Annotated in this window: 58 protein-coding genes (2 of these 58 cut by a window edge); 22 read left to right on the top strand and 36 right to left on the bottom strand. The window is 43.6% G+C overall.

Going from position 1 to position 57,671, the window contains the following annotated elements; all coding sequences use genetic code 11:
* Positions 1–345, bottom strand: the 5' end (the start) of a protein-coding gene (locus tag J4N42_RS18225) for a phage/plasmid replication protein, II/X family (protein WP_252034067.1). The gene continues 798 nt to the left of window position 1, outside the view; the window shows 345 of its 1,143 coding nt (coding positions 1–345); its start codon is at positions 343–345; its stop codon lies beyond the left edge, outside the window.
* 125 nt (positions 346–470) lie between these two features.
* On the opposite strand from J4N42_RS18225, the gene J4N42_RS18220 reads away from it, so the two are divergent.
* Positions 471–800, top strand: a complete 330-nt coding sequence (locus tag J4N42_RS18220) for a helix-turn-helix domain-containing protein (RefSeq protein ID WP_252034066.1) — start codon at positions 471–473, stop codon at positions 798–800.
* A gap of 339 nt (positions 801–1,139) precedes the next feature.
* The gene (locus tag J4N42_RS18215; protein WP_252034075.1) at positions 1,140–1,451 is read left to right on the top strand and encodes a hypothetical protein; all 312 of its coding nucleotides are present in this window, start codon (positions 1,140–1,142) and stop codon (positions 1,449–1,451) included.
* A 143-nt stretch (positions 1,452–1,594) separates the two neighbouring features.
* Here the strand turns inward: J4N42_RS18215 and J4N42_RS18210 are convergent, their stop codons facing one another.
* The 7 genes from J4N42_RS18210 to J4N42_RS18180 form a co-directional block, all read right to left on the bottom strand.
* Entirely contained in the window at positions 1,595–2,719 is a 1,125-nt protein-coding gene (locus J4N42_RS18210) for a zonular occludens toxin domain-containing protein (protein ID WP_252034074.1), read from the bottom strand.
* Complete coding sequence (locus J4N42_RS18205) at positions 2,716–3,030, bottom strand: DUF2523 family protein (RefSeq protein WP_252034073.1); 315 nt, start codon at positions 3,028–3,030, stop codon at positions 2,716–2,718. Before J4N42_RS18205 ends, J4N42_RS18210 begins: the two co-directional genes overlap by 4 nt.
* A 3-nt stretch (positions 3,031–3,033) precedes the next feature.
* Positions 3,034–4,437 carry a hypothetical protein gene (locus J4N42_RS18200; protein WP_252034077.1) on the bottom strand — a complete coding sequence of 468 codons (1,404 nt, stop codon included), beginning with the start codon at positions 4,435–4,437 and terminating at the stop codon, positions 3,034–3,036.
* A gap of 257 nt (positions 4,438–4,694) precedes the next feature.
* Positions 4,695–4,895, bottom strand: a complete 201-nt coding sequence (locus J4N42_RS18195; protein ID WP_252034070.1) for a phage coat protein — start codon at positions 4,893–4,895, stop codon at positions 4,695–4,697.
* An 11-nt stretch (positions 4,896–4,906) separates the two neighbouring features.
* The gene (locus J4N42_RS18190) at positions 4,907–5,146 is read right to left on the bottom strand and encodes a hypothetical protein (RefSeq protein ID WP_252034069.1); all 240 of its coding nucleotides are present in this window, start codon (positions 5,144–5,146) and stop codon (positions 4,907–4,909) included.
* A gap of 87 nt (positions 5,147–5,233) precedes the next feature.
* The gene (locus J4N42_RS18185; RefSeq protein ID WP_252034076.1) at positions 5,234–5,467 is read right to left on the bottom strand and encodes a hypothetical protein; all 234 of its coding nucleotides are present in this window, start codon (positions 5,465–5,467) and stop codon (positions 5,234–5,236) included.
* 11 nt (positions 5,468–5,478) lie between these two features.
* Positions 5,479–6,621, bottom strand: a complete 1,143-nt coding sequence (locus tag J4N42_RS18180) for a phage/plasmid replication protein, II/X family (protein ID WP_252034067.1) — start codon at positions 6,619–6,621, stop codon at positions 5,479–5,481.
* A 125-nt stretch (positions 6,622–6,746) separates the two neighbouring features.
* On the opposite strand from J4N42_RS18180, the gene J4N42_RS18175 reads away from it, so the two are divergent.
* Both J4N42_RS18175 and J4N42_RS18170 read left to right on the top strand, forming a co-directional pair.
* On the top strand, positions 6,747–7,076 hold the full coding sequence (locus J4N42_RS18175) for a helix-turn-helix domain-containing protein (protein ID WP_252034066.1): 330 nt from the start codon (positions 6,747–6,749) through the stop codon (positions 7,074–7,076).
* A 339-nt stretch (positions 7,077–7,415) separates the two neighbouring features.
* The gene (locus J4N42_RS18170; protein WP_252034075.1) at positions 7,416–7,727 is read left to right on the top strand and encodes a hypothetical protein; all 312 of its coding nucleotides are present in this window, start codon (positions 7,416–7,418) and stop codon (positions 7,725–7,727) included.
* A gap of 143 nt (positions 7,728–7,870) precedes the next feature.
* On the opposite strand, the gene J4N42_RS18165 is transcribed toward J4N42_RS18170, so the two are convergent.
* The 7 genes from J4N42_RS18165 to J4N42_RS18135 all read right to left on the bottom strand — a co-directional run bounded on the left by J4N42_RS18165 (position 7,871) and on the right by J4N42_RS18135 (position 12,897).
* On the bottom strand, positions 7,871–8,995 hold the full coding sequence (locus tag J4N42_RS18165) for a zonular occludens toxin domain-containing protein (protein ID WP_252034074.1): 1,125 nt from the start codon (positions 8,993–8,995) through the stop codon (positions 7,871–7,873).
* Entirely contained in the window at positions 8,992–9,306 is a 315-nt protein-coding gene (locus J4N42_RS18160) for a DUF2523 family protein (RefSeq protein WP_252034073.1), read from the bottom strand. Before J4N42_RS18160 ends, J4N42_RS18165 begins: the two co-directional genes overlap by 4 nt.
* A gap of 3 nt (positions 9,307–9,309) precedes the next feature.
* Positions 9,310–10,827, bottom strand: coding sequence for a hypothetical protein (locus J4N42_RS18155; protein ID WP_252034071.1), 1,518 nt, complete (start codon positions 10,825–10,827; stop codon positions 9,310–9,312).
* A gap of 144 nt (positions 10,828–10,971) precedes the next feature.
* Entirely contained in the window at positions 10,972–11,172 is a 201-nt protein-coding gene (locus tag J4N42_RS18150) for a phage coat protein (RefSeq protein WP_252034070.1), read from the bottom strand.
* Between the two features lie 11 nt (positions 11,173–11,183).
* On the bottom strand, positions 11,184–11,423 hold the full coding sequence (locus tag J4N42_RS18145) for a hypothetical protein (RefSeq protein ID WP_252034069.1): 240 nt from the start codon (positions 11,421–11,423) through the stop codon (positions 11,184–11,186).
* 11 nt (positions 11,424–11,434) lie between these two features.
* Entirely contained in the window at positions 11,435–11,743 is a 309-nt protein-coding gene (locus J4N42_RS18140) for a single-stranded DNA-binding protein (RefSeq protein WP_252034068.1), read from the bottom strand.
* A gap of 11 nt (positions 11,744–11,754) precedes the next feature.
* Positions 11,755–12,897, bottom strand: coding sequence for a phage/plasmid replication protein, II/X family (locus J4N42_RS18135; RefSeq protein WP_252034067.1), 1,143 nt, complete (start codon positions 12,895–12,897; stop codon positions 11,755–11,757).
* Between the two features lie 125 nt (positions 12,898–13,022).
* On the opposite strand from J4N42_RS18135, the gene J4N42_RS18130 reads away from it, so the two are divergent.
* Both J4N42_RS18130 and J4N42_RS18125 read left to right on the top strand, forming a co-directional pair.
* On the top strand, positions 13,023–13,352 hold the full coding sequence (locus J4N42_RS18130) for a helix-turn-helix domain-containing protein (RefSeq protein WP_252034066.1): 330 nt from the start codon (positions 13,023–13,025) through the stop codon (positions 13,350–13,352).
* Between the two features lie 339 nt (positions 13,353–13,691).
* Positions 13,692–14,003 (top strand): hypothetical protein, encoded by a 312-nt coding sequence (locus J4N42_RS18125; protein ID WP_252034065.1) that lies wholly within the window; start codon positions 13,692–13,694, stop codon positions 14,001–14,003.
* A 207-nt stretch (positions 14,004–14,210) separates the two neighbouring features.
* Here J4N42_RS18125 and J4N42_RS18120 read toward each other — a convergent pair whose 3' ends face one another.
* The 11 genes from J4N42_RS18120 to J4N42_RS18070 all read right to left on the bottom strand — a co-directional run bounded on the left by J4N42_RS18120 (position 14,211) and on the right by J4N42_RS18070 (position 24,372).
* Positions 14,211–14,984 (bottom strand): rhodanese-like domain-containing protein, encoded by a 774-nt coding sequence (locus J4N42_RS18120; protein ID WP_252034064.1) that lies wholly within the window; start codon positions 14,982–14,984, stop codon positions 14,211–14,213.
* 105 nt (positions 14,985–15,089) lie between these two features.
* Positions 15,090–15,509 (bottom strand): BLUF domain-containing protein, encoded by a 420-nt coding sequence (locus J4N42_RS18115; RefSeq protein ID WP_252034063.1) that lies wholly within the window; start codon positions 15,507–15,509, stop codon positions 15,090–15,092.
* 392 nt (positions 15,510–15,901) lie between these two features.
* Entirely contained in the window at positions 15,902–16,054 is a 153-nt protein-coding gene (locus tag J4N42_RS18110; RefSeq protein ID WP_252034062.1) for a YoaH family protein, read from the bottom strand.
* 62 nt (positions 16,055–16,116) lie between these two features.
* Positions 16,117–17,280 carry a conjugal transfer protein TraF gene (locus J4N42_RS18105; protein WP_252034061.1) on the bottom strand — a complete coding sequence of 388 codons (1,164 nt, stop codon included), beginning with the start codon at positions 17,278–17,280 and terminating at the stop codon, positions 16,117–16,119.
* Between the two features lie 58 nt (positions 17,281–17,338).
* The gene (locus tag J4N42_RS18100) at positions 17,339–18,220 is read right to left on the bottom strand and encodes a DUF2861 family protein (RefSeq protein WP_252034059.1); all 882 of its coding nucleotides are present in this window, start codon (positions 18,218–18,220) and stop codon (positions 17,339–17,341) included.
* Positions 18,220–18,879 (bottom strand): response regulator transcription factor VxrB, encoded by a 660-nt coding sequence (vxrB, locus tag J4N42_RS18095; RefSeq protein WP_252034058.1) that lies wholly within the window; start codon positions 18,877–18,879, stop codon positions 18,220–18,222. Before vxrB ends, J4N42_RS18100 begins: the two co-directional genes overlap by 1 nt.
* Positions 18,854–20,281, bottom strand: coding sequence for a sensor histidine kinase VxrA (vxrA, locus tag J4N42_RS18090; protein ID WP_252034057.1), 1,428 nt, complete (start codon positions 20,279–20,281; stop codon positions 18,854–18,856). The genes vxrB and vxrA overlap by 26 nt, the downstream gene beginning before the upstream one ends.
* Positions 20,282–20,456: 175 nt before the next feature.
* Complete coding sequence (gene pntB / locus J4N42_RS18085) at positions 20,457–21,854, bottom strand: Re/Si-specific NAD(P)(+) transhydrogenase subunit beta (RefSeq protein WP_252034056.1); 1,398 nt, start codon at positions 21,852–21,854, stop codon at positions 20,457–20,459.
* Positions 21,855–21,865: 11 nt separating this feature from the next.
* A complete protein-coding gene (locus J4N42_RS18080) occupies positions 21,866–23,413 on the bottom strand; it encodes a Re/Si-specific NAD(P)(+) transhydrogenase subunit alpha (protein WP_252034055.1) in 1,548 nt (515 codons plus the stop codon).
* A gap of 296 nt (positions 23,414–23,709) precedes the next feature.
* On the bottom strand, positions 23,710–23,988 hold the full coding sequence (locus J4N42_RS18075; RefSeq protein WP_252034053.1) for an HlyU family transcriptional regulator: 279 nt from the start codon (positions 23,986–23,988) through the stop codon (positions 23,710–23,712).
* A gap of 12 nt (positions 23,989–24,000) precedes the next feature.
* Positions 24,001–24,372 (bottom strand): late competence development ComFB family protein, encoded by a 372-nt coding sequence (locus tag J4N42_RS18070; RefSeq protein ID WP_252034051.1) that lies wholly within the window; start codon positions 24,370–24,372, stop codon positions 24,001–24,003.
* A 227-nt stretch (positions 24,373–24,599) separates the two neighbouring features.
* Between J4N42_RS18070 and J4N42_RS18065 the strand changes: the two genes are divergently transcribed.
* Positions 24,600–25,832 (top strand): diguanylate cyclase, encoded by a 1,233-nt coding sequence (locus J4N42_RS18065; protein ID WP_252034049.1) that lies wholly within the window; start codon positions 24,600–24,602, stop codon positions 25,830–25,832.
* A 16-nt stretch (positions 25,833–25,848) separates the two neighbouring features.
* On the opposite strand, the gene J4N42_RS18060 is transcribed toward J4N42_RS18065, so the two are convergent.
* Positions 25,849–26,832 (bottom strand): Solitary outer membrane autotransporter beta-barrel domain, encoded by a 984-nt coding sequence (locus J4N42_RS18060; RefSeq protein ID WP_252034047.1) that lies wholly within the window; start codon positions 26,830–26,832, stop codon positions 25,849–25,851.
* A gap of 101 nt (positions 26,833–26,933) precedes the next feature.
* Positions 26,934–27,893: a GGDEF domain-containing response regulator gene (locus J4N42_RS18055; protein WP_252034045.1), complete on the bottom strand. Its 960-nt coding sequence runs from the start codon at positions 27,891–27,893 to the stop codon at positions 26,934–26,936.
* A gap of 135 nt (positions 27,894–28,028) precedes the next feature.
* Between J4N42_RS18055 and J4N42_RS18050 the strand changes: the two genes are divergently transcribed.
* The gene (locus tag J4N42_RS18050; protein WP_252034043.1) at positions 28,029–28,466 is read left to right on the top strand and encodes a DUF3069 domain-containing protein; all 438 of its coding nucleotides are present in this window, start codon (positions 28,029–28,031) and stop codon (positions 28,464–28,466) included.
* Between the two features lie 67 nt (positions 28,467–28,533).
* On the opposite strand, the gene J4N42_RS18045 is transcribed toward J4N42_RS18050, so the two are convergent.
* Positions 28,534–29,994 carry a cobyric acid synthase gene (locus J4N42_RS18045; protein WP_252034041.1) on the bottom strand — a complete coding sequence of 487 codons (1,461 nt, stop codon included), beginning with the start codon at positions 29,992–29,994 and terminating at the stop codon, positions 28,534–28,536.
* 258 nt (positions 29,995–30,252) lie between these two features.
* Between J4N42_RS18045 and J4N42_RS18040 the strand changes: the two genes are divergently transcribed.
* Both J4N42_RS18040 and J4N42_RS18035 read left to right on the top strand, forming a co-directional pair.
* Positions 30,253–30,627: a YgiW/YdeI family stress tolerance OB fold protein gene (locus J4N42_RS18040; protein ID WP_252034040.1), complete on the top strand. Its 375-nt coding sequence runs from the start codon at positions 30,253–30,255 to the stop codon at positions 30,625–30,627.
* A 116-nt stretch (positions 30,628–30,743) separates the two neighbouring features.
* Positions 30,744–31,268 (top strand): hypothetical protein, encoded by a 525-nt coding sequence (locus J4N42_RS18035; RefSeq protein WP_252034038.1) that lies wholly within the window; start codon positions 30,744–30,746, stop codon positions 31,266–31,268.
* A gap of 54 nt (positions 31,269–31,322) precedes the next feature.
* Here the strand turns inward: J4N42_RS18035 and cra are convergent, their stop codons facing one another.
* Positions 31,323–32,303 carry a catabolite repressor/activator gene (gene cra, locus J4N42_RS18030; protein ID WP_252034036.1) on the bottom strand — a complete coding sequence of 327 codons (981 nt, stop codon included), beginning with the start codon at positions 32,301–32,303 and terminating at the stop codon, positions 31,323–31,325.
* A gap of 253 nt (positions 32,304–32,556) precedes the next feature.
* Here cra and fruB point away from each other — a divergent pair, with 253 nt between their 5' ends.
* The 5 genes from fruB (at position 32,557) to glgC (ending at position 39,878) form a co-directional block, all read left to right on the top strand.
* Positions 32,557–33,708: a fused PTS fructose transporter subunit IIA/HPr protein gene (gene fruB, locus J4N42_RS18025; RefSeq protein WP_252034034.1), complete on the top strand. Its 1,152-nt coding sequence runs from the start codon at positions 32,557–32,559 to the stop codon at positions 33,706–33,708.
* A 4-nt stretch (positions 33,709–33,712) separates the two neighbouring features.
* Positions 33,713–34,672 (top strand): 1-phosphofructokinase, encoded by a 960-nt coding sequence (pfkB, locus tag J4N42_RS18020; RefSeq protein ID WP_252034033.1) that lies wholly within the window; start codon positions 33,713–33,715, stop codon positions 34,670–34,672.
* 11 nt (positions 34,673–34,683) lie between these two features.
* The gene (fruA, locus tag J4N42_RS18015) at positions 34,684–36,417 is read left to right on the top strand and encodes a PTS fructose transporter subunit IIBC (protein ID WP_252034032.1); all 1,734 of its coding nucleotides are present in this window, start codon (positions 34,684–34,686) and stop codon (positions 36,415–36,417) included.
* Between the two features lie 165 nt (positions 36,418–36,582).
* Complete coding sequence (locus tag J4N42_RS18010) at positions 36,583–38,466, top strand: diguanylate cyclase (RefSeq protein ID WP_252034031.1); 1,884 nt, start codon at positions 36,583–36,585, stop codon at positions 38,464–38,466.
* A gap of 197 nt (positions 38,467–38,663) precedes the next feature.
* On the top strand, positions 38,664–39,878 hold the full coding sequence (glgC, locus tag J4N42_RS18005) for a glucose-1-phosphate adenylyltransferase (RefSeq protein WP_252034030.1): 1,215 nt from the start codon (positions 38,664–38,666) through the stop codon (positions 39,876–39,878).
* 169 nt (positions 39,879–40,047) lie between these two features.
* Here the strand turns inward: glgC and J4N42_RS18000 are convergent, their stop codons facing one another.
* A complete protein-coding gene (locus J4N42_RS18000; protein ID WP_252034029.1) occupies positions 40,048–43,200 on the bottom strand; it encodes a chitinase C-terminal domain-containing protein in 3,153 nt (1,050 codons plus the stop codon).
* A gap of 369 nt (positions 43,201–43,569) precedes the next feature.
* Positions 43,570–44,454, bottom strand: coding sequence for an AraC family transcriptional regulator (locus J4N42_RS17995; RefSeq protein ID WP_252034028.1), 885 nt, complete (start codon positions 44,452–44,454; stop codon positions 43,570–43,572).
* Between the two features lie 207 nt (positions 44,455–44,661).
* Between J4N42_RS17995 and J4N42_RS17990 the strand changes: the two genes are divergently transcribed.
* From J4N42_RS17990 to msrB, 4 genes are all read left to right on the top strand, one after another.
* Positions 44,662–45,810 (top strand): iron-containing alcohol dehydrogenase, encoded by a 1,149-nt coding sequence (locus J4N42_RS17990; protein ID WP_252034027.1) that lies wholly within the window; start codon positions 44,662–44,664, stop codon positions 45,808–45,810.
* A 116-nt stretch (positions 45,811–45,926) separates the two neighbouring features.
* Positions 45,927–46,571: a lysoplasmalogenase gene (locus J4N42_RS17985; RefSeq protein ID WP_252034026.1), complete on the top strand. Its 645-nt coding sequence runs from the start codon at positions 45,927–45,929 to the stop codon at positions 46,569–46,571.
* 179 nt (positions 46,572–46,750) lie between these two features.
* The gene (locus tag J4N42_RS17980) at positions 46,751–48,499 is read left to right on the top strand and encodes a formate--tetrahydrofolate ligase (protein ID WP_252034025.1); all 1,749 of its coding nucleotides are present in this window, start codon (positions 46,751–46,753) and stop codon (positions 48,497–48,499) included.
* A 156-nt stretch (positions 48,500–48,655) separates the two neighbouring features.
* A complete protein-coding gene (gene msrB / locus J4N42_RS17975; protein WP_252034024.1) occupies positions 48,656–49,786 on the top strand; it encodes a peptide-methionine (R)-S-oxide reductase MsrB in 1,131 nt (376 codons plus the stop codon).
* A 74-nt stretch (positions 49,787–49,860) separates the two neighbouring features.
* Here msrB and J4N42_RS17970 read toward each other — a convergent pair whose 3' ends face one another.
* From J4N42_RS17970 to folE, 4 genes are all read right to left on the bottom strand, one after another.
* Complete coding sequence (locus J4N42_RS17970; protein ID WP_252034022.1) at positions 49,861–51,123, bottom strand: metal-dependent hydrolase family protein; 1,263 nt, start codon at positions 51,121–51,123, stop codon at positions 49,861–49,863.
* Positions 51,124–51,312: 189 nt separating this feature from the next.
* Positions 51,313–51,789, bottom strand: a complete 477-nt coding sequence (locus J4N42_RS17965) for a hypothetical protein (RefSeq protein WP_252034021.1) — start codon at positions 51,787–51,789, stop codon at positions 51,313–51,315.
* A gap of 174 nt (positions 51,790–51,963) precedes the next feature.
* Entirely contained in the window at positions 51,964–53,340 is a 1,377-nt protein-coding gene (gene dbpA, locus J4N42_RS17960; protein ID WP_503035427.1) for an ATP-dependent RNA helicase DbpA, read from the bottom strand.
* A gap of 112 nt (positions 53,341–53,452) precedes the next feature.
* Positions 53,453–54,106: a GTP cyclohydrolase I FolE gene (gene folE, locus J4N42_RS17955; protein WP_252034019.1), complete on the bottom strand. Its 654-nt coding sequence runs from the start codon at positions 54,104–54,106 to the stop codon at positions 53,453–53,455.
* Positions 54,107–54,388: 282 nt separating this feature from the next.
* Between folE and moeA the strand changes: the two genes are divergently transcribed.
* The 3 genes from moeA to J4N42_RS17940 all read left to right on the top strand — a co-directional run.
* Entirely contained in the window at positions 54,389–55,624 is a 1,236-nt protein-coding gene (moeA, locus tag J4N42_RS17950; protein WP_252034017.1) for a molybdopterin molybdotransferase MoeA, read from the top strand.
* A gap of 12 nt (positions 55,625–55,636) precedes the next feature.
* Positions 55,637–56,386, top strand: a complete 750-nt coding sequence (gene moeB / locus J4N42_RS17945) for a molybdopterin-synthase adenylyltransferase MoeB (RefSeq protein ID WP_252034202.1) — start codon at positions 55,637–55,639, stop codon at positions 56,384–56,386.
* Positions 56,387–56,554: 168 nt separating this feature from the next.
* Positions 56,555–57,671: the 5' portion of an LruC domain-containing protein gene (locus J4N42_RS17940; RefSeq protein WP_252034015.1), read on the top strand. 998 nt of this gene lie beyond the right edge of the window; the window shows 1,117 of its 2,115 coding nt (coding positions 1–1,117); the start codon lies at positions 56,555–56,557; its stop codon lies off the right edge, out of view.

The following is a 57,671-nucleotide window of genomic DNA, read 5'->3' as shown; positions in this document are numbered from 1 at the left end:
AGGTGTTTGGCGATGAAATAAGCGTGTGTTTTTAGTCAGTGGTGGTAAGTCATACTTTGCTAAAACATGGTTATAGACTTCTATGCACTCATCCAAAGTCTGTAACCCAAAAAGGTTATCCATTCTTTGCCAGCGTGAGGGATTTCCCTCAACTCGAACGCGAGTACCGTTACAACGAATGGTTAACTTTGTGCTAAATGAACCCTCTAAACGCTTTTGATTTACGCTAGGTGGTAGCTTCTCGCCTGTTTCCATGTCCAGACGCTCAATAACATGAGTACCAACCAAAGGAAGATTCCCTTCGGGGTGATCTTGTTGAACGAATAGTTGGTCAATGAAAAACATACGAAATTCTGTCAATACTAATTTTTCTTATATGGAAGCATAAGAAAAATATACTTTCAAGCTAACTGTATAAAAAAACATGAGTTACTATATAAGCAATCTTATAAAACGGCGTATGCATCACAATGTGTAACGAAATATTAAAAGAGCTAAGGCTAAAGAAAAATTTAACTCAAAAACAGGTTGCTCAGATTATGGGGGTAAGCAATATCACCTACATGAAATATGAGAACGGAGAAACTGAGCCAAAATTTAGCCAGATGATGAAAGCACTGATAGAGCTAGGCGGAGGTATAAAAGACATATTTGGTAACCTGGAAACATCACTAGACGATTCACTGGCTTACAACATGAAAAGAGTTGAAATCCTAAATGATCATGAAAAGGAATGTTTAAACCAAATAGTAGAAGCTGTGCTAATAAAGCATCAGATTGAAAGTGTACAAAGGAAGTAATTAGTGCGGAATTCCGCAGTTAGTTGGGGTGTAACAGAAACCCCAACTTTCTTTTTTAACAACCGAATAACAATTATCCTATTTTTTAAAGTGGTTCCTCCCCGACGAAACGGGGCCCCTCCACTTTAAAAACAGGCTTTATATATTGAATGGTAAAATGGGTTCCAGTAGGAAAACGCCCCTTTGATGTTGAAAGGCTCTGCGAGGGATTGTTCTGGCAAGAAGCAAGGGTGTTTTGTGGGATATTCAAAGGGAGCTGGTTTTCGGGCGTTTGGATGAGTCATACCCAAGAACGGTAACAAGCGCCCTTTTCCCTACGGGATTATAGAGAGGAGAACTATGGAAGCATACATGCTAATTCCCTTTGTTTTCATTATTGGGGTCATGCTATTAGGTTTCAGGGACTGGGCAAAAAGAAATTGGAAGATCGTTCTACTAGTTATTTCTTTGGCTTTGCTAACCCACGTAATGACAGCCCGTATAACAATAGTAATTGCTGTTGCGTTTAGCGTTGCGACAACAACAAAATACTATACAAATAAAAAATCAGGAGATAAGGAAGATATTTTTGAAGTTGTACTCTTTGGAGTGCTAGCTACGAGCGCCGCACTTATCATTGTTTTCTCAACAATTGGTATTCTTGAGACGTAACGATTGGGTAAATTATCCAAGTGGCGCATTATCCAGTTTATGTGTAAATGCGCCCTTTCAGGACGGCGGCCAGTGCTGACGCTACTGTACTGACCGCTAAACATTCAACATAAACACAACAGATAATGCGCACTATCTAGTTATCAAAGTCCAATTGGCGCGGCTGCAAACAAATCACTCTGCTTCTCTTGTTCTTCATAGTTTCCGCAAGTAATGAGTCGTGTATGACCGCCGAACGTGGCACTAAACAAACAATCACTTAACACCTCGAATTCGTAACCAATGTTTATCAAATCATGATGTGTGAACGTGAACATCTTGAAGTCTTTCTCATAGACATCAATATAATAGTTCTTAAACGTTAGCTTCCTGATTGGTTTCTTATTCTCATCAAAAGCAGCCTGCAAAGCCTCACCGGATACGTAAAGTTTAAAACCCGATAAAGGATCTTTTTTACGACTCTTTTTAGCTTCCGTTTTAGTTTCTTCTTTGGGTTCATCTTCGGTTTGAACATTGATTGGTTCCTCTAGGGACGCTTCTGGCTCAGATGCAAAAAAGCCAAATAAGCCACCATTTAAGTAAACAATTACAGCACCACCACATAGAAAAATGGCTGATAACCATACCGTCCAGTGCTTCCAAATCGGTTTGATATCTTTTGCCGCAGCTTCGACAACATCCTTTGAACTTTGGGTGTGACTCTTATAGAACGGGAATATTTCCTTACGGTATTTACGCTGTTCTTGGTTAACAGTTTCAGTGGTAGCACCTACCCTTACCTTTTTTGTGTAAGTCTTGTCAGAGCCTAGCGCGGTGTTTTTAGCGCAGTAGTAAGTCAACTCAATCATGTCCTTAATGTCACGGTGAATCTTGCGTAAGTTCTGAGTAAGCAAAATGATATCGATACCGTAATGACCATGAAGCGAATAGAACTCCAGTATTTTGGAATCTAGCTGCCTATTGGGGAGCACCATATGCGCTTCATCGACGATATACAAAGGCCCTACACCATCGTCATTTCTCCATTCATCCTGATAGTGTTCATGCTTGGAAAACGGCCTATCCAACTTGCCGTAGTGGTTAAGTTCACCATCAACCATGACGATTAGGTCACGAACGGATTCACCATAGACCTTGACGAAGAAGTCAATATTAAGAGCCAGATTAGTAATTACCTTGCGACCTTTCTTGATTGCCGGAATCACATGGTAAGCCACAGCTTCATAACTTTTGCCCGACCGAGGGCGACCGACTATTGCGTATATCATGAGCCTAACCTCGTAAACGGTACGAGTTGAAGCATGAGCCTAATACCAATTGAGGAAACAATCATACCCAAAGCTTGAGGCACTCCGACCTGACCAAGTACCCAAGCGGATTCGGGTGGGAAGCCTGTCATGTATTGACCAATATCAATGGGTTCAAACAGTTCAATAGCCGTCAATACGATAGCATCGACAACACTCATAATGAGATCAAAAAGGAAGTAAACAATGTCTTTTGCTATCTCGACCAGTGAGTGAAACAGCGTGTAAATGGTATCTATCAGGTCTTGAATTATGTCTCTTAGCCAATCCATTTCTTACCCTCCAAAGATGATTCTGCGGCAAAGCATTGCAGCAGTGAACAAGATACAAACGCGTATAAAGCTGAATATGTAATCAAGATTTACGTAGTCATCGAAGCTATATGTACCAAAGCCAAAACCCGACATATCCAAAGAAAAAGACGGGCGAGATGCGCCAGACAAATCAATGTCTACAAAAGCTGAAAGCATCCCGTTATAGATAGCGTCCTTGGTAGAGGTAAGGCGGGTCACCATCTCAGTCTTGAGCGAATTGGTTGTGTGTTCAGAGGTGTAAGGTTCGTTACATGGGTCTCCAGAACATCCGTTATACTCAACGCCTTGAATGGCATCTAATATTTGTTCACCAGAGGTATTGCCCTCACCTTCACCAGAACCTTGAAGCGCTTGAAGTGCTGCTAGTAATTCATTCTGTTTAGCCATCGCCGCGTTGTGATAAAACTCATCGTATTCGCCAAGTTCTCTAATGGCGTTAACCGTGTCTTGAGTAGCTGTTGTCTGCAAGGCTTTAAGTTCTTCCCATATCTCAAGTTGCTTATTTGTACCCGCTACGATTTGGTCAAGTTGCTTCTGGTTGAACTCGTTGGAGTTCTTGAGTTCATCGATGACTTGTTTAAAGTTCTGGTTATTGTCTTCATTAAGGCCAGCTAGAAGCGCATTGATTTGCTTGTTGAGTAGCAACACTTGTTCTTGCTGGTCGTTTTCCAATGTAGGTTCGCTCACACCCTCTACACTAATCGCTTCGGTATCACTTCCTTGAATTGGTGAAGACTCGACACCCTCTAGTGGTTTGGTCGGGTCAGTCATGGCGTATTCTTCTTCGGCATATGTACCACCGGAGCAACTGAATTTATCTGATGCGTCGTAGCCACACTTGGCCGCAGTGTCGAACGGTTGGCCATCGTCAGGAACGCCATCACCGTTAGTATCTTCTGGACACAAATATTGTCCGTTGTATTCTTCGCAACCACTAGGTACTTGGTCAGGCATGTTACCGCCTCCCGTTCCCTCGCCCGTACAAGTTGAACCCGTAATGACTACCGTTCCCCCACATCCGCCAGTTGCAAGAGAACATACAGAACCGGTTACTTTGAGTGCGCATCCACTGGAACAAAAAGTAGGACTGGAGCCAAATTTGAAGTAATCCCATGTGTGTTGATTTTCATTGCCAGCGAGTGATTCGCATTGGTTCTGACATTCATTGTCAACAAGTACTGTTCCCTCAGGACAGCTAGACCATGTGTATTTGAACAGCATTAAGCGGTTTTGAGAGGGAGTATCAACGGCTACATACCCGTTACTGGTGTAAGCTTTGGTCGCTGCACCTTTATTAGACCAAGTGCCAGAAATACTGCGTTTCTCAACCGTACAACCAACAAAGTAATTTATATGAACCACCATACCAACGGAGCCGCATGAACTTCGATAGGTTGAATTTTTTCAGTCAGTTGAACAACAGCGAAAACACTTTGTGATATGAGAGATAAAATGAGAAGAGCGAATATCCTTTTCACGTGCTTTACTCCTATAAAAAAAGGGACTCGAAAGCCCCTTGTCTGTGATTAGATTCGCATGTTAGCTGCACATATACTTGCTGAAAGACCACCTAAAACTGTGAATATGAGCAGCTGCAAATCATATAGAGCTAGAAGCAAAACTTACGCTAAACCAACAGCGCGTTTAGCAAGACGGATGGATTTAAATGCGACAGCAATACCAACAGCTGTAACACCAACACCCAACACACTTGTTGCAATGCCAGACAAATCTACTTCAGCCCATAGAGATGTCAGATCAAGTGCAGCATGAGAAGCTGAAGATGTTCCAAGAGCCACAGCGGCAACTAGATACTTTTTCATAATGAATTTCCTTATATCAATTTTACAGCTTTGAGTACGGCCTTAATCGGAAAGGAAATAATCCAACCGAAAAAGACCAATGCAAAACCGAATGAATAAAACTCGACAACCTCTGCCCCTGTTATTGATGTATGAGACGTAAGGTAGTTGTATTCATCGGCACTTAGTACGACCAATTGCGAGCACGTTTCAATCGACTCCATAGAGAGATAGAGAAAGCCGTCTTGGTCAGTAGCCACGCAACTAGTCATAATCCGTTTCCTTACTTAAGAGAGTTCATAAACGGCGCAATGGCCTGCTTAAGAGGAATGATTGTTTGCTGATAACCCTTTTTAAGCTCAGCGCCGCCAAAGTTGTTGATTTGGTATGAAGAAACCGTCGAGCGTATAAAGCCCAGCTTCCAAACGGTCATTTTCAGAATCATGGCTCAAGCGTGATTCGATGATAGAGCGGCCACCCATGCGGAAAAGTACCGTTTGGTCGTAAACGGTTCGTGCAGGGTTATCACCACGAGCGGGAATGATTCGAGTTGTTACCTTTACATCTTCTGGCGCGACTTCAATTACTAGCATTTGTTTATCTCCTAAGCGATTGCCCTGAATGGCAAAATATTTGATTGAGCTACCACTGGCAGTTGATACCAGTCAGGCACTCTTAGCGGTTTAACTTCAATTACCTCTGAACGTTTCAGAGTTGGACACATACGGCTCACATCGAACTGTTGGCCGATATCAATACCGATTTGTTTTAGGCGAGCTTTGTGCTCATAGAATTGTCTTTGACTTAGAACATCACGCAAATCTGCACCGTGTTGCCACATGGCGAAATAGCTCATGGTGGTATTAGCTTGTCGTAAAGTATTTACTGCACCTGCATTTAGTAGCTGATGCGCAATTGACTGATGTTCGTCATGGTTAACTTGTAATGTGTTCATGGCGTTCTCGATGTCGTTTAAGTGTTTGTAAAAGTCCTGTTCTGTTACCAAGCCATACAGATGCAGATTGTGACGTTTTAATAATGTTTGTCTTAAGCTGTGTTCTTCTCGAACTACGCCCTGCTTTTCGCAGTAGTCTATTAATTTTTCTATGTAATCCAGTTGCTCAGGTGAAACACCGTCTTTCTTGCGTTTGTCTTTCTTTAAGTGCTCTTTCAGCTCGAACGCTTTACAATAAAGCTTGGTCATGATCCAAGTCGATGCTTCGCCCCAGTTACATGTCATGCCATTTGGATAGAGCTTTGGCTTTCGAGCTCGACCAATTTGCATTGAAGACATTCCACGGATAAAAGAAGCCTCTTTGCCCTGCCCGATTTCATGATTTTGAGTGAAGTCTATTGATGTAATTTCTGCACCATCACCGACTAGAGAAGAACTTTTTCCATCAGGTGTTTGGCGATGAAATAAGCGTGTGTTTTTAGTCAGTGGTGGTAAGTCATACTTTGCTAAAACATGGTTATAGACTTCTATGCACTCATCCAAAGTCTGTAACCCAAAAAGGTTATCCATTCTTTGCCAGCGTGAGGGATTTCCCTCAACTCGAACGCGAGTACCGTTACAACGAATGGTTAACTTTGTGCTAAATGAACCCTCTAAACGCTTTTGATTTACGCTAGGTGGTAGCTTCTCGCCTGTTTCCATGTCCAGACGCTCAATAACATGAGTACCAACCAAAGGAAGATTCCCTTCGGGGTGATCTTGTTGAACGAATAGTTGGTCAATGAAAAACATACGAAATTCTGTCAATACTAATTTTTCTTATATGGAAGCATAAGAAAAATATACTTTCAAGCTAACTGTATAAAAAAACATGAGTTACTATATAAGCAATCTTATAAAACGGCGTATGCATCACAATGTGTAACGAAATATTAAAAGAGCTAAGGCTAAAGAAAAATTTAACTCAAAAACAGGTTGCTCAGATTATGGGGGTAAGCAATATCACCTACATGAAATATGAGAACGGAGAAACTGAGCCAAAATTTAGCCAGATGATGAAAGCACTGATAGAGCTAGGCGGAGGTATAAAAGACATATTTGGTAACCTGGAAACATCACTAGACGATTCACTGGCTTACAACATGAAAAGAGTTGAAATCCTAAATGATCATGAAAAGGAATGTTTAAACCAAATAGTAGAAGCTGTGCTAATAAAGCATCAGATTGAAAGTGTACAAAGGAAGTAATTAGTGCGGAATTCCGCAGTTAGTTGGGGTGTAACAGAAACCCCAACTTTCTTTTTTAACAACCGAATAACAATTATCCTATTTTTTAAAGTGGTTCCTCCCCGACGAAACGGGGCCCCTCCACTTTAAAAACAGGCTTTATATATTGAATGGTAAAATGGGTTCCAGTAGGAAAACGCCCCTTTGATGTTGAAAGGCTCTGCGAGGGATTGTTCTGGCAAGAAGCAAGGGTGTTTTGTGGGATATTCAAAGGGAGCTGGTTTTCGGGCGTTTGGATGAGTCATACCCAAGAACGGTAACAAGCGCCCTTTTCCCTACGGGATTATAGAGAGGAGAACTATGGAAGCATACATGCTAATTCCCTTTGTTTTCATTATTGGGGTCATGCTATTAGGTTTCAGGGACTGGGCAAAAAGAAATTGGAAGATCGTTCTACTAGTTATTTCTTTGGCTTTGCTAACCCACGTAATGACAGCCCGTATAACAATAGTAATTGCTGTTGCGTTTAGCGTTGCGACAACAACAAAATACTATACAAATAAAAAATCAGGAGATAAGGAAGATATTTTTGAAGTTGTACTCTTTGGAGTGCTAGCTACGAGCGCCGCACTTATCATTGTTTTCTCAACAATTGGTATTCTTGAGACGTAACGATTGGGTAAATTATCCAAGTGGCGCATTATCCAGTTTATGTGTAAATGCGCCCTTTCAGGACGGCGGCCAGTGCTGACGCTACTGTACTGACCGCTAAACATTCAACATAAACACAACAGATAATGCGCACTATCTAGTTATCAAAGTCCAATTGGCGCGGCTGCAAACAAATCACTCTGCTTCTCTTGTTCTTCATAGTTTCCGCAAGTAATGAGTCGTGTATGACCGCCGAACGTGGCACTAAACAAACAATCACTTAACACCTCGAATTCGTAACCAATGTTTATCAAATCATGATGTGTGAACGTGAACATCTTGAAGTCTTTCTCATAGACATCAATATAATAGTTCTTAAACGTTAGCTTCCTGATTGGTTTCTTATTCTCATCAAAAGCAGCCTGCAAAGCCTCACCGGATACGTAAAGTTTAAAACCCGATAAAGGATCTTTTTTACGACTCTTTTTAGCTTCCGTTTTAGTTTCTTCTTTGGGTTCATCTTCGGTTTGAACATTGATTGGTTCCTCTAGGGACGCTTCTGGCTCAGATGCAAAAAAGCCAAATAAGCCACCATTTAAGTAAACAATTACAGCACCACCACATAGAAAAATGGCTGATAACCATACCGTCCAGTGCTTCCAAATCGGTTTGATATCTTTTGCCGCAGCTTCGACAACATCCTTTGAACTTTGGGTGTGACTCTTATAGAACGGGAATATTTCCTTACGGTATTTACGCTGTTCTTGGTTAACAGTTTCAGTGGTAGCACCTACCCTTACCTTTTTTGTGTAAGTCTTGTCAGAGCCTAGCGCGGTGTTTTTAGCGCAGTAGTAAGTCAACTCAATCATGTCCTTAATGTCACGGTGAATCTTGCGTAAGTTCTGAGTAAGCAAAATGATATCGATACCGTAATGACCATGAAGCGAATAGAACTCCAGTATTTTGGAATCTAGCTGCCTATTGGGGAGCACCATATGCGCTTCATCGACGATATACAAAGGCCCTACACCATCGTCATTTCTCCATTCATCCTGATAGTGTTCATGCTTGGAAAACGGCCTATCCAACTTGCCGTAGTGGTTAAGTTCACCATCAACCATGACGATTAGGTCACGAACGGATTCACCATAGACCTTGACGAAGAAGTCAATATTAAGAGCCAGATTAGTAATTACCTTGCGACCTTTCTTGATTGCCGGAATCACATGGTAAGCCACAGCTTCATAACTTTTGCCCGACCGAGGGCGACCGACTATTGCGTATATCATGAGCCTAACCTCGTAAACGGTACGAGTTGAAGCATGAGCCTAATACCAATTGAGGAAACAATCATACCCAAAGCTTGAGGCACTCCGACCTGACCAAGTACCCAAGCGGATTCGGGTGGGAAGCCTGTCATGTATTGACCAATATCAATGGGTTCAAACAGTTCAATAGCCGTCAATACGATAGCATCGACAACACTCATAATGAGATCAAAAAGGAAGTAAACAATGTCTTTTGCTATCTCGACCAGTGAGTGAAACAGCGTGTAAATGGTATCTATCAGGTCTTGAATTATGTCTCTTAGCCAATCCATTTCTTACCCTCCAAAGATGATTCTGCGGCAAAGCATTGCAGCAGTGAACAAGATACAAACGCGTATAAAGCTGAATATGTAATCAAGATTTACGTAGTCATCGAAGCTATATGTACCAAAGCCAAAACCCGACATATCCAAAGAAAAAGACGGGCGAGATGCGCCAGACAAATCAATGTCTACAAAAGCTGAAAGCATCCCGTTATAGATAGCGTCCTTGGTAGAGGTAAGGCGGGTCACCATCTCAGTCTTGAGCGAATTGGTTGTGTGTTCAGAGGTGTAAGGTTCGTTACATGGGTCTCCAGAACATCCGTTATACTCAACGCCTTGAATGGCATCTAATATTTGTTCACCAGAGGTATTGCCCTCACCTTCACCAGAACCTTGAAGCGCTTGAAGTGCTGCTAGTAATTCATTCTGTTTAGCCATCGCCGCGTTGTGATAAAACTCATCGTATTCGCCAAGTTCTCTAATGGCGTTAACCGTGTCTTGAGTAGCTGTTGTCTGCAAGGCTTTAAGTTCTTCCCATATCTCAAGTTGCTTATTTGTACCCGCTACGATTTGGTCAAGTTGCTTCTGGTTGAACTCGTTGGAGTTCTTGAGTTCATCGATGACTTGTTTAAAGTTCTGGTTATTGTCTTCATTAAGGCCAGCTAGAAGCGCATTGATTTGCTTGTTGAGTAGCAACACTTGTTCTTGCTGGTCGTTTTCCAATGTAGGTTCGCTCACACCCTCTACACTAATCGCTTCGGTATCACTTCCTTGAATTGGTGAAGACTCGACACCCTCTAGTGGTTTGGTCGGGTCAGTCATGGCGTATTCTTCTTCGGCATATGTACCACCGGAGCAACTGAATTTATCTGATGCGTCGTAGCCACACTTGGCCGCAGTGTCGAACGGTTGGCCATCGTCAGGAACGCCATCACCGTTAGTATCTTCTGGACACAAATATTGTCCGTTGTATTCTTCGCAACCACTAGGTACTTGGTCAGGCATGTTACCGCCTCCCGTTCCCTCGCCCGTACAAGTTGAACCCGTAATGACTACCGTTCCCCCACATCCGCCAGTTGCAAGAGAACATACAGAACCGGTTACTTTGAGTGCGCATCCACTGGAACAAAAAGTAGGACTGGAGCCAAATTTGAAGTAATCCCATGTGTGTTGATTTTCATTGCCAGCGAGTGATTCGCATTGGTTCTGACATTCATTGTCAACAAGTACTGTTCCCTCAGGACAGCTAGACCATGTGTATTTGAACAGCATTAAGCGGTTTTGAGAGGGAGTATCAACGGCTACATACCCGTTACTGGTGTAAGCTTTGGTCGCTGCACCTTTATTAGACCAAGTGCCAGAAATACTGCGTTTCTCAACCGTACAACCAACAAAGTAATTTATATGAACCACCATACCAACGGAGCCGCATGAACTTCGATAGGTTGAATTTTTTTCAGTCAGTTGAACAACAGCGAAAACACTTTGTGATATGAGAGATAAAATGAGAAGAGCGAATATCCTTTTCACGTGCTTTACTCCTATAAAAAAAGGGACTCGAAAGCCCCTTGTCTGTGATTAGATTCGCATGTTAGCTGCACATATACTTGCTGAAAGACCACCTAAAAGTGTGAATATGAGCAGCTGCAAATCATATAGAGCTAGAAGCAAAACTTACGCTAAACCAACAGCGCGTTTAGCAAGACGGATGGATTTAAATGCGACAGCAATACCAACAGCTGTAACACCAACACCCAACACACTTGTTGCAATGCCAGACAAATCTACTTCAGCCCATAGAGATGTCAGATCAAGTGCAGCATGAGAAGCTGAAGATGTTCCAAGAGCCACAGCGGCAACTAGATACTTTTTCATAATGAATTTCCTTATATCAATTTTACAGCTTTGAGTACGGCCTTAATCGGAAAGGAAATAATCCAACCGAAAAAGACCAATGCAAAACCGAATGAATAAAACTCGACAACCTCTGCCCCTGTTATTGATGTATGAGACGTAAGGTAGTTGTATTCATCGGCACTTAGTACGACCAATTGCGAGCACGTTTCAATCGACTCCATAGAGAGATAGAGAAAGCCGTCTTGGTCAGTAGCCACGCAACTAGTCATAATCCGTTTCCTTACTTAAGAGAGTTCATAAACGGCGCAATGGCCTGCTTAAGAGGAATGATTGTTTGCTGATAACCCTTTTTAAGCTCAGCGCCGCCAAAGTTGTTGATTTGGTATGAAGAACCGTCGAGCGTATAAAGCCCAGCTTCCAAACGGTCATTTTCAGAATCATGGCTCAAGCGTGATTCGATGATAGAGCGGCCACCCATGCGGAAAAGTACCGTTTGGTCGTAAACGGTTCGTGCAGGGTTATCACCACGAGCGGGAATGATTCGAGTTGTTACCTTTACATCTTCTGGCGCGACTTCAATTACTAGCATTTGTTTATCTCCTAAGCGATTGCCCTGAATGGCAAAATATTTGATTGAGCTACCACTGGCAGTTGATACCAGTCAGGCACTCTTAGCGGTTTAACTTCAATTACCTCTGAACGTTTCAGAGTTGGACACATACGGCTCACATCGAACTGTTGGCCGATATCAATACCGATTTGTTTTAGGCGAGCTTTGTGCTCATAGAATTGTCTTTGACTTAGAACATCACGCAAATCTGCACCGTGTTGCCACATGGCGAAATAGCTCATGGTGGTATTAGCTTGTCGTAAAGTATTTACTGCACCTGCATTTAGTAGCTGATGCGCAATTGACTGATGTTCGTCATGGTTAACTTGTAATGTGTTCATGGCGTTCTCGATGTCGTTTAAGTGTTTGTAAAAGTCCTGTTCTGTTACCAAGCCATACAGATGCAGATTGTGACGTTTTAATAATGTTTGTCTTAAGCTGTGTTCTTCTCGAACTACGCCCTGCTTTTCGCAGTAGTCTATTAATTTTTCTATGTAATCCAGTTGCTCAGGTGAAACACCGTCTTTCTTGCGTTTGTCTTTCTTTAAGTGCTCTTTCAGCTCGAACGCTTTACAATAAAGCTTGGTCATGATCCAAGTCGATGCTTCGCCCCAGTTACATGTCATGCCATTTGGATAGAGCTTTGGCTTTCGAGCTCGACCAATTTGCATTGAAGACATTCCACGGATAAAAGAAGCCTCTTTGCCCTGCCCGATTTCATGATTTTGAGTGAAGTCTATTGATGTAATTTCTGCACCATCACCGACTAGAGAAGAACTTTTTCCATCAGGTGTTTGGCGATGAAATAAGCGTGTGTTTTTAGTCAGTGGTGGTAAGTCATACTTTGCTAAAACATGGTTATAGACTTCTATGCACTCATCCAAAGTCTGTAACCCAAAAAGGTTATCCATTCTTTGCCAGCGTGAGGGATTTCCCTCAACTCGAACGCGAGTACCGTTACAACGAATGGTTAACTTTGTGCTAAATGAACCCTCTAAACGCTTTTGATTTACGCTAGGTGGTAGCTTCTCGCCTGTTTCCATGTCCAGACGCTCAATAACATGAGTACCAACCAAAGGAAGATTCCCTTCGGGGTGATCTTGTTGAACGAATAGTTGGTCAATGAAAAACATACGAAATTCTGTCAATACTAATTTTTCTTATATGGAAGCATAAGAAAAATATACTTTCAAGCTAACTGTATAAAAAAACATGAGTTACTATATAAGCAATCTTATAAAACGGCGTATGCATCACAATGTGTAACGAAATATTAAAAGAGCTAAGGCTAAAGAAAAATTTAACTCAAAAACAGGTTGCTCAGATTATGGGGGTAAGCAATATCACCTACATGAAATATGAGAACGGAGAAACTGAGCCAAAATTTAGCCAGATGATGAAAGCACTGATAGAGCTAGGCGGAGGTATAAAAGACATATTTGGTAACCTGGAAACATCACTAGACGATTCACTGGCTTACAACATGAAAAGAGTTGAAATCCTAAATGATCATGAAAAGGAATGTTTAAACCAAATAGTAGAAGCTGTGCTAATAAAGCATCAGATTGAAAGTGTACAAAGGAAGTAATTAGTGCGGAATTCCGCAGTTAGTTGGGGTGTAACAGAAACCCCAACTTTCTTTTTTAACAACCGAATAACAATTATCCTATTTTTTAAAGTGGTTCCTCCCCGACGAAACGGGGCCCCTCCACTTTAAAAACAGGCTTTATATATTGAATGGTAAAATGGGTTCCAGTAGGAAAACGCCCCTTTGATGTTGAAAGGCTCTGCGAGGGATTGTTCTGGCAAGAAGCAAGGGTGTTTTGTGGGATATTCAAAGGGAGCTGGTTTTCGGGCGTTTGGATGAGTCATACCCAAGAACGGTAACAAGCGCCCTTTTCCCTACGGGATTATAGAGAGGAGAACTATGGAAGCATACATGCTAATTCCCTTTGTTTTCATTATTGGGGTCATGCTATTAGGTTTCAGGGACTGGGCAAAAAGAAATTGGAAGATCGTTCTACTAGTTATTTCTTTGGCTTTGCTAACCCACGTAATGACAGCCCGTATAACAATAGTAATTGCTGTTGCGTTTAGCGTTGCGACAACAGCAAAATACTATACAAATAAAAAATCAGGAGATAAGGAAGATATTTTTGAAGTTGTACTCTTTGGAGTGCTAGCTACGAGCGCCGCACTTATCATTGTTTTCTCAACAATTGGTATTCTTGAGACGTAACGATTGGGTAAATTATCCAAGTGGCGCATTATCCAGTTTATGTGTAAATGCGCCCTTTCAGGACGGCGGCCAGTGCTGACGCTACTGTACTGACCGCTAAACATTCAACATAAACACAACAGATAATACGTACTAATGTTAACAATAGTATGAACAAACTTTTGGTTTGTAAGGTTGTCTGTAGCGACAAACTGTTTTTATCATTCATTATTGCAACCCGGCTTCTACAAAACCTTCGACGCCATCTTTCATAAAGTAATAGTTACTGTAGCCTTGGCCTTCTAGAATATATTGAAGCCACTGTACCTGTTTACCCACAGCATCATAAATCATGATCTTCTGATCTTTGCTCTGTGTTTTAAGAAATGACTCAAAACGTTCAATTGGAATGTTTCGTGATCCAACGTTTGTGAAAATAAGGATGTCTCTCTGAATTGGATCTCTTACATCGACAACCAATGTTTCAGAATTCGAGGCTTGCTCCTTAAAATCACTCGGCTCTAATAAGTGCTCATCGAACTTATCGTTGCTAATGATCTTGTTTTTATCATCAAGAGTCGCTCCCAACAAAATACTGTCTTGAGGATACACTTCAGCCCAAGAAAACACACCACCATCAAAAGCAACGACGTTGTTAACGCCGACTGCCATAGCTCTTTGAGCGGCAACATACGACTTTCTGCAAGTAATCCCGTTACAGTAGAAAACGATGGCCTTAGAGTTCGAGATTAACTTTTTAACTTTGTTTTCAAACCCTTTATTCGACAAAGTTATGTGTTTTGCGCCTTTAACGTGCAATACGTCAAATTCAAGCTTAGAACGCACATCAACAATATCTACTTCTGTCATCATCGCACGAAGCTCGGACAGCTCTATTGTTTTTACATCAGGATATTCAGAGCGATAAGGAAATTCTGAAGCAATTACACCAAGTGGCAAAGTAACGAGTATAAACAGACAAATCGATCTGACTCTTTTCATGATAAAGGCCCCCTATTTGATACCTTTATCAGTAATTGTAGAGCATGGTCGACGATGTGTGATATTTGTCACATTGAATTCGAACGACATAGGTTACACGGTCACTTAAAACTTCAACCCTCTAAGGTTCTGGACATGCGTAGCAAAGATCTGTTTCTGAAGTGTTTTAAGTAAGTCGTTGGCTTCGGACGCTCCTAATGCATATGGATCAAAGCGCTCGTATCCAGGTAACCTGCCGCTCACATACGCCATTGTCCATGCTTCAAACATACGATTTGAAACTGGATAAGTTGCGAGGACCTTTAAATCAGTATGACGGTGATCCTTCACAATATGAGCGAGCGTACCATTGACCCGTTCAGCTGAACCCTCCAAACATTGAATAAAGAAATCTTGATTGAAATACAGTACGCCAGTGACGCCATTAGCCTGATTATTGTTATTGGACTTTTCTAGGATGTTTTCTGTAGCACTAAGTGACCCGTCTACCACTCTACTCACATAAGTTAATCGTACTAATGACATCTGCGGTGTACCGTTTTATTGGCTAGTCTACTAAATCTAGAACATGGCATTCCCTAGTCAAGAACCTTCATAGCTATCCCACGTTCACTCTTAAGGCCAGTGTCGTAAATCTGTTACGTGATCACAGTAAAGAAGAATCCTCTAGCGAAAGTGAGTGCAAACTTACCTCTAAACAACCACCTGTAACTTAATTACAACCCGGACAATCCCAGAGCCTAAGGCAACATAATACACTAACGTAAGTCTTTGTTATTTTGGGTATTTTAATTAAAAGGCAATAAATTAGCAGCCAAACACCCGACAAAGTTTGGGTGTCACTATTTTTGTCACCAGCTATGTGAGCCTCTATATATCGCTGCTCTTACGAATAGAGGGCACAAAAAAAGGAGCGATTACTCGCTCCCTTTGTCTTGGTTTTCTTCTCGTATTTGTTGTGCGACTATCTTTATCGCTTCTGCAGTACTTATCCCTTCAGCCATTAGCTTCTGAATTTTTTCTACCGCCTCTTGCTGTTCAGCATGACTTAGGACTAAATCGTCAAACATAAAAAAGCTCCTTTCGAAAAAGGAGCTTACTATATACCGAACAAACGCTTGAGACTATTGCTTTAGTAGCTTCCAAGGAAGTTGACGTACACACCCATCGAATTTTCGTTGGTGTAACTGGCACCGATGTCTAAATTAAACAAGTTCAATGGCGTGATGCCGATACCAGCAGTAATCGTACCGTCGAGATCATCATAAGCTAAGTTTTGTTTGTAACCTGCTCGCAATTTGAGTTGGCGCATGATATCGATCTCCCCCCCTACTCTCAGCATTTGAGTGTTGTCATCAAAACTCGTAAAACGCTCTTCCTCATTCAGGTCATAATCCACACTGATCGTCGCGTAGTCTGCTACCAAACCTACACCCACTGTGTATAGAGGGCGCATTTGATAAGCATAACTAACGTTAGGTCCACCCGTTGCTGAAGGAATTGAAGCAGTATCAATATCACGACTGATCAGGTTTGAGGCAGAGAACCCCACTCTTAGTGGACCATAAAACCACAATGCCCCTGCATCTAGGTTAAACATAGTCTCACCGGTACCATTATCACGGATATCACCTAAATCGTAATTTGTTAAACTCGCCTCATAAACATAGGTGTAGATTCTTTGTAGCTTTGGGGACACACCAAAAGAAATGTGCTGACCTAGAAATGTTTGGTATTTCGCAAGGGACATGCCCACTTCGGCAACGCCGATTGACACGGCATTGACCGTACTGTTAGCCGCATTTTCGACAGTTCTTGCATCTTCAGTCGGCAATGTACTATCTGTAGCAATCTGTGGGGTAGCATAAGATTCGGTATAGATCTTGCCGAACACGTTAGCAGCAATATATCGGTTAGGTATAGCAAACGCTACGACACCACCCGCCTCTAGCTTCACTTGATCGCCTTCTAGAGCATCCAAAGACTCTTGCAGCGCTGGGATGTTGGCTGGGTCTAAACTCTCAATTAAACCAGCAGCAGTGTCTAAGTCATCGACCATATTATCTTCGTCGTTATAACTTAAGCCAATACTTGGAATGATCATACCAACATCGTCATTACGGCGGTATATTGCAACTAATGCAGGGTTATAAAAGGGAGCGGTAAGAAAGTTGGCTGAAACTACACCGACGCCACCCATTGCGTCACCTCGAGCTTCGATAGCATAATTTGCAGCTAATGAGCCGCTAGACGCTAGAGCAATAGACAACGATAAGATTCTAATGGAATTTTTCATAATATTATAAACGTGGAGTCCTTTATGTTTATAACGACCTATTGTCTATTAACTTTAGCTACTCCTCTACAGAAACATCATAAGTTTTGCTAATAATTTGTGACTGCTCAATAATTATCTGCCCTTGCCACCTTTGGTGACTCATCGATACGGCTAATACGTAACGGTCTGGGTCAATATTTATAGAATCCAAAGACATAGGGTAATCAGATTCATAAGTATTACTCCATACTTCGTCGTACTTTCCGTCAACATAATCGTAGAGCGCAACAGTCAGCTTAGGTAAGGGGCAATAATCGTTAAGTAGTTGACGTTTTTCGATCACCCATTGATCTTTAGACGCCCAACGAACAACTTGCTTCGCTTTAGCGTCACCAAGAACGATCCAGGAACTCCATGTCTCTTGATCTTTTGCTGTGATATCGAGTCGATACAGTCCCATTTGAACCCGACTATTCAAGTTATAACGCTTTTGATAGACCAGCTCTGGTTGCTCAAGGTCGATATCAGATGGCTTGGTAAAGAACGAAGCATCCGTTGAAAGTGGTTTATCCACCCAACGTTTGAGGCTGATATCCTGAATTTCTTTTTTTGCTGACACCAAGACATTCGCTCTGTAAGCATCTCGACCAGGGCTTTGGATATTACTACGGCGAACGATTACAGAAGACACCCAGTCGGGCAACTGCTTATTGTCTAATGACTGACCACAGTCGGCTTCTAACGCTTGGATGAGCAGATCGTTTAGATGGTTTCTTATGGCAGGACTTTGATCTCTTTGAAAAACTTCAACCAAAGAGTTAAACATCCCGGGAAGGTTATCATTTAAGAGGTGTTGATGAGCTTGAGTGAGTGGTGTGTTCGCTTCAAACCACTCTACACTGTTAGCTGTGAAAGGTGTGCAAGCAAGCACACCTAACAAGACAAACGCTTTTCGCATTACGCTTTCATCTTATAGCCAACGCCACGTAGCGTTTCAATCTCTAAACCTGGTAGTTTTTGGCGCAGCTGCAGTACGTGAGTGTCGACTGTACGAGTTGTTGGGAAATGGTTGTAACCCCAAACATGATCTAACAGTTCGTCTCGAGTAAATACACGACCTAAATTACTTGCCAAAAACAAAAGAAGATCAAACTCGGTACGAGTCAAAGTTACAGATTGATCTTGGTAAAATACTTCACGTGTAGCTTTATCAATTACTAGGTGTTCGGTTACGACTTTAGAGTCATCCATTTCACCTGATTCTGGTAATCTTAATTGCGCGCGAATACGAGCGAATAGCTCAGCTTCTGCGAAAGGTTTCGTTAAGTAATCGTTCGCACCAGCATCTAGCCCTGTCACTTTGTCTTTCACGGTGACAAGTGCCGTAAGTAAGATTACAGGCACGTCTTTCAGTTTTTTCCACTCTACTAAGTGGCTAACAGAATCACCGTCTGGTAACTGTCGATCCAGAATGACCAAATCCGCAGACTCCCAGTGTTGACTTACTTCCGCAATGGTTTCTGCGTGCAAACATTCATATCCTGCTTGTTCTAAGCTGACTAATAAGCCATCTGCTAGGTTTTTATCGTCTTCAACAAGTAGCAGTGTCTGTTTCACAGGGTATCTCCAATATAAACGTTGTTGGTGGGCCCGCAAGAGTCATACTCCCGCCCATTCGGCCTACCATAGATTCTACAATAGTCAGTCCAAGTCCTAATCCGGCTTTACTCACAAACGGTTTTCTTAACTGTCTCCAGTCTTTATGCGTGAGTGACCCTTGGTCAATGACTTTAAATGTAATTCCATTACTTGCAGTTGTTACGTCGATCAAGACTGGCGCTACACCATATTTGACCGCGTTTCGAATCAAGTTATCAATACAAGTGCCGAGCCAATACACATTGAGCTTTGCAGCGACATCTTGATTGATCCTCAATTCAATATCTGCAGAAAATTCTTCCTCTACTTTAAATTCTAACCAATCTTTTACTGATGGTACCCAGCTGGTTGACAGAGGTTTGTTATCAGATTGCAAGTAATCCTTACTTGCCTCGGCTAATTGCCTTAATCTACGTGAATCTTCACACAATCTTCTGAACTCATCATAAACACTTTCAGGTAAACGCTCAAATTCTCGCCTAAAGCCTTCAACAGTTAGCGACAAACTTGCAATCGGTGTACGCAATTCATGAGTCAAAATCTGTAGAACGAGCATCCGGCTTTTCATTTCCTGACGCTTAGTGTTCCAGCGGTATATCGACCAGCCTAACACCAGTAGAATGTTTGCGATTACCAGCACTACCATGCTGATACGTAGAATGTCGGAATGATCTTCTATGTCCCAACAAATATTGCCACGCTGTACAAAACAGGTATTGCTTTCACTTGAAAGCGCATAGCTCAACCCTGCTTTACCGATGTTCGGGCGCCACGTTTTTGAATCAAAAACGTAGTATGCATCCCCTTTCTTTAGCCAAAGTTCACTTTGCTCAATGAACATGTTTGCTCCCGATAGCAAAGCGGTAACACTTTCTGTGTTCATTTGCTGAATTCGGCCAAGTAATGTGTCCGAAGCTGCAGGCGGGCGCTCATTGATGTGCATGTACTTCTGAAGCGACTCAAACTTCTCTGGGAATTTCGTCGCATAACGGAATGCATATGTACCACCACCAGGATGAATTAACCCACTACGTGCAAACCAACGGGTTGAAAGCTTGGTGCCTTTACAGACTGAACGAGTAAACACTAAAGGTTCAGTAATAAGTGGGCTCAAAGGCAACTTTCCCGTACATGTTTGCGAAAGTTTATAGAGTTTCTGAATATCTCTGAGTGGATATGCCGACGTTTGTGGCAGCATTGTGTCTGGTGTGATGAGACGTGTTGGGTATTCTGATTGGATAATTCGAATGTCGTACGACACTACCGCAGCACTATAGTCAAAAAGCCCGACAAAGTTATCGATCCTTTCTGGTAGTGAGTCGGCTTGAGCGCTCGCCGAGAAGAGGACGAAACCGCTCAAAAGATGTTTGAGTGCTTTAGCGAACAAAGTGAATAATCGTTAAATCAGTACGTTACAAAACTATAAATCATTCTCCCACAAATATACATGGATTATGTGATATCTAGGTCAATATTAGTTGTATAGATATAAAAAAGGCTCGCATTAAGCGAGCCTATATAAATAATGCGTTTAATTACAGCGCTTTAGAAATTGCATCTACACTTTCTTTCGCATCTCCAAACAGCATTTGAGTATTCTCTTTAAAGAATAATGGGTTTTGAACACCAGCATAACCAGTATTCATTGAACGTTTGAACACAATAACATTCTGAGCATTCCACACTTCTAGCACTGGCATGCCCGCGATTGGGCTATTAGGATCTTCTAGTGCCGCTGGGTTAACCGTGTCGTTTGCACCGATAACAAGTACTGTATCTGTCTCAGGGAAATCATCATTGATTTCATCCATCTCTAGAACAATGTCGTATGGCACTTTTGCTTCGGCCAACAGAACGTTCATGTGACCCGGTAACCGACCGGCAACAGGGTGAATACCAAAGCGGACCTCTACCCCCTGAGCTCGTAGCTTCTCCGTAATTTCATGTACTGGGTATTGAGCTTGAGCAACCGCCATTCCATATCCAGGAGTAATAATTACAGACTTCGAACCCTTTAGCATCTCAGCGACTTCTTCCGCTGATGCTTCTCTGTGTTCACCCTGCTCTTCGTCACCGCTTGAAACACTAACGTCTTGGCCAAAGCCACCCGCTATCACGCTAATGAAGGAGCGATTCATCGCTTTACACATAATGTAAGACAGAATTGCGCCAGATGAACCCACTAATGCCCCAGTTACGATGAGTAGATCGTTTGCAAGCATAAACCCGGCCGCAGCTGCTGCCCAACCAGAGTATGAGTTAAGCATAGACACAACTACCGGCATGTCAGCGCCACCAATTGAAGCCACTAGGTGATAACCGAACACGAATGCAATAAGCGTCATGACAATCAACGCAAACATACTGCCATCAGCTTTAACAAAATAAGACAGTAAATAAGCCGAGACTAAAATCGCCGCTAAGTTCCATTTGTGTTTATGTGGAATGTTTAGCGCCGAAGAAGAGATGATTCCACGAAGCTTACCAAACGCTACAACAGAGCCGGTGAACGTAACCGCACCAATGAACACACCTAAGAACACTTCCACCAAATGGATTACGTGTTCTGCGTGGATATCCGCTGGGTTTACTGAAACCGCAGCAGGTGGATCGATATAGCTGTTATAACCAACAAGCACTGCGGCCATACCAACAAAGCTATGTAGTATCGCTACTAGCTCTGGCATTTCAGTCATTTCAACTTTTTTCGCGTAATGGATGCCGATACCGCCACCGATAACCATCGCAATAATGATCCAAACCACACCTTGTGAATCTGGGCCAAAAATAGTCGCTAATAGCGCAATGGCCATACCCGCGATGCCATAATAGTTACCTGAACGTGCTGACTCTTGCTTTGAAAGGCCCGCTAAGCTCATGATGAAGAATACAGCAGCAACGATGTAAGCTGCTTGTACTAATCCTGCAGACATATGTTACTCCTTTAATCTTTACGGAACATTTCGAGCATTCGTTTGGTTACTGTAAAGCCACCAAAGATATTAATACTCGCAATTAAAACAGCGATAAACGAAAGAAAAGTGACAACGCCACTTCCTTGCCCTATCTGCAATAGTGCGCCGACAATAATAATTCCTGAGATTGCGTTAGTAACAGACATCAGCGGCGTATGCAGTGCATGGGTTACATTCCAAACTACGTAGTAACCAACCACACACGCTAATACGAAAACCGTAAAGTGGCTTAAAAACGCAGCCGGTGCCACAGAAGCTACCCAAGCAAAAGCGCTGATACCCACAGCTACCGCTGCTAACTTTTTGATCGGAGATTTAGGCTCTTCTACCTTAGTCTCTGCTTGCTTTGGAGGCTCTGCTTTTGCCTGTGGTTGAGCAGAAACTTGTATCGGCGGAGCTGGCCAAGTAACTTCCCCTTCTTTAACGACCGTGACACCGCGCAATACAACATCTTCAAAATCGATATTAATATTGCCGTCTTTTTCTTTACACAGCAGTTTCAGTAGGTTGACGATATTGGTGGCATACAGCTGGGAAGATTGGGTAGGTAAACGACCGACCATATCGGTGTAACCGACAATTTTAACGCCGTTATCAGTGGTAATAACTTTATCGGCAACGGTGTACTCACAGTTACCACCGTTTGCAGCCGCTAAGTCAACGATGACCGAACCGGCTTTCATGCTGTCTACCATTTCTTTGGTAATTAGCTTTGGTGCCGGACGACCTGGGATCAAAGCTGTAGTGATAATGATATCTACGTCTTTAGCTTGCGCGGCGTACAACTCTTCCGCTTTCTTATTGAAAGCATCTGACATTTCTTTTGCATAGCCATCGCCGGCGCCCGTGTCTTCTTCGAAATCAACTTCTAAGAATTCTGCGCCCATAGATTGAACTTGTTCTTTTACTTCTGGACGGACATCAAAAGCCCTAACGATCGCACCCAAGCTACCTGCTGCACCGATGGCTGCAAGCCCTGCGACGCCAGCTCCAGCAACAAGTACTTTGGCTGGTGGAACCTTACCAGCAGCGGTGATTTGCCCCGTGAAGAAACGGCCAAACTCGTGAGCTGCTTCTACAACCGCACGATAACCTGCAATGTTTGCCATGGAAGACAAGGCATCTAACGCTTGCGCACGAGAAATTCGTGGTACCGCGTCCATAGCCATTACATTGATGTTTTTGCTAGAAAGTTGTTCCATCAATTCAGGGTTTTGCGCTGGCCAGATAAAACTAATAAGACTTGCACCCTCTTTTAGCAATGCAATCTCATCTGTTTCACCATCCACGACAGGCGCATTCACTTTAAGAATTAGTTCCGAGTTCCAAACTTCTTCTTTAGTGGCTATTTTTGCACCCGCAGTTTCATAGGCTGCGTTTTCAAAACTTGCAAGCTCACCGGCTTGCGATTCTATTGAGACTTCAAATCCCAACTTTATTAACTGCTCCACCGATTTTGGTGAGGCAGCCACTCGCGTTTCTCCAGCGAGTACTTCTCTAGGTACACCAATTTGCATAGCTATTCCTTGACTATTGGCACAATGACTACTCTGTTTTTATCGAACGGATGTTTTAACTTCAAGCACTTTGTAATAAAAATACTAAAAATCATTACATATAACCGTAAGTAATGATTGAATTAGTAATTTCAGGCCGTAAAAAAACAACATATGTCGCCAGCCTTACTGGTCTTACCAGATTAAAATATAGCGTTTGATAACAGACACTTACTAAAGCTTTTTATAAAAAAAGAGCCATCAGCATAAAGGCTAATGGCTCTGGTATTTATGATGTTAATCAAGTTGAGGGGCAACTAATTGAAAATGCTGTCACCCATTTGGTCAATCAACATTTGTGATTTTTTAAGCATAAGTTCGTCAGCGTCATCTTTGCTAGACAATACATCAGATCGAATAAATCGATGAGTTTTCAGTTCACCGTCAATCTCTTTCGTAATTTGACCAGCTATCCGGTACTGACCACTTTCAGAAATAGAATTTTGGTAAATAAGACACCCTTTATATTCTACTGGTTCTATGACAGGTTCAGGCTTCGGTTCGGATTTGCCAAAAAGGCGTGAAAAAAGTCCCACTTACACTTTCCTCTATACTTCGTTTTTCTTTTGTATTAACGGCTTTTCAAACCACTCAAGTTCAACGTCATCGTCAAAACGCGGTTGACTGAAAACGATTGGTATATCGTCACTACGGTCTTTTCTGCGATCATCGATGATCATGATCTCCGCTGTTTCTACCGCTGTTTTGGTATATTGCTTGAGAATAACAAGACGAGTCTCAGGCAAAGCGGATAAAAAATCGATATCGTGGCGAATATAAATTGGCCTTAATTGGCTAAGCGCCAAGCAAGCTAAATCCGCCAATTGGCCATGATCGTATTTATTAACATATTGGTCTTTGGCGAGCTCATGACCTACTAGGGTTTCCATATAGTTATGGACATCTACGCTAATCTGCATTCAAAGACTCCTTGTCAACACATCAACAACTAATTTCATGGTTAACTTACCCTGCCAAGTCAATGACAACAAGTTCACTTGGTCAAATTTGGGGCTAGTTACAATATGACTCTATTATTCATTCATTAGTTTAGCAAAAAGCTTGGCAATTCAGTAAATCAAAGTATCCTATTACTTGTATAGTATAAAAAAAGTCGTCTACTACGACATGGAAAAAAATTTCATCAATGTCTCCATCAATTATCACGTCAAATTGGTTTAGATTTTCATTCCCATTGTTGCTAGCTGCAGTACTTGGGTTTGGAATGAATAACGTGATTTCAGTAACTCAAGCAAACCTTGGTATCGCAATGAACCTGCCTACGGTTCTTTTCCTTACTGCGATCATATTAGGACATACGTTCAACCAGAGTCGATGCTCAATGGTCGCTCTAGCAATGCTCATCACCTACAGCTTGATTCAGTATCGATTGCAAACTTCATTATCAACGGGCACAACATTGCTAGAGCTGTCCTTAATGAGTGTGCTACTCCCCATTGCCTGCTTACTTACATACGCATTCAAAGATTCAAACATTCTAACACGCACTTTTATCTACTATTGTGCAGTACTATTGATGTTCATCGCGTGGTCGTATCTTATTCTCCAACACTTTGCCTCTGGCGGGTTTGATAACTTTATCGATGATTTACTGTTCTCGGTACCTCAGGTCTCTAAGCTTCCTTTTGTGTTGGTACTCTATCTGATCGCATTATCTGGTATCACCGCGATTCTCGTACTCAAAAATAATCGTATCGCCGACGTGGTTGTTTATTCAGCGATTGTCACGGCTAGTTGTACATTTATCTTCTTCCACGTTCCTTATGTTTCAAGCACCATGTTCAGCCTTTCCGGTGTATTACTGCTGGTTTACCTTGTTTCGGCGAGCCACGAACTTGCGTTTAACGACAGTCTAACTGGCATTCCTGGTCGCCATGCACTTGAAATGGATCTCAAACACTTGGGACGTAAATACAGTATCGCAATGCTAGACGTAGACCATTTTAAATCGTTTAACGACACGTACGGACACGACACAGGAGACGATGTGTTGAAATTAGTCGCAAGTCGCTTAGCACTTATTACTGGGCGAGCCAAAGTGTACCGTTATGGGGGCGAAGAGTTTACCGCGATATTTAAAGGTAAGTATGTTGATGAAGTATTAGATCATTTAGAACTACTTCGAGTTGATATTGAAGAGTATGAAATGTCGCTGCGTAACATCGCTTCTAGACCAAAAAGTGATGTTGATGGGACTAAAAAACGCGGTAAAGCTAAGAAAACAGATACCGTCAACATTACCATCAGTATCGGTGTGGCTGATTCCACAACTGACAACAAACCGGAGTCAGTGATCAAAGCCGCAGATAAAGCGCTCTATAAAGCGAAGCAAACCGGACGAAATAAGGTAGCGTATTAGGATTAGTTGTACTAGCTCAGTCCTGATTGAAGAATAGAACGATACTTCCGCCTTTTAGGGCGCTACCATAATTGAAGTTGAGGCCGATACCTATGTTTTCTATCCATTCGGATTCAAACGGCGGCGTCATGAGCCAACCCACTGCGGCTTCATAATAGTAATGAGTACCAAATGGATCTGCAGTATCAGCCCCAAGATCGATCCGCCTTAAACTACTGTAAACAGACTGTACAGCCCTTCCCCAGCGGTCAAAATTGTACTTAGCGGTCACCTCATTTGCGATGTACCACCCCTCAGGATTGCCGACATCACCATGGTTGGCTTCTCCCCAACCATAGCCATAAAAATAGTGCCAAGTAGAGTTGACGTTCCAAGAACCCCAGTCTTTGTCTTTATGATATTTAAGCTTTATGGACGGTTCGTAAATATTGGCCCAAGCATTCGTATTGACCAAGACACCATCAATTGCAGGTTTAATTGAGTTAAAGAAATCACTCTTATAATCGAAGTCATTCTTGTAGTACATCAGGTGTGTACCTAATGAAGGCGTTAGCGACCAGTTCTCAGTAATTTGGTATTGGTATCGATAGGCGACGTAACCGGAAAGCACCGTGTCTTTTTGCTGATCGGAGAATTCTGTTCCAAGAACTTCAACATTTTGCTCTGAGACAAATGCGGCAAGTCGAGTAACTAAAAAGTGTTTATGAGTTGCACCTTCTTCACTCAACTCAAACGTTATTGGTAGCGTACTGACCGTAATTTGCTTACGTAAACTTAGCGATTCATCAGAGCCTATTTGTTCATTTTCTAGGTTAAACCATTCATTAGGGTCAAAATCATGAATACCGAATGTTACAACGTCACTATCCATTAAGATGACAGCTGCCGAGAAGGTTTTTTCAAGATGTTTTTCAAAAGCAGGAGAGCCCTGCGCCCAAGCAGGGTGAACAATTAGGTTAGACGTCAACACTATAGCGGTGGTGCTACCCTTGAAGCGCATTTATCCCTCATTAATATGCAATTGAAACAACTAACGCCTTGGATTCTAACCCAAATTCAATTCTGAAATAAGAGATTTGTTTACCTAATCATCACTACTGATTAGACTGAATCACTTATCACAAAACAGTTGCGCCCTTGGTGTTTCGCTTTGTACAGCGCTTCATCTGCATAGTTGTAAACGTCACTTATGCTCTCTTTTCCGGTAGGGACAAAACCACACACACCCTGTGACACCGTCACGTAACCCAACCCTTGGTTGTAGTCATGTGGATAATGCATATCCTTCATAGCTACTAGTATACGGTCTGCCGCCATTTCTGCTGCCTCTCGGTCGGTATGACTGAGGATAACTACAAACTCTTCACCACCGTACCGTCCAACATACTCACCACTTCGCCCAAATAAATTTTTCGTAACTTCAGCCAATGCAATCAAACATTTATCGCCTTCAATATGACCGTAGTTATCATTAAAAGGTTTGAAGTTGTCGACATCGAGCAAGATTAACGACATAGGCAATTTGTGCCGACCATGCCAGCTGAGCATTTCGGCTAACTTCTCATCCATAAATCGACGATTGAAGAGTTTCGTTAACCCATCTTCATTGACTTGTTGCTGCAGTGCATCATTAAGCTCTTCGAGTTTTGCCGAAGCGCGTTTGAGTTCTCGCCTCATGTGGGCAATACGCTGCATTGCAATAAGCTTTGAGTTGAGTACGAGCTTATCGACAGGTTTAGTAAGATAGTCATCTCCACCAGCATCAATCGCTTTCGCAATCATGCTTGGTTCTTCATGGCTACTAAGAAAAATAATAGGAATCCAATCTGGATAAAGGCGGCGGATTTCTTGAGAAACTTCAAAGCCGTTCATATCCGGCATTGTAATATCAAGCAGAACCAGTTCTGGATCAAACTGGCTGTAGATGTCTAACGCTTCACGACCACTTCCTACGGACTCAACCATATGGCCCAATTGTTTCAGCCTGATAGCAAGTTGCATCCGATCCATTTGAACATCATCGACAAGTAATATCCTCATAGAGGAACCATTAACCGACATATTTGCTCCTATTAAATTGCTCTCATATGACTTATAGCACTTCATTCACTATATTTCACGAGTTAATTGATAGAGTTATGTGGACTTGATACCATATCCAACTAGCATTACGTTTTTATATAAAGAGATAAAGTCATGTCTGACGAACAACAAGTTGAACAACAGAAAGTCGACTTAGCAACTGTTTCACCTGAGCTACGCCAGGTTATCGAGTTTGACCAAGTACCAGAAGCGATGCACTTTATGGTGACTTCTATTCACGAAGTATCAGAAGAAGCGGTTCGTGAAGCATGGGATTCATTGCCAGCAAGTGCTCAAAATGTGTTAGATAACTTTGAACAGTTTCACGCACTCATTTCAGTAAGCCAAGCTTTTGCAGGTGTGAACGTAATGGAAGAGTTTCCTACCCTACAGTTGCCTGAAGGTATGACGGACGAAGATAAAGAAGCTTACCGCTCTACATTACTTGACCAAGTACTACACAACTGTGTGAAAGATATGGTCAAGCAGATCAAGAAAGCTCGCCGAGACGCAATTTTAAAGAAAGATTTCAAAGAAGTTTTCTTAAAATAATGTGCCTATACATTATGTGATAATGTATAAAGTCGCACCGTTTGGTGCGACTTTTTTATTCTGGCCCTTAAAACACATCGGGCCAAAGCTTAGATAACTCTAAATGCTCTTCAATCGCGTCAGCAATACGCTCAATGGCTTGTTCATTGCGCTGTTGGTGATCGAATGTCTCGATATCTTTAACACCAGCCCACTCACTAACCAACCTAACAACGTTTTGATTGTCGAAGAACCCATGTAAATAGGTGCCTAGGATTTGTTTACAATCTGACACGGCTCCGTCTGGTGTGCCATTGGTCAGTTGAATTGGAGATGTATTATTCGTTTTAGTGCGGCCTACATGAATTTCGTAACCAGAAACTAAAATGCTTTCACTGTTGAACGTAAATATACCTTCAACATTGGATAAACGTTTTTCCCCAGTAAGCACGGTTGTTACCGGCAGCAAACCTAAACCATCCGAAGCCCCTGCAACACCCTCAACACCATCAGGGTCAGAAATAGACTCTCCAAGCATTTGGTATCCACCGCATATACCGATCACCTTACCGCCATAGCGTAAGTGCTTTAAGATATCATTATCCCAACCTTGCTGGCGTAGATACTCTAGATCAGAGCGGACAGACTTCGTCCCTGGCAAGATGATGATATCCGCATTGTCTAATCGCTCACCTTTACCGACATAGCGAAAGTTGATTTGAGGATGCAAACGAAGTGCATCAAAATCTGTATGATTGCTGATTCTCGTAAACACAGGCACGACTACATTAAGTTTTGCTTGCTCATCTACATTTTGAACAGCAGAAATAGCGTCTTCAGCATCTAAATTAAACCCATGCAAATATGGAAGTACGCCAATCACAGGCTTACCCGTTTTAGCCTCCAACCAATCCAAGCCCGATTGCAACAGTCCGATATCTCCACGAAAGCGATTAATCACAAAGCCTTTCACTCTGTTTTGTTCAGACTCTGAGAGTAATTCTAAGGTGCCATACAGGTGAGCAAACACACCACCACGATCAATATCCGCAACGATGATAACGGGTACATCTGCTTCTTCGGCAAACCCCATGTTCGCAATGTCGTTTGCTCTCAGGTTTATTTCCGCTGGGCTCCCTGCTCCCTCTATCACCACGCTTTGATATTCTTCGTCGAGCCTTGTATATGAGTCCATCACTGTGTTTAACGCCACTTTTTTGTAGTCATGGTAACTCTGCGCTTCCATATCAGTAATGGCTTTACCTTGCAGTATGACTTGCGCCCCGGTGTCAGAGCATGGCTTGAGCAGCACTGGATTCATGTGAACAGTTGGTTCAACACAACAAGCCTGCGCCTGCACTGCCTGTGCACGTCCAATCTCGCCGCCGTCTTTTGTGACCGCACTATTCAACGCCATATTCTGCGGTTTAAAAGGGGCGACCTTTATCCCTTTTCTGTACAACACGCGGCATAACCCTGCCACCAAAACGCTCTTTCCAGCATCTGAAGTGGTGCCTTGTACCATCAAGGGTGAAATTTTTTTAATCATTAGAGTTTACCAATCTCGTGTTTTGCAGATTTATGCTAATAGAAGCGCTTTAATAACGAGAATTATATCAAGCCCAAAAACGAATTGTTGAGCTTATTCATAGCGTCGCACGTTGTAATCATTGGTCTTACTCGAGTTTTTTGTCTCTTCGTCACGACAATAAGTGAACGGAAAATGAATGTCTTAATCAGTATTAGTTCAATTTGGCAGTGCTTTAATACAACCATCGAAACGAACACAGTCATAAGGACAAACACCATGAAAAAAACAATCATTGCTACAGCCGCGGCACTAGTTCTTCTTCCTACACTTGCACTAGCCGGCAACGACAACCACAAACAAGAATCTGTTATTAAGTTTAACGGCCCGGTAGATGTTGTCACTGTGCAGTCGTTACTTGAAGATACCAGTATGTTTACGGAACGTGATGTAGTAGTAGAAGGAACGTTAGTAAGACAGGTGCGCAAAGATACGTTCATCTTCAGCGATGGCCAAGCAGAGATCCAAGTCGAGTTAGACGATGATATCCACTTAGATACTGCGCTAGACACTACGACAAAGTTGCGATTATTTGGCGAATATGAGGGTGGAAATACGCCAGAAATCGAAGTCGACCACATTCAAGTCATGTAAATAGTTGAAAGACTGATAAATAACAGCAACAATTGATAGTATTAATGGCCTGCATTTTGCAGGCCTTTTTGCTATACGTCAAAATACTATCGATACACATAGACTTTGGAGTGTCCATGTTTCGCAAAACGTCAGTCTTAGGACTTTTAGGCTTGTCGGCTTTGTTACCGCTTTCCGCACAAGCTAACAACTTCAATTACAATTACTTTGAAGTTCGTACTGCGTTTGACCCTGAAATAATCGGAGCGGAGTTCAGTACATTTTTAACCGAAAACTCGCATATTGTAGGCCGTATTGATTCTGAGCTCGATGGAGACTGGGATGCAGCAGCAGGCGTTGGTTTTAACGGACCTGTTGGACAGTTCGCCGATGTATATGGTCAGCTGTTAGTGCACCACATCAACTACACTGACAAATCAGCAAGTGACAGCGACATAGAAGCTGAGTTCAACATCGGTGGACGACTTTGGTTAGCCGAGCAACTCGAATTAACCGCACGTCTAGGAAAACTTGGCGATCGCTCAGTATTTCATGCAGGGGCACGCTTCCACTCTACGCAGCAGCTTTCGCTATCGTTAGAGTCGCGTAACAACGGTATCCACGGGCCACAAATGGCGCTGTCTGTACGCTTCCAGTACTAACATAGTTGGTATCTACCCCAAAAAAGCCACCAGTATAGCTGGTGGCTTTTTTTGTTAGGCTCTTACGATTAGTCGCCTAGGAACCAGCTCGACTCCTGGCACATAGCGTTTAGATGCCGCATTAAGCGCAAGCGCTAACGCGCTATCAGCGATAACTTCAAATTGCTGCGGTAAAGAGTTGATCTTTATAGGCAGAAAGTCCAACAAACGGTTATCACCAAACGTAGCCAGTTTTACTCGCCCCATAAGTTCGGGTTTCTCCGACAATACGTCCAATACACCTTCAAGCAAAGTATATGATGTGGTGATGAGCGCATCTGGAATTTCGCCGTCTTCTACCCAACGAGAAAACAGTGCTTTTCCTTCTTCACGGTTAAAATGATTGCCATACGCCACTTTATGTAGTTTTCCTGCCTGCTGTACCGCAGATTCAAACCCGAGCTCTCGTTCCTTTGAAATCGTCAGCTCAGGAAGCGCACCAATTAGTCCGACGCTAGTGACGCCGTCACGCATCAGCGACTGAGTCAAATCGTTCGCAGCACCAAAGTCTTCGCTAATCACACAGGAAAAATGTTCATCATCTAAAGGGCGGTCAATGGCAATAACAGGTGTACCTGATTTTTGCATCGTTAGGTAAAATTCGCTCCCTTCCGGGATCGCACTAGCAACAAATAATGCATCTATTCTTCGGCTAACCAACGCATGAGCAACCGTCTTTTCTGTTTCCGGGTCATCATCCGAGCAAGCAATTAAAATTTGGTAACCTGCTGAACGTGAGTTCTGCTCTAACAACTTTGCTAAACGCGCGTAACTGGTGTTTTCCAGATCGGGAATGATTAAGCCAAAAGAGCGACTTTGCCCTGCTCTCAAAGCACTTGCAGCATGGTCAGGTTTGTAGTCATGCGCTTCGACCACGGCCATTACTTTTTGCTGAGTTTTCTCGCTGATTCTATATTTCTGAGCTTTACCATTAATGACATAGCTTGCCGTAGTTTTGGATACTCCAGCAAGTTTCGCTATTTCATCTAGTGTCATATCAACAGCCTTAATCTGTGCAGTGGATCATAATTAGCCACTCGTGATCATTCTAATATTTGCATTATATGCTGAATCCATTCAGCATAAAAGCTGAAAGGATTCAGCAAGCGTTATTTGTGAACTGAAACAAGAGATATCACTCATAGTTGTGTTTTGTTTTATGAATAATGATTTTTGAATTTTTTTTGCCCTTTTGCTGAAACGATTCAGCAAAATATCAATTGGCGTTTCCGAATAAAAAGAGGTAAGCATGCTTACACTAAAAGAATCAGACATTACATTGAACCAAGCTTTTGATAACAAGACGAAAGCGATTGAGAGCATTGCCCAACAGTTAAGCTCATCTGAACTTGTGGCGAGTGGTTATGTACAAGGAATGCTGCAACGCGAACAGCAAAACTCAACCTACTTAGGTAATGGCATCGCGATTCCACATGGCACCACCGACACTCGCGATTTAGTCAATAAGACCGGTGTAGCGATCCACCACTACCCTAAAGGTGTTGAATGGGGAGATGGAAACACCGTTTATGTAGCGATTGGTATTGCCGCTAAATCCGATGAGCATTTGTCGATTTTGAAACAGCTAACTAAAGTCCTCGCATCAGATGGCGTCGAATCAAAGCTTAAAAGCGCAAAAACTAAACAAGACATCATCGCCGTATTAACCGGGAAAGTTCAGCTTGAATTCGATTTTGATGCTTCTCTAATCCAAACGCTTTTCCCTGCAAGCGACATGCTTCAGATGTGCGCGGTAGCCGGTGGATTGCTTAAAAATAGTGGCAATGCCGGTGCGGAGTTTGTCGCAGATATCATCACTAAATCACCAACCAGTTTAGGTAAAGGGTTATGGCTTGTTAGTTCAAACAGTTCGGTTTCACGCACGGGGATGTCCGTAGTTACTACAGCCAACGACTGTCAATACGAAGGACAACCAGTGAAAGGACTTATTGCATTTTCTGCCTGTAATGACAGCCACTTACCGGCCCTGAATAAATTAACCACTCTCATTGCGCAAGGTAAACAAAACGTCTTACTGGAATCAACTCCAGAACAGCTTATCTCTCTGTTTAAGTCTGAGCAGTTACACGTGGATGTTAACCTTTCAGGCCAAGCAAATAGTGCTGGAAATACTGCCGTATTTGCGATCAAAAACGCCCACGGACTGCACGCCCGCCCAGGTGCAATGCTGGTAGCAGAAGCTAAGAAGTTTGAAAGTGATATTCGTGTATCTAACTTGGACTCCGAAAGTAGCCCTGTTAATGCCAAAAGCCTAATGAAAGTTATCGCTCTTGGTGTAAAGCACGGTCATAAACTTCAGTTTTCCGCGACGGGTTCAGATGCTGAACAAGCCTTGGTAGCAATTGGTAAAGCAATCGAATCAGGCCTTGGTGAGGGTTAATTCAATGACGAATAAAGTTGTTACTATCACCCTAAATCCAGCACTCGACCTTACAGGAAGTCTATCAAGGCTGAATGTCGGAGAAGTAAGCCTCGTAGAATCTAGTGACTTTCACGCAGCAGGAAAAGGGGTCAACGTAGCGCAAGTACTTTCCGACCTAGGTGCCGAAGTCACCGTTACTGGTTTTCTAGGCCAAGATAACCAAGAACTGTTTACCAAACTGTTCAATGAAATGAATGCGATTGACGCATTCGTTCGAGTTGAAGGATCGACGCGTATCAATGTCAAACTGGTTGAGCAAAATGGTTCAGTAAGCGACATCAACTTCCCGGGAGTGAACGTAGGTGCGCAAGCCATCGAAGATTTCGATAAACAGCTTGAAGCGTTGATGCAAGACCACGACTTCTTTGTGTTAGCTGGCAGCGCTCCAAAAGGTGTCACGACTGAGCATATCAATGGATGGATTCACACACTAAGGTCCGCTGGAAAGAAAGTCATCTTCGACAGTAGCCGTAATGCACTTGTTGAAGGAGTGAAAGCGAAACCTTGGATGATAAAACCCAATGAACATGAACTCTCTGATTTAGTGGGTTCCCCACTCCATAGCCAGCAGGACTGCCTGAATGCCGCAAACACACTAACCCAAAGTGGCATAGATAATATTGTCGTTTCTATGGGCGAGCATGGTGTGACTTGGCTTGCTGACAACATTCACCTCAGTGCTAAACCGCCAAGAATGGAAGTTGTAAGCACCGTCGGTGCCGGTGACACGCTGGTAGCGGGTTTTTGCTGGGGTCAAATGCAATCAATGCCAGCTAAGGAACTACTTAGCTTCGCTACAGCCTTGTCTGCTCATGCAGTTGAACAAATCGGCGTTGGTGCAAAATCAACAGCACGTATCAAACAAATACAACAACAAGTAGAGCTTATATCGCTATCTACAGAAGAAACAAATCAGGACTAAAGGTATAGACTATGAAAATTGCGATTATTACTGCATGCCCGAGCGGCGTTGCAAACAGCATCATCGCAGCAGGTTTGCTTGAACAGGCTGCACAATCTCTTCAATGGAATGCTTCTGTAGAGCGTCAATCTAGTGTTATTGACTCCCCACCACTGACTCAGGAACAAATTGATGAAGCGGACGTGATCGTTATAGCTGCAAACGCTAACATTAACGACAGTCGCTTCATTGGTAAAAAAGTGTACCGCTCTGAGATCAATACCTGTATTGACAACCCTAAGTCGTACCTAGAGAACGCGGTTGAAAGCGCACAAGTACTATCAGAATCCATAGAGTCGAACTCCACAGAACCAACATTAGAGAAAACCTCTAACATTGTCGCTATCACCGCTTGCCCGACAGGCGTCGCGCATACATTCATGGCTGCTGAAGCGTTAGAAGAAGAGGCAAAACGTCTTGGCCATCAGATTAAAGTTGAAACGCGCGGTTCTGTTGGCGCCAAAAACCAACTGACTGAACAAGATATTGCGCAAGCCGATCTGGTTATCATTGCTGCCGACATTGAAGTGCCACTAGATCGCTTTAACGGCAAAAAACTTTACAAGACCAGCACAGGTCTAGCCCTAAAGAAAACTGAGCAAGAGATCAATGCAGCATTCGACTCTGCTACTGTCTTTACGAGTTCAGCGGAATCAAAGCCTGCATCAGAAGAGAAGAAAGGTGTCTACAAACACCTTATGACCGGTGTATCGCATATGCTACCAGTCGTGGTAGCTGGTGGCTTGATTATCGCCTTATCCTTCGTGTTCGGTATCGAAGCGTTTAAAGAAGAAGGCACTCTAGCAGCAGCGTTAATGACCATCGGCGGTGGCTCTGCATTTGCTTTGATGATTCCGGTACTGGCCGGTTTTATAGCGTTTTCTATCGCTGATCGTCCAGGCCTAGCACCTGGCCTCATTGGCGGTATGCTAGCAAGCTCAACTGGTGCTGGCTTCCTTGGTGGTATTGCAGCAGGCTTTATCGCAGGTTACTCGGCAAAACTTATCGCCGACAAAGTACAACTTCCTCAATCCATGGAAGCATTGAAACCAATCTTGATCATTCCATTTATTGCCAGCCTTATTACTGGCCTAGTGATGATCTACATTGTTGGTGGACCTGTATCTGGCATCATGTCAGCAATGACAGATTTCCTTAACAACATGGGCACATCAAATGCTGTGTTATTAGGCATTATTCTGGGCGCTATGATGTGTTTCGATTTGGGTGGTCCAGTAAACAAAGCCGCATACACGTTCGGTGTTGGCCTATTAGCGTCGCAAACATACGCACCAATGGCCGCAATCATGGCTGCGGGCATGGTTCCAGCACTTGGTATGGGCCTAGCAACATTCCTGGCAAAGGACAAGTTTGAAGCGGGCGAACGCGAAGCAGGTAAAGCCTCTTTCGTACTAGGTCTATGTTTTATTTCAGAAGGTGCTATCCCATTTGCAGCGAAGGATCCGATGCGCGTGATCCCTACTTGTATGATTGGCGGTGCATTAACTGGTGCGCTATCAATGTTGTTTGGTGCGCAATTGATGGCACCTCACGGTGGCCTATTTGTTCTACTGATTCCAAATGCAATCAGCCCTGTATTGATGTATCTAGTGGCTATTGCAGCAGGTACAGCGGTAACTGGCTTTAGTTACGCATTCCTGAAATCTAAGCAAGATACTCAATCTCGCAGTACGGCTACAGCATAATCCCCCATAACCTGTAGTAACTTGTACTCAAAGGGCTTCCATTTGGAAGCCCTTTTCTTATAACGATCGTGAACGATCTTAATCTACTGATATTCCACTTAAATCACAGATACAAAAGTGTGAGATTGGTACAATAAACGACTTGTTAACTTTGCCAATCATCCTATGAACCGTCGAATCCCTCGCTTTATTGCTCAATTTGCTTTGGTATTCATCGCGCTTTCTGTCGTCCCTACTATCTATTTCACCACAGAGCTGAACAAAGTTGACTCCATCGCCAAAGATAAAGTAAGCAGCCAAACTCAAGCACAAATAGAGTTCACATTGAATGCGCTGAAATCGACCACTAACAATATTCGACGTTCAATCGGAATATTGGCACGTAACGGCTTACTCTATAACACAATAACGAAGCCGAATAATTACAATATTGAAGCGCTACAAGACCTTTGGATTCTAACGGCAAAAACCCAAGGCTATTATTCACTGCTCAAATTAGTAGATGCGCAAGGCAATGAAATCGTTCGCATCAATCAACGTGGTTCGAGTATCGAAATTGTTGCTAAAGATCATCTGAACAACGACTCGCAACAGGACTACTTTCAGAAAGCTCAACTTCTTGCCCCGAAAACCGTCGAGGCCTACAGCAGCAGTAATGATCGCAATGAAAATTCAGGCTTCACAAGCCTTGCTGAACGCGTCACCTCGCCCATTGATATCGGTGGTAAACGTTTGGGCTACTTTGTAGCCGACATTAATGTTGATGCTATCTTCAAGGCACTCACCTACGCCGGTACTGCAACCAATCGTCCTGATATGTTAGATGCCAGCGGCTATTATATTCGCAGCAATAACCCAGACATACAGAACTCAAGTGATACAGATGTTCATCTCAGTGACATCAACCCAGCGGTATGGAAACACGTACAAAGCGCCGACTCAGGGGCTGTTTACAATGCAGGGAACTGGTGGGCATTTCAAAAGCTAAAACTGCCAGTGAACACCATCACTGAAAAGCTAATCCTATTAATTGTTGTCCCCGAGTCCTACATTGACGCATTAAAGTCAGACGAAATCACCGACCTCGCTATCCTCGCCAGCACCACCTACTTACTGATTTTCTTTTTGTCGGTGGTGTTTATGGCTTGGCACATCAACCACGAAAAAAACAGCATTGAGAGCCAAATCGCTCGCGCTGCGATGAATGGCATGTCTGCGGTTGTGATCACCGATAAAAACAACCGCATTGTACAAGTTAACCAAGAGTTCACTCGCTTGAGCGGTTATACATTGGAACAAGTAAAAGGCAAACTGCCCTCTCTATTTGCGTCTGGCAAGCATAGGCAAGAGTTTTACATGAACATGTGGAAAACACTAACTAGCGAAGGGATGTGGGAAGGTGAAGTCACCAATAAGCGCAAAGACGGCTCGTACATCACAGAAATCCTAAGAATTCAAACCGTCACAGATCGAAATGGCGACATTCAGTTTTACGTGGCTTCCTTTGTAGATATCACTCACCGTAAAGAGCTCGAGAATCGGTTACGTGAACTAAGCGAGCGCGATGCATTAAGTAAGTTGTGGAACCGTCGTAAGTTCGACATCGAGCTAAAAAATGAGTGTCGATTGGTTGAGCGTTACCCTGATACTAATCACTCCTGCCTCGCCGTATTGGACATTGACCACTTCAAACGGATAAACGATGCGTTGGGTCATGATGAGGGAGACCGTGTTATTCAATCTGTAGCGAAATCGCTGCTGGGTGAAATCCGTGATACCGATTTCTTAGCCCGTATTGGTGGTGAAGAATATGCGCTAATTATGCCCCATACCCACTTAGACGAAGCGGAGATCGTTCTTAATCGTTTAAGAACCTCTGTCTATCTTGCCCACAGTGAGCAAGTATCAATTAGCGGCGGTGTTACCGATATTAAGTCCTCAGTACAAGAATCTTATAAGCGTGCTGACGTCGCGCTATACCAATCTAAAACATCTGGTCGAAATTGCATATCGACTTTTTCGAGTGCTCAAATCAACGAGATTGCCTGAATCCTTAATGCACCAAATCGAGCCATCCCATTCTCTCCTTTGGTGCAATTCAACCCACTAGTTCTCTCCCACCCCAGTAAACTCAACGAAAATGGTTCTGGCCTATTTTTTGAAGTTTCATTTAGTGAAAATTTTTATAACGCTGCAATGAGCACCTTAAGTGATCAATAAAATGCACAAAGACAGGGAGAATGTCGATGCAAGATACACTAACCGTCGTTTTGGCTGGAGGAATGGGCTCTCGTCTCAGTCCGTTGACAGATAACCGCGCTAAGCCTGCCGTTCCATTTGGAGGTAAGTATCGAATCATCGATTTTACCTTAACCAATTGTTTGCACTCAGGGTTAAGACAAATTCTAGTATTGACCCAATATAAATCTCATTCACTGCAGAAGCACTTGCGTGATGGTTGGTCTATTTTCAACCCAGAGCTTGGTGAATACATTTCCGTTATACCTCCTCAAATGCGTAAAGGTGGAAAGTGGTACGAAGGAACTGCCGATGCGATTTACCACAACTTGTGGCTCCTATCACGCAGTAATGCCGAATACGTTGTTGTACTCTCTGGCGATCATATCTACCGAATGGATTATGCGTCGATGTTAGAAGAGCACAAACAAAACGGCGCTTCATTGACGGTTGCCTGTATGGACGTTCCAAAGCAAGACGCTTCTGAGTTTGGCGTAATGGCAACCGACGAGCAAAAACGCGTCATTTCGTTCGTCGAAAAACCAGAAAGCCCACCCGCAATGCCACATAACCCAGAGCGCAGTTTAGTCTCAATGGGTATCTATATCTTCAACATGTCTACGCTGACACAAGCACTTATCGAAGATTCTGAGAACTCTTATTCGAGCCACGACTTCGGAAAGGACATTATTCCTAAATTGATCGACCAACAGTCTGTCTACGCATACGAATTTGGCAATGATAAAGGACGTGTAGCTAAAGACTGTTATTGGCGAGACGTGGGGACTATCGATTCATTCTATCAAACAAACATGGACCTGCTCGAACCAGTCCCACCTATGAACCTGTATCAACCCAATTGGCCAATACGAACCTATGAGGCTCAGTTCCCTCCGGCACGCACTGTCTCTTCCGCTACCGGAAATGAAGGCATATTTATCAATTCTATTATTGCTAACGGCGTAGTTAACTCAGGCGGTTCTGTTCAACATTCGATCATCTCATCTAACGTTAGAATTCACGACAGTGCCACGGTCACCGACAGTATTTTGTTTGATGAAGTCGAAATTGGTGAAGGTTGCATCATTGCCAATTGCATCGTCGATAAACACGTTAGTATTCCACCGAACACAACAATTGGGATTGATAAGCTGGAAGACCAAAAGCGTTTTCATATTTCAGAAAAAGGCATAGTTGTTATACCAGAGAGCTATCAGTTTTAAAGTTAACCCCGGCCAAATAGTTACACCGTAACCATGGATGATTTTATTTAAATACAAAAGCTTAACAAAGTTTTGGATTCTCAATGGATGAAAAAAACAGGCCTTAGTCGGACGACTAAGGCCTGTTCTTAATTGCGTTAACAATCTATATTACACACCACCGTAAAGGTTATGGACAAGTCACTTCATCCCAGAACCAATTCGACTGCGTTGGTGTTTCCCAGCTACCAGGGTTGTTTTTCGCCGTAAAACATTTGTCGTTGTACGAGTACGTTTCACCATTCTTTGGCTGAGTTACACCAGGCTCAAATGCTGTGACGGTGCCAGAAGAACCCCCGTTATCACCTCCACCTGTATTTCCGCCATTATCTCCTCCACCCGTATTCCCAGATGAAATATCGCCGATTGGCAGATCGGGTTGCTCAAACTTAAATGCGTAGTCAACACCATTTATGTTAACGGTGTAGTTAGCAGGGCCAGAAATCGGCAAGTAATACACCATATCAAGCTCATAACTCCCACCATTCGGAAGATCTTTCCATGATGGCAATGAGAAAGCGACTCTGTGCATTGGTCCTTCCAAGCCACCAATGTTATCTGAGCGTGAGTGCCCTGACGCGATTACGGAAAGGCCGCCACCAGATTGATCTTTTGCGTTGTCCGGCGCTGATACAGGAATATCGAACTGGAATTCAGTTCCGCCAGGCAGCGCTTGACCCGTATTATTGGTAAAGGTCACTTTTGGATTAATTGGGTAGTTCTGATCGCCCACTTTGAATCCACCAACGGTGACGGTGATATCTAACGCTTCAGCAGGAATAGCACCGGTCGCCACTTTGTTACCATATGGCGTTGCCGACTTAAACTTCTCGTAAATGGCTTTGGTCATAGTGTTACCCATGTGATATTCACCATTGCCCGAATTACATGCCTGCTCAGATTCATCGACTCCAGTTCGGTTGCCCGCTGAATCGAGCGTATAACAGTTGTAGTCACCCGCGAGTTCCCAGAACATGATGCCACCAATTTCTTTATCGATGACATAGTCGGCCTTCACGTTAATAGACGCTTTATCTTCTGTTGACAAGAATACACTTTTCTCTGCATTCCATAGCCAAGGCGCCACAGCCACACTATCGTAGTTGCGCGTATAGGTACCCACAATTGGATTGGTTATAGGATCTAAATTGTAAGCGGCTGCATAAGAGCCCCAAATGCCTTTCTCAAGGTTTTTCGCATGCCACATTGGGTTAGAGCCAGCCCCCATTTCCCTGCCATCTGGATCCTTGTCGTGCCACATGTTGTCAATACCCATGGCACCGTAACCACAGTTATTCTTTTCCCCTTCACCGGTACCGGCTGCACATTCGTTCTGATTTGGTAAAGGTGCACGCCCCCACAAACCATTCTCACCACCCGTCACGTTTTGCCAGCCGCGTGTGTAGTACGGCACACCAATGTTGATACGCCCAGCTGGCATCGAGCCACGGAAATAGTGATACGCCCAATCCGTATTCAGATAACCGATTCCTCCGTAAGCCGCTGTGCCATATACGTTCCACTGGGCTAACTCGGAGTCCTTACCAGTATCAAACAACGCAGCGTTATGTCCCACATGGTCGTTCCAAGCGCCATGTAAGTCATAAGACATGATGTTCACGTAATCGAGATACTTGGTCACATCGAACGTTTCCATACCACGGAGCAAGTAACCTGAAGAAGGCGCCGCTATCGTCAGCATGTAGTGAATCCCATCTTGCTCAGAAGCTCGATCCACTTTTTCGCGTAGAACTTTCATTAGCTCTTGGTAAGACGCCCATAGATATTTACGGCGTGGTTCCATAAAGTCTTTATCGTAAGGGTTACCCGCACCCGCCATTGAAGTTGGGTATTCGTAGTCGATGTCTAATCCATCAAATTTGTATTGGCGCATCATTTCAACCGCTGAAGTGGCGAATGTTTCGATGCCTTGGTGGTTGATAGAACCGTCTGCATTAGTGGTCATCGTATAAAAGCCACCATCTGCAACTCTAGTACCATCACTGGCAAAATGACCGCCAGTTTCAGCCCAGCCACCGATCGAAATAAGCGTTTTTACACCATGCTTTTGTTTCGCAGTCGCCAATGCACCAAAATGCCCTTTGAAGCCAAGTGCCGGATCGACTTCCACTCCAGCCCACTCTTTTCCTATTGCCGCATTCTCTGGATCATTCACATCACCGATGTTGGCTTTACCGTCAGCCCCAATACTTACGAACGCATAGTTAATGTGTGTTAGCTGTTCCCATGGAATGTCTTTTACTAAGTATGCTGCTTGTGGGTCGTCACCTGCGCGCCAACTCGTGAAGTAACCAATAACACGTCGTGGATGATCGGCTCCCATGAGCTCGCGACCTTCTTCATCATAGACGGTACAGTAAGGTACATTGACCCCCTCAGTTTGATAAAGGCCATCTGGTCGACAATTAGCAGTCGTTGGCAATCCGTTTACAGTAAGCGTTGTCGCCGATGAATCAGTAGTCGCACCACGATCATCCGTTGCTTTAGCGTAAACAGCCAAGGCCCCCACTTTAGACGTTGTATAGTTAAAGGTGTAAGGCGCTGTAGCCACCGTACCGACTAATGATCCAGCAACAAAAAAGTCGACTTTTTCTATGCTCCCATCACTGTCGGAAGCATTTGCGGTTAACGAAACCACTTCGCCTACTTCGACACTTGTAGTAGAAACCGACACATCTACGACCGGTGGCACATTGACTGGCCCGCTTGTTTCAACATTCAGAGAAAGAGAACTCTCGTTGCTGGCTGCATTTTGATCGTCGTACGCTACGACACTAAACAGCTGTGTACCAGCGACAGCAGTCCAACTGGTAGAATATGGCGACGAAGTTGACTGACCGACTAATACGCCATTAACTAGGAATTCAACTCGGCTTACGGTGCCATCACTGTCTGAAGCTGACGCGGATATAGTGACAGTGTCACCCTCAACAATGGAATCTGACATCTGGGGCGAAGTTAACGTAGCGACAGGTAGTTCGTTGGTACCACCACCCGTAGTTGAACAGCTATCAACCACTGACCAATGCGCATAATCCCCAGAAAAATCTATAGGGTTGTTGTTCTGTGTCCAATAATTCGCTTTATACGCTGTATCTAGGTGTTGTACTTGATCACCTCCTGTATAAACCGTTCCTGAATCCCAAATAGGCAAGTTACTACAGTCAACTGCTGCGTAGCTATTGAAAGCGATTAGGCACGATGCGGTCAGAGTGCTGAGGGTAAAGACCCCTTGCCCGACCTTTCCTTTGGTTATAAGCATAATTGCTCGTTCCTTTGTAGTTTCGACGTTGTTAGTGAAATAAAATCTAGTGAGCTCGAAGTGTCATTAGACTTAAAATCCAGCCCGAAGAAACCATAGGAAAGATCTTTAAATTGCGTGATTTCATTTGTATATTTTATACAATCACTCGCAATTCTCTGCTACATGAATGCAACATAAGGCTACTTATTTTGCATCAATAACCAAATTTTGAGAAAGAAACGAACGTAAAAAAGCCCATATTTCAAAATAAAATATGGGCTCAGTTACCAGAGACTGACTAGATCTCTATAGGGGTTAAACATAGTATGCAGAAATGCTGATTGTTATAAAACAGTAATCTTGTAGGAATTTCTTTCCCCTTTTCAATCAACTCGCTTTCATCCCTTTCGGAGTCTCATTAAAGTGCCTTTTGTATTCACGGCTGAACTGAGAAGAGCTGCTGTAACCAACCATCCTAGCGGCATCGCTGACTCGTCTTCCCTCGCCATGGATAAGCTCTTTAGCTCGTGTGAGCCTGACTTTTTTGATGTATTGCAAAGGTGATTCAAGTGTTACTGCGCGAAAAGCGGAATGGAACGCAGACACACTCATGCTGGCTTCTTCGGCCAAAGACTGAACCGTCAACACTTCATCATAGTTACTGTGTACTTTACTCAGTGCTTTGGCAATTCGAGCATACTGACCTTCTTGGTGCGCTAACTCAAATAAGATGTGCCCTTTTGGACTTCTCAATGCACGATAGACGAGCTCTTCAATGATTGAGTGCCCTAAAATTTCTGTTTCTGCGCGATCACACAGCGCATTCACCAATCGAGTACAGCAATCAAGCATGGCTTCATCCATAGATACCGACTCTAACCCGCAAGCCTTGTGCTCTTTAACTGGTGTACATTCCACTGACATCTTTTCCAGTGAATTAACTAATTTGTGTAGCAGAGTCGCCGGAATATCAATCGAAATACCGAGCAGAGGTTTGTCTTCTTCTGGAAACGCTTCACACTCCAATGGCATAGGGACACCAACGACAAGGTAGTCACCTTCCCCGTATTTCACCGCATTGTCGCCCATGTGAATGTGTTTTTTACCTTGGCCAAGAATGATGATCCCAGATTGATAGACAAATGGCTGGCGCTTATTACCTTGGCTGCTGCGATAAAACCACACACCCGGAAGCTGGGTTTCACACACCCCCTCCAGTTCATTTAACCCTGCGGTATCGGCGTATCGTTGCATTGCCTGCTGTAATTTCATTGGTGATCTTTTCTGGTTGGAACGAAGTATTCAAAATACCAAGCATGTAGAAATAGGCAAGTAAATTCCACAAATCAGCCTTTAATGACTCAGTTTTCAATACTAATATGCACAACATAGAATTTATTTACCGCTCAGATTTACAGCACGGCGCGTAAATAAGGCATAACAACAAAGCCCATCCACTGGAAGCAAGAGGTTCAAATAATGAAATTCTCGTACGTTAACCCAACTCAAATTCACTTCGGTCAAGGTCAAATTGAGACTGTCGCATCGTCTATTCCAACGACTGAAAAAGTCTTAGTTATCTATGGTGGCGGTTCAATCAAATCCAACGGTGTTTATGACCAAGTCGCTAAGGCGCTAGAATCTCACACGTGGCAAGAGTTTTCAGGTGTAGAACCTAACCCAACCAAAGAAACGCTCGACAAAGCCGTGGCTATCGTGAAACAAGATGGTATCGACTACATCCTTGCTGTTGGCGGTGGTTCAGTCATTGACGGCTCTAAATACGTTGCAGCAGCAGCGAAATATGATGGCGAAGGTTGGGATATTCTAACGGGCGATCATCAGGTAACAGATGCGACACCGATCGGTGCAATTCTAACGCTACCCGCAACAGGTTCTGAGTCCAACATGGGCGCAGTGATCACCAAAGCTGAAACGCAAGACAAACTTGCATTTCTAGCACCAGCGGTACAACCTAAATTTGCTGTGCTTGATCCAGATGTAATGAAGTCTCTACCTGAAAAGCAGCTTATCAACGGTATTGTCGACGCTTGGGTACACGTATGTGAACAATACCTAACGCTACCAACCAATGCGATGGTACAAGATGGCTATGCTGAGACTCTCCTTCGTAGCTTAAAATCACTCGGTGAGCAGTTTGAGCAACGCGACAACGACGAATGGCGCGCGAATCTCATGTGGTCAGCGAACCAAGCTCTAAACGGTTTAATCGGCAGCGGCGTTCCACAAGACTGGGCTACGCATATGATCGGTCACGAGCTCACTGCGCTATGGCACGTTGATCACGCTCGCTCTCTAGCGATCGTTCAACCGTCACTCCTGCGTAATCAACTTCAATACAAACGCGCTAAACTTGAACAAATGGGCGTTAACGTATTTGGATTAGACAAGTCTGAAGACCTAGCAGAGCGCACTATTGATGCTATCGAACAGTTCTACCTACAGTTAAATGTTCCGACTAAACTGACCGAGCACGGCAATGATAAGGCAGCAGCAATTGATGCAGTCATTGATCAACTGACTCAACACGGCATGGTAGTACTCGGTGAAAACCAATCTATTACGTTAGAAAAGAGCCGTGAGATTTTAACTGAAGCGATCGCTTAACAGTTTTCTCTCATAGATGAGAATAACAGTCGCATAAAGTTTACATTTAGTTAGAATAAAACAGCGCTTACTCCAAGCGCTGTTTTTGTATCTATTCTGTAGGATTATTCGCTTACATGTGGTTGTTGATTACGCTTATCGCTGCTATTCATATCGTCTCAATCAACAATGGGCCGCGTTGGCTATTCTATCTTTCTAAACCACTGCCTATCTTACTGATGATTGGTTCGCTGGTCTTTAAAGGCCCAGAGCTGCCTACATACGTCTATTTTGTTATATCAGGGCTGACTTTATCTGCACTTGGTGATGTCTTTCTCATGCATCCTAAAGATAAGTTTATTCAAGGCCTTAGCTCATTTCTTCTCGCTCACATTGCCTATTTCGTCGCCTTCCATCAGCAATTAGATGGGGCGGTAACAATTTGGGTACTAGGACTACTAATTAGCCTTGGCGTGATCGTGTACTTGCTGCTATTGCCCGATCTAGGTGAAATGAAACTTCCAGTCGCCGCTTATGTCACCGTTATCCTAGCTATGACATGGGCCGCAATTGAGTATCGTCTGACAGGCAGTACTCCTTCATCAGCGACCGCTCTCGTCGGTGCATGTTTATTCATGCTTTCTGATCTAGTGTTAGCCATCGACAGATTCCGTTCCTCATCCCGTTTTTCGCAACATGTAATTATGGTGACCTACTATACGGCACAATTACTTATCACAATGTCCGCATACGCCCTCATCGAACGATCCTATGGTTTTTGATCAATCCACCAGCATCAATTTCATCAAGATTGAAGCACATCAACTCCACACTACTTGTAACCTGATAACATAACCATACAAACACTACGTCAAATAGCCCTTTACAACAGATAAAATAACGCTATCATCCTGACGCAAACGTTTTCCTCACTATATTTACGGTTATTCGCGAGGGTTTTATGCTACAAGATATAGAAATTTGTCGTCAGGCAGATTTAAAACCAATCACCCAAGTTGCCTCTGAGTTAGGTCTTCAACCGGAAGAGTTTCATTCCCAAGGCAAGTATAAAGCCAAGCTATCGCTATCAAGCCTAAAGCGCCTACAAGATTCAGCTTCAGGCAAGTTAATTGTCATCACAGCCATTACTCCGACGCCGCTTGGTGAAGGTAAGACTGTCACCACTATCGGCCTTGCTCAAGGGCTCAAAAAGCTTAACCACTCTGTTGCGGCATGTATTAGGCAACCCTCTATGGGGCCTGTATTTGGTGTTAAAGGCGGTGCTGCAGGCGGTGGCTACTCACAAGTCGCCCCTATGGATGAACTAAACCTACACCTAACAGGCGATATTCATGCTGTAACAGCGGGTCACAATTTGGCCTCAGCAGCCATTGATGCGCGTATTTACCACGAACAAAGGCTGGGTTACGCCGATTTCGAAAAGCGTACTGGGATGAAAGCCCTCAAGATCGATTCGAACAATGTGGTTTGGAAACGCGTACTCGACCACAACGACCGTGCGTTACGCATGGTGACCATTGGCAAAAACGAAGTAAACAAAACCGTTAATGGCTTTGAACGTGAAGACGGTTTCGATATATCTGCAGCATCAGAGTTAATGGCTATTTTAGCTCTCGCAACCGATTTGAAAGATTTACGCGCTCGAATTGGCCGTATCGTGGTCGCTTACAATATTCACGGTAACCCAGTGACGACCGAAGATTTGCAAGTTGCTGGAGCAATGGCTGTAAGCATGAAAAACGCCATTGAGCCTACGTTAATGCAGACTCTTGAAGGCGTCCCAACACTCATTCACGCGGGCCCATTTGCAAACATTGCGCATGGCAACTCTTCCATCATTGCTGATGACATTGCGACCAAGTTGTGTGACTTCACCGTGACTGAAGGCGGCTTTGGCTCTGATATGGGCTTTGAAAAAGCATGCAATATCAAAGCTCAAGCTTCTGGCAAAGCGCCAGACTGCGCCGTGATTGTTGCTACTTTACGTGGCCTTAAGGCGAACTCAGGCTGTTATGATCTTAAACCTGGCCAACCGATCCCAGATTCTATTTTTGAGCCAGATTTGGATGCGCTTACGCAAGGCTTCGAAAACTTAAAGTGGCATATCAATAACGTCAATAAGTACGGCGTGCCTGCTGTTGTGGCGATAAACCGATTCCCTCAAGATGATCAAAATGAACTCGAGCAGCTGAAATCAATGATTGAAGCACTTCCGAGTAACGTTGAAGTTGAAATCAGCGAAGGCTTTGCACAAGGTGGAGAAGGTACAATTGCACTAGCTCGTAAGGTGGTAGAGCAATGCCAACAAGAGGTCGAGTTCAAGCCATTGTACCAACTCTCCCAAACACTTGAAGAAAAGCTCATGAGCGTTGCTGAGGGTGGTTACGGTGCTAGAGGCATTACTCTTAGCTATAAAGCAACCAAACAACTCGAGCAATTCAAACAAAATGGATTTGATAACCTCGCCGTTTGTTTAGCCAAAACTCCCCTTTCGATTTCTACCGACGGTTCAATAAAAGGTGCGCCGCAAGGGTTTGATGTGCCTATTCGAGAACTCAAATTATGTGCTGGGGCTGGATTCGTCTATGCGCTGTGTGGCAACGTCATGACGATGCCAGGTTTGCCTGAGAAGCCTGCTTTTATGAACCTCGATTTAGACGATGAAGGAAATATCATCGGTCTCAGTTAAACCCTCGGTCTCAACTAAACCAATAGGGCTAGCGAGCAAATCAACCTCGCTAGCCCTATAAGCGGTGATTCATATTATAAAGTGATCTTTTTTTGAAATTTATTCATATCTAACTCGTTCTTATTAGTAGCTGTTATCACAACTAACGAGGTTGGTATGAAATTCAAAGCCATTCTATTTCCCGTAGCCCTATTTGCTGTCGCTCTTTCACTTTTCAGCCAAGCTGACGACAAAGGCTCCGAACGTATTGTCTCTAGCGACATCGAAATCGCAACACTGGCTGGTGGGTGCTTTTGGTGTACCGAATCAGATTTAGAGAAACTTGAAGGCGTGATTGATGTCGTTTCAGGTTATGCTGGCGGTGATGTCGAAAATCCAACCTATAAACAAGTCTCATCTGGTAAGACTGGGCATATCGAAGTCATTAAAGTGACTTTCGATCCAGTTGTTGTTTCATACGAACAAGTCTTAGACCAATTTTTCCGCCATATCGATCCGACAGACGATCAAGGCTCTTTTGTTGACAGAGGACGACACTATCGCCCTGCTGTGTTTTATCACAATGAACTACAAAAGCAGATTGCAGAACAATTTATGGCTGAGATTGATGATCTAGGTGTGTTTAAGAAGCCACTTAAAACAGAGCTGATTGAATTCACTAAGTTTTGGCCAGCGGAAGCCTATCACCAAGATTACTACAAACGTAATAAAGTTCGTTATAACTATTACCGATACGCTTCAGGCCGAGATAAGTATCTAGATAAAATCTTCGGTGACGATCGAGAAGAAAACCCAGTTACGCTGCGCCAGCTCATTGATGACAAAAACAAAGTGGCCAATATTAAAGCCTACAGTAAGCCTTCTGAAAAACAGATCAAGGCTAAGTTAACAGACCTTCAATACTACGTAACACAGGAAGAAGGAACTGAGCGCGCGTTTAAAAATGAGTACTGGGATAACAAGCAAGAAGGTATTTATGTTGATATCGTCTCTGGTGAACCACTGTTTTCATCGACTGACAAATACAAGTCAGGTACTGGCTGGCCTAGCTTCACCAAACCTATCAACGAAGGTTACATTGTCACTAAAACCGATTATCACTTACTCTATCCAAGAACAGAAGTAAGAAGTCGATTTGCTGACTCACACCTAGGTCATGTGTTTAAAGATGGCCCAGCACCAACAGGTTTGCGCTACTGCATGAATTCAGCAGCGATGCGTTTCATCCCTGTCGAGCAACTTGAAAAAGAAGGCTATGGTGAATATCTATCTCTATTCGACAGTTAATCCATCCAAACGTCGACAACGAAAAAGGGCAACCTGTTTGGGTTGCCCTTTCTATGTAAGCGAATTAGGTCTTACTACAGTGTGTTTTTATAAACCAGCCCGTCTTTCATAATCAGCTTCTTCGACTCGTCGCTCATCACGCAGGCTACCCCCTCTAGTGGATTGCCATCAATGATCAATAAGTCCGCATATGCCCCTTCGCAAACTTGACCCAATTTACCTTCTTGATAAGGGTGCTGGTAGGTCGATAGCTCGAACAGTCGACCACAATTAGAAGTTGCCATTCTTAACGCAGTAATGGTGTCGAATACTTCTTCTATCGCTGCGAGTTCCTGCATTTGGGCTTTATGGACATCCGATTTACCGACGCAATCCGTCCCGTAAACAATATTCTCAATATTGTATTTCTTAATTAGCTCTGCCGACTTCATCATCGCCTTACCCACACGCTCGGTCTTCTTGTAGGTTTCTTCATTTGGCATTGGAATTTTTCGGTTAGCAATAAGTTCCGACGTAAAGTACGAAGGCACTACCCAGATACCTTTCTCTTTGATGATCTGAGCAATTTCGTCGTCCATAATCGTTGCATGTTCAAAAGACATTACTCCAGCTTCTGCAGCTCGCTTCATTGCCGGTGCAGTGTGAATATGGGCTGCAACGTATGTACCGTAATCCGAAGCAGCCTCAACCGCTGCTTTCATCTCATCCATGGTATATTGCAGTGTATCGAGTGGGTCAAAAGTCGAAGATGCGCCACCACCCGCCATGATCTTGATTTGTGATGCGCCCATAAATAACTGTTCGCGTACCGCTTTCAATACTTCAGCCCGACCATCAGCCACTTTGAATGCGCCGGTCTTCATAAGCGGTGAATCTTCGTGGCCGTTAGCCAAACGCTCTTGTGCACGGTTCTGACGATAGTCTGAATGCCCACTCGTTTGTGAAATCGCAGCCATTGAAGGAAGAATTCTCGGCCCTGTCGCATACCCTTTATCGATGCTATTTTTTAGACCCAATGTGTTGCCCGCGACATCACGAATTGTCGTAAACCCGCGCATTAGCATTTGCTCTGAAATCCTCGCAGAACGAATCGCGATTTCTTCTCGCGTCATAGCATCCAACTCATTGAACCCTGCAGACATGGTGATATGCACGTGGGCGTCGATGAGTCCCGGCATCACAGTACCGCCCTTTGCATCGATAACTTCATCAGCGACAGATACATCAATATCACCAATACGAGTAATGAGGTTGTTTTCTATCAGTACCGATACGCCCTCGATTAGCTTGTCATCGGTGCCATTAAATACGTTCGCATTAATAATCAGTTTTTTCATCTTGTTGCCTCATCGGTAGGAAACCACTTGGTTGATGAAGCGATCATAAACACTCGGATTAGAATTAAATTGCCATTTGATGACATGACTGATACTAGGTTCTGTATTGAATACGAGTACGCAGATACGAAAATAGCGACCTCACTGGGTCGCTATTTCACATTTCAGCAAAGTAATACCTGCTAGTCGTTATGCGCTTTGAGCCTGGGTATGCTCCACTTTGTCACCCAACTTGAAGTAAATCTTCGAGACCGCAATTTCAGCTATTAAAATCGTGAAAACCACAGCGAAGAAAGCAACAACGCCATTCCAAGGGCCGGTAAATTCTACTTCGCTGCCAAACGCTAAGTTAATCGCTTCCAACATAACAAACTTTGAACCCACTAAAATTATGTATGAAGATAATCCGCGCATAATTTTCGGCGCTAATCCTTGCTTAGATTTGAAATAGTTGGCCAATTGATGCTCTGCTTTAATCGATAGTTTTAGGAGCAATTGAAGTAATACTGCGGCAGCTAAAGAGATAGAAAATGAACTGATCGTTACGTAACCCCAAAACTCGTTGTACAAATTCAGCACAGTAAGATCGACCAATACTGCAAGTGTATATCCGACGAACAAACGTTGAGGAGTGTTAAAACCATATTCTTTCTGTGATGCGCTCATATCTCTACCTTTTTAATTGCCTATAATTTCGGCTCGTTCTTATTTACGAAATCAATATTATGGGTAAACACACGCCAATAATTGCCATTTCACGCCAACTTGGAATTCAACCGAAATAAAAAAGGGTAGCCTTATTACAAGGCTACCCTTCCTACTTGCTGCAATATGAGTCGGTTACTTCATGACTCGCGCTTTAAAGTTGCGACCTTTCATCTTTCCAGTTTGTAGCTGTTTTAGCGCTGGCTTGACGATATCGTGCTCTAGCGCGACGTAAGACACCATTGGCAAAATATTAATCTTACCGATCTTATTGCCGTCTAAGCCCGCTTGTTTAGTCAGTGCACCCAGAATGTCACCTGCACGTACTTTCTGTTTCTTACCACCTAAGATTTGGATGGTCTGCATCTTAGGATAGTACGGGCGCTCAACTGGCTTCTCAGGCAATGCTGATGGGTTGATCGCAATATCCATATACTCATCAATACGCGCAACACGATACTCTTCTTTTTCGTTGTAGAAACTGAATGCAATACCTTTCGAGCCTGCGCGACCAGTACGGCCAATACGGTGCACGTGGACTTCAGGGTCACGTGACAACTCAAAGTTGAAAACGGCATCAAGGTTGTCAACATCTAGGCCTCGAGCCGCTACATCGGTAGCAACTAAAATAGAAATGCTCTTGTTGGCGAACATGGTTAACGCTTGCTCTCGCTCTCGCTGTTCCATATCACCGTGCAGCTCCACAACGCTAAACCCGCGATGGCTCAACTCATCAGTCACGTTTTGCACTTCTCTTTTGGTATTGCAAAACACTACTGAAGATTCAGGCTTGTGTGTAAGTAGCAGAGTTTCAAGGGCGTTATCTCGGTCTTCCGTGCTTTCTACTTTGTAAAAACGTTGCTCGATAGTCGTGGTTTGATGCGTTGATTCCACTTTGATCATCTCTGGATCAACCATCACTTTCGCAGCCAAAGACTCGATGTTATCAGGGAAAGTTGCACTAAATAAAAGCGTTTGGCGCTTTGAAGGCGCCGCTTCAATGATGGTATCAATGGCTTCTTCAAAACCCATCTCTAACATTCTGTCTGCTTCGTCCAGCACGAGCGTGTTTAGCTCATCTAAGCTAATGCGCCCTTTCGACATGTGATCAAGAATACGACCTGGCGTGCCCACCAAAATGTGAGCCCCATGCTCTAATGAGCCGATTTGAGGCCCCATTGGCATTCCACCACACAAAGTCAGCACTTTGATATTGTGAATGCCACGCGCAAGAGTTCGGATCTCTTTTGCTACTTGGTCTGCCAACTCTCGAGTCGGACAAAGCACCAAAGTTTGCACCCGAAAACGCTTCACGTTTAAATTGCTAAGTAAACCCAGTGAGAACGTCGCCGTTTTACCAGAGCCCGTTTTACCCTGTCCAATGACATCTTTACCTTCCAGTACCATCGGAAGTGCCTGTTGCTGAATCGCAGTCATCTCGGTGTATCCCAAACTGTCTAGCGTTTCGGTAAGCTCCGGTCTTAAATTCAGCGTCTTAAATGAAGTCGTCACAATATTATCCTTGTAAGGATTAGCTAAATGAACATTTCACCTAGCAGTATAAAAGTAAAAACCGCTTCTTAAACGAAGCGGTTTTGAAAAATCTTAGTACGTACCGATAGTACTATCGAATCCCGTGTAGAAATTCGTGTCGCGTTGCAGGGTTCGATTTGAAGATCCCGCCTAGTGCTGTTGTCGTGGTTTCGCTCGTTGCATCCATTACGCCACGTGATTTCACGCAGTAATGTGTTGCATCAATTGTTACAGCAACATCATCTGATTCGAGTAATGTTTGCAGCGCAACTAAGATTTGCTGCGTCATACGCTCTTGCACTTGAGGGCGCTGGGCGAAGAATCGAACGATACGATTAATTTTAGACAAGCCGATGATTTTTCCACGCGGAATGTAAGCGACAGCGGCGCGGCCGTCTATCGTCACTAAGTGGTGTTCACAAGTACTGGTTACGGTAATGTCTTTTACTCGAACCATCTCGCTTACGTTCATCTTGTTTTCGATGACAGTAATCTTAGGGAAGTTTTGATAGTCAAGGCCAGAAAACACTTCATCAACATACATTTTCGCGATGCGATGCGGCGTTTCTTCGAGGCTATCATCTGTTAAGTCTAATTCCAGCAGAGATAAGATCTCTCGCATATGATGCTCGATCTTTTCCTTTTTCTCTTCTCGGCTTACCTGATTAGGACGCATCGGCGTTTCTAATCCACGGCTTTCTAGCGCATCTTTTACCAACTTCGCGGATTCGCTAAGACCTGACATTCCACTTCCTCTATTTAAACTAATCTTGCTTGATGAAAGTGCTCTACTCCGCCGCTTTCATCGACTGCTTACTCTTATCGTTAAGTCTTTAATACGATTGAAGAGTTAGGCAGCTTGGCATGCCCACAGCTCAAGGAGTTTAACCCTTTTAGATGGCTGACAAGGATACTCGGATTTATCAATAATTACACCCATAATTTAAGGGAGGTCATTATTGCCGTTGATAAATCTATGCTAAAGTCCCTTGCTAACAGAATTTACAATAAAACATAGGATTTAAACATGGGCTGCTGTGATGCTCCAGGCTTGATGCCTCTTGAAGATGCCATGGACAAAATGCTTTCTCGCATCAAACCAATCCAAACGACTTTGCGCCTGCCTCTTGCAGAAGCACTAGGCTATGTCCTTGCTGAAGACGTTCTTTCACCCATTTTTGTTCCACCTTTTGACAATTCAGCGATGGATGGTTACGCCATCAGACGGCAAGACTTAGCTCAGTCTTCTACGTTACCACTGGCAGGAAAATCTTTTGCAGGGCAACCATTTGAAGGTGAATGGCCTCTAGGTTCCTGTATTCGTATTATGACCGGCGCTAAGATTCCTGAAGGCTGCGACGCGGTAATCATGCAAGAAAACACGCAAGTCACTGATGACGGTATTCTTTTCACTCAAACTGATGTCAAACCACAGAACAACATTCGTCCTTGCGGTGATGACATTAAGCAAGGCGACCTTGTTCTGGCGAAAGGTTCACGCTTGTCACCGCGTGATATTCCTATGATTGCGTCACTTGGAATTAGCCACTTAACGGTTGTTCGTAAGCCTAAAGTAGCGTTCTTTTCAACTGGTGATGAGCTGAAACCGCTGGGTGAACCTTTAGCAGACGGGCAAATATACGACAGTAACCGATACGGAATTAAGCCGTTGATTGAAAACTTCGGCTGCGAAGCAATCGACCTCGGGATCATTCCTGATTGCCCTACCAAGCTAAAAGAAACGTTTGAAAAAGCTCAGTCGCTAGCTGATGTTGTCGTTACTTCCGGTGGAGTAAGTGTTGGGGAAGCAGATTACACCAAAGATATTCTTGAAGAACTTGGGGAAATCGGTTTTTGGAAACTCGCCATCAAACCGGGTAAACCATTCGCTTTTGGCGCGCTAAGCAATGCTTGGTTCTGTGGCTTGCCCGGCAACCCAGTCTCTGCAGTGTTAACCATGTATGTGCTGGTTCAACCTATGCTGGCTAAATTAGGTGGTAACACCCAATGGTCAGCACCTGAATCGATTCCAGCTATCACCAAGACAGCGTTTAAGAAGGCGCCGGGGCGTACCGATTATCAACGTGGTATTTACACGCTGGAAAACGGCCAATTCGTTGTGGAAACAACCGGCAACCAAAGTTCAGGTGCATTCCGCTCAATGAGTCTTGCTAACTGTTTTGTTGTGCTTGAGCGTGAACGTGGCAGAGTTGAAGTTGGTGAAACTGTTCAAATCCAATTGTTTAACTCAACACTCTACTAACAGGAGCTAATGTTGGAGATCCTTTCAGATCAAGAAATGCTTCGCTACAACCGGCAAATCATTCTCAAGCAGTTTGATTTTGATGGGCAAGAAGCGTTGAAACAGGCTTCTATTCTCGTATTAGGTGCTGGTGGTTTAGGCTGTGCTTCTAGCCAATACCTTGCTACTGCCGGTGTAGGCCACATCACTTTGATTGATGATGATGTCGTCGAGTTGTCTAATCTTCAGCGCCAAGTTCTCCACACCGACGGAGATATCGGGCGTCACAAAGTGGATTCCGCTTCAGACTCACTAAAGCAGCTTAATCCACACCTAAGAGTTGACACCGTTTCAGCGCGATTAAGCGACGATAAACTTTCTGAGTTAGTTCAGTCACATTCGATTGTGCTAGATGCTTCAGATAATGTTGAAACCCGTAATCAGCTCAACAGGTTGTGTTTCGAAGCCAAAACACCACTCATCTCTGGTGCTGCAATTCGGATGGAAGGTCAAGTCAGCGTTTTCACCTATAAAGACTCTGATGCGCCTTGCTATCAATGCTTAAGCGCCCTGTTTGGGAATACAGCACTTACCTGCGTTGAAGCTGGGGTGATGGCTCCATTGGTCGGGATTATAGGTGCGGTTCAAGCCATGGAAGCAATCAAGGTCATCGCCAACTATGGTGAACCAAAGCAAGGTAAAATTCTAATGCTCGACGCACTTACGATGTCATGGCGTGAAATGAATCTAATGAAGATGCCAAGCTGTCCTGTTTGCAGTTAATTCAAACATTTCTCAAGTTGAAAGCCAGCATTCGCTGGCTTTTTTATTTTGACAATCAGATTAAGAAGCCATTGAATTAAAAGGCACTTAACCCTTACACATCAATAACTTAAGTAATGGCATAGTCCTTGTAATAGCTAGATAAACGTCTATTGGAAGGAGTTCATTATGACGAGGTTCATCTTATCTCTAACAGCTATTTTGTTTTCATCACACGCTTTAAGTACGCCGTTTGACACCTGTCCAAGCAAAGCGTATTTATTCCAATCTCGCCCGGTTCAGGTCTATGGTGTCAATCTAGTAACCGGTACAACCACTCTGCTACAAGACGATACAGGTACCAACGGTAACGTGAACGCTGTAGGGTTTGATTACGAAGACCGCTACATCTATGGATACGACACGACCAACATGCAAGTGGTACGTTTGGGTCAAGATTTCCAAGTACAAACACTAAATGTAACTGGCTTACCTTCTCATACCTTTTATGTGGGCGATGTGTACGAGCACGTGATGTACTTCTACAGAAAAGGGAAAGGTCTATTTAAAATTGACCTCGCCCCCCTAGATACCGATCCGACCGCTACACTCGCTCTTGAACAGATTACCGCGACTTCATCTGTATCCCTAACTGACTTTGCGTTCCATCCGTCAAATGGAAAACTGTATGGCGTCGACAACGGTTCAGGTAATTTGTACGAGTTTAACACCGACGTGGGTGGTGAGACGTTGCTTGGAAACGTCGGTGTGACGGGTACATTTGGCGCTGGCTATTTTGATGTAGACGGCTATTACTATATTTCCCGTAATTCCGATGGTCATATTTTCCGTATTGACCTATCCGACCCGGACAATATCACCGACGAAGCGATAGCCGCACAGATATTCGCCTACGGCCCGGCATCTGGTCAAAATGATGGAGCTCGCTGCGCGAATGCACCTGTAATCGATGAAGATTCAACTATCGACTTTGGTGATGCGCCCGACTCTTACTTAACACGCCTAAGTTCAAATGGCCCTCGTCACGGTATCGGGTCTGGGTTTTACCTTGGTTTAGTCAGCCCTGATGGCGAAGGTGATGGCCTGTTGCCACCGTTAGATGACAACAAAGCTGGCTCACAAGATGAAGATGGTGTGGGTTTTGTCACGGCTATCGAAGCAGGCATGAACGCGCTCGTTGCGGTACAAGCCTCTACAACTGGTTACCTTTCTGCTTGGATTGACTGGAACAAAGACGGTGACTTTGCAGATGCTGGCGAAAAAGTATTCTCCGACCAACAACTAA

This window comes from Vibrio sp. SCSIO 43135 (assembly GCF_023716665.1).
Lineage (GTDB): Bacteria > Pseudomonadota > Gammaproteobacteria > Enterobacterales > Vibrionaceae > Vibrio > Vibrio paucivorans.
The sequence above is the reverse complement of the archived record's forward strand: the minus strand, read 5'-3'. Positions and strand labels throughout refer to the sequence as shown.

Coding starts and splice junctions, on each gene's coding strand:
- J4N42_RS18170 (WP_252034075.1), top strand. CDS start 7,416: ATGGAAGCATACATGCTAATTCCCTTTGTTTTCATTATTGGGGTCATG.
- J4N42_RS18185 (WP_252034076.1), bottom strand. CDS start 5,467: ATGCTAGTAATTGAAGTCGCGCCAGAAGATGTAAAGGTAACAACTCGA.
- glgC (WP_252034030.1), top strand. CDS start 38,664: ATGCAAGATACACTAACCGTCGTTTTGGCTGGAGGAATGGGCTCTCGT.
- J4N42_RS18135 (WP_252034067.1), bottom strand. CDS start 12,897: ATGTTTTTCATTGACCAACTATTCGTTCAACAAGATCACCCCGAAGGG.
- J4N42_RS18115 (WP_252034063.1), bottom strand. CDS start 15,509: ATGTCATTAGTACGATTAACTTATGTGAGTAGAGTGGTAGACGGGTCA.
- J4N42_RS17980 (WP_252034025.1), top strand. CDS start 46,751: ATGCTACAAGATATAGAAATTTGTCGTCAGGCAGATTTAAAACCAATC.
- cra (WP_252034036.1), bottom strand. CDS start 32,303: ATGACACTAGATGAAATAGCGAAACTTGCTGGAGTATCCAAAACTACG.
- J4N42_RS18125 (WP_252034065.1), top strand. CDS start 13,692: ATGGAAGCATACATGCTAATTCCCTTTGTTTTCATTATTGGGGTCATG.
- J4N42_RS18100 (WP_252034059.1), bottom strand. CDS start 18,220: ATGCGAAAAGCGTTTGTCTTGTTAGGTGTGCTTGCTTGCACACCTTTC.
- J4N42_RS18060 (WP_252034047.1), bottom strand. CDS start 26,832: ATGCGCTTCAAGGGTAGCACCACCGCTATAGTGTTGACGTCTAACCTA.
- msrB (WP_252034024.1), top strand. CDS start 48,656: ATGAAATTCAAAGCCATTCTATTTCCCGTAGCCCTATTTGCTGTCGCT.
- J4N42_RS18080 (WP_252034055.1), bottom strand. CDS start 23,413: ATGCAAATTGGTGTACCTAGAGAAGTACTCGCTGGAGAAACGCGAGTG.
- J4N42_RS18220 (WP_252034066.1), top strand. CDS start 471: ATGTGTAACGAAATATTAAAAGAGCTAAGGCTAAAGAAAAATTTAACT.
- J4N42_RS18180 (WP_252034067.1), bottom strand. CDS start 6,621: ATGTTTTTCATTGACCAACTATTCGTTCAACAAGATCACCCCGAAGGG.
- J4N42_RS17985 (WP_252034026.1), top strand. CDS start 45,927: ATGTGGTTGTTGATTACGCTTATCGCTGCTATTCATATCGTCTCAATC.
- J4N42_RS18040 (WP_252034040.1), top strand. CDS start 30,253: ATGAAAAAAACAATCATTGCTACAGCCGCGGCACTAGTTCTTCTTCCT.
- J4N42_RS18050 (WP_252034043.1), top strand. CDS start 28,029: ATGTCTGACGAACAACAAGTTGAACAACAGAAAGTCGACTTAGCAACT.
- J4N42_RS18145 (WP_252034069.1), bottom strand. CDS start 11,423: ATGACTAGTTGCGTGGCTACTGACCAAGACGGCTTTCTCTATCTCTCT.
- J4N42_RS18045 (WP_252034041.1), bottom strand. CDS start 29,994: ATGATTAAAAAAATTTCACCCTTGATGGTACAAGGCACCACTTCAGAT.
- J4N42_RS18070 (WP_252034051.1), bottom strand. CDS start 24,372: ATGCAGATTAGCGTAGATGTCCATAACTATATGGAAACCCTAGTAGGT.
- J4N42_RS18120 (WP_252034064.1), bottom strand. CDS start 14,984: ATGAAAAGAGTCAGATCGATTTGTCTGTTTATACTCGTTACTTTGCCA.
- J4N42_RS18110 (WP_252034062.1), bottom strand. CDS start 16,054: ATGTTTGACGATTTAGTCCTAAGTCATGCTGAACAGCAAGAGGCGGTA.
- moeA (WP_252034017.1), top strand. CDS start 54,389: ATGGGCTGCTGTGATGCTCCAGGCTTGATGCCTCTTGAAGATGCCATG.
- fruB (WP_252034034.1), top strand. CDS start 32,557: ATGCTTACACTAAAAGAATCAGACATTACATTGAACCAAGCTTTTGAT.
- J4N42_RS18210 (WP_252034074.1), bottom strand. CDS start 2,719: ATGATATACGCAATAGTCGGTCGCCCTCGGTCGGGCAAAAGTTATGAA.
- J4N42_RS17995 (WP_252034028.1), bottom strand. CDS start 44,454: ATGAAATTACAGCAGGCAATGCAACGATACGCCGATACCGCAGGGTTA.
- J4N42_RS18175 (WP_252034066.1), top strand. CDS start 6,747: ATGTGTAACGAAATATTAAAAGAGCTAAGGCTAAAGAAAAATTTAACT.
- J4N42_RS17970 (WP_252034022.1), bottom strand. CDS start 51,123: ATGAAAAAACTGATTATTAATGCGAACGTATTTAATGGCACCGATGAC.
- J4N42_RS18140 (WP_252034068.1), bottom strand. CDS start 11,743: ATGCTAGTAATTGAAGTCGCGCCAGAAGATGTAAAGGTAACAACTCGA.
- J4N42_RS18190 (WP_252034069.1), bottom strand. CDS start 5,146: ATGACTAGTTGCGTGGCTACTGACCAAGACGGCTTTCTCTATCTCTCT.
- J4N42_RS17965 (WP_252034021.1), bottom strand. CDS start 51,789: ATGAGCGCATCACAGAAAGAATATGGTTTTAACACTCCTCAACGTTTG.
- fruA (WP_252034032.1), top strand. CDS start 34,684: ATGAAAATTGCGATTATTACTGCATGCCCGAGCGGCGTTGCAAACAGC.
- pntB (WP_252034056.1), bottom strand. CDS start 21,854: ATGTCTGCAGGATTAGTACAAGCAGCTTACATCGTTGCTGCTGTATTC.
- J4N42_RS18035 (WP_252034038.1), top strand. CDS start 30,744: ATGTTTCGCAAAACGTCAGTCTTAGGACTTTTAGGCTTGTCGGCTTTG.
- J4N42_RS18150 (WP_252034070.1), bottom strand. CDS start 11,172: ATGAAAAAGTATCTAGTTGCCGCTGTGGCTCTTGGAACATCTTCAGCT.
- J4N42_RS18055 (WP_252034045.1), bottom strand. CDS start 27,893: ATGTCGGTTAATGGTTCCTCTATGAGGATATTACTTGTCGATGATGTT.
- J4N42_RS18010 (WP_252034031.1), top strand. CDS start 36,583: ATGAACCGTCGAATCCCTCGCTTTATTGCTCAATTTGCTTTGGTATTC.
- pfkB (WP_252034033.1), top strand. CDS start 33,713: ATGACGAATAAAGTTGTTACTATCACCCTAAATCCAGCACTCGACCTT.
- J4N42_RS18195 (WP_252034070.1), bottom strand. CDS start 4,895: ATGAAAAAGTATCTAGTTGCCGCTGTGGCTCTTGGAACATCTTCAGCT.
- J4N42_RS18065 (WP_252034049.1), top strand. CDS start 24,600: ATGTCTCCATCAATTATCACGTCAAATTGGTTTAGATTTTCATTCCCA.
- J4N42_RS18215 (WP_252034075.1), top strand. CDS start 1,140: ATGGAAGCATACATGCTAATTCCCTTTGTTTTCATTATTGGGGTCATG.
- J4N42_RS18205 (WP_252034073.1), bottom strand. CDS start 3,030: ATGGATTGGCTAAGAGACATAATTCAAGACCTGATAGATACCATTTAC.
- J4N42_RS18105 (WP_252034061.1), bottom strand. CDS start 17,280: ATGAAAAATTCCATTAGAATCTTATCGTTGTCTATTGCTCTAGCGTCT.
- J4N42_RS18165 (WP_252034074.1), bottom strand. CDS start 8,995: ATGATATACGCAATAGTCGGTCGCCCTCGGTCGGGCAAAAGTTATGAA.
- folE (WP_252034019.1), bottom strand. CDS start 54,106: ATGTCAGGTCTTAGCGAATCCGCGAAGTTGGTAAAAGATGCGCTAGAA.
- J4N42_RS18130 (WP_252034066.1), top strand. CDS start 13,023: ATGTGTAACGAAATATTAAAAGAGCTAAGGCTAAAGAAAAATTTAACT.
- J4N42_RS18200 (WP_252034077.1), bottom strand. CDS start 4,437: ATGGTGGTTCATATAAATTACTTTGTTGGTTGTACGGTTGAGAAACGC.
- J4N42_RS18160 (WP_252034073.1), bottom strand. CDS start 9,306: ATGGATTGGCTAAGAGACATAATTCAAGACCTGATAGATACCATTTAC.
- J4N42_RS18000 (WP_252034029.1), bottom strand. CDS start 43,200: ATGCTTATAACCAAAGGAAAGGTCGGGCAAGGGGTCTTTACCCTCAGC.
- J4N42_RS17990 (WP_252034027.1), top strand. CDS start 44,662: ATGAAATTCTCGTACGTTAACCCAACTCAAATTCACTTCGGTCAAGGT.